The 57,671-nt window shown below is 36.9% G+C and carries 51 protein-coding genes and 1 pseudogene (1 of these 52 running past the window's edge); 39 read left to right on the top strand and 13 right to left on the bottom strand.

All coding sequences use genetic code 11. The features are described 5' to 3' along the window. The 5 genes from VP98_RS08035 to VP98_RS08015 all read right to left on the bottom strand — a co-directional run. Positions 1 to 554, bottom strand: partial view of a sensor histidine kinase gene (locus VP98_RS08035; RefSeq protein ID WP_046174874.1) — the start only. It extends 826 nt beyond the left edge of the window; the window shows 554 of its 1,380 coding nt (coding positions 1-554); the start codon lies at positions 552 to 554; its stop codon lies beyond the left edge, outside the window. Next, on the bottom strand, positions 551 to 1,231 hold the full coding sequence (locus VP98_RS08030; RefSeq protein WP_046174873.1) for a response regulator transcription factor: 681 nt from the start codon (positions 1,229 to 1,231) through the stop codon (positions 551 to 553). The genes VP98_RS08035 and VP98_RS08030 overlap by 4 nt, the downstream gene beginning before the upstream one ends. Before the next feature lie 139 nt (positions 1,232 to 1,370). Next, complete coding sequence (locus VP98_RS08025; protein ID WP_046174872.1) at positions 1,371 to 2,057, bottom strand: ABC transporter ATP-binding protein; 687 nt, start codon at positions 2,055 to 2,057, stop codon at positions 1,371 to 1,373. A gap of 1 nt (position 2,058) precedes the next feature. Continuing rightward, complete coding sequence (locus VP98_RS08020) at positions 2,059 to 3,093, bottom strand: ABC transporter permease (RefSeq protein ID WP_046174871.1); 1,035 nt, start codon at positions 3,091 to 3,093, stop codon at positions 2,059 to 2,061. Between the two features lie 456 nt (positions 3,094 to 3,549). Next, a complete protein-coding gene (locus VP98_RS08015; protein ID WP_046174870.1) occupies positions 3,550 to 5,103 on the bottom strand; it encodes an alpha-amylase family glycosyl hydrolase in 1,554 nt (517 codons plus the stop codon). A gap of 478 nt (positions 5,104 to 5,581) precedes the next feature. On the opposite strand from VP98_RS08015, the gene VP98_RS08010 reads away from it, so the two are divergent. From VP98_RS08010 to VP98_RS07950, 13 genes are all read left to right on the top strand, one after another. After that, the gene (locus VP98_RS08010; protein ID WP_046174869.1) at positions 5,582 to 6,907 is read left to right on the top strand and encodes a sugar ABC transporter substrate-binding protein; all 1,326 of its coding nucleotides are present in this window, start codon (positions 5,582 to 5,584) and stop codon (positions 6,905 to 6,907) included. Between the two features lie 60 nt (positions 6,908 to 6,967). Then, complete coding sequence (locus VP98_RS08005; RefSeq protein ID WP_082087890.1) at positions 6,968 to 8,380, top strand: carbohydrate ABC transporter permease; 1,413 nt, start codon at positions 6,968 to 6,970, stop codon at positions 8,378 to 8,380. A gap of 5 nt (positions 8,381 to 8,385) precedes the next feature. Further along, positions 8,386 to 9,216: a sugar ABC transporter permease gene (locus VP98_RS08000; RefSeq protein WP_052712188.1), complete on the top strand. Its 831-nt coding sequence runs from the start codon at positions 8,386 to 8,388 to the stop codon at positions 9,214 to 9,216. A gap of 17 nt (positions 9,217 to 9,233) precedes the next feature. Then, positions 9,234 to 11,015, top strand: coding sequence for a glycoside hydrolase family 13 protein (locus VP98_RS07995; RefSeq protein WP_046174867.1), 1,782 nt, complete (start codon positions 9,234 to 9,236; stop codon positions 11,013 to 11,015). A 265-nt stretch (positions 11,016 to 11,280) separates the two neighbouring features. Beyond that, positions 11,281 to 12,063: a substrate-binding domain-containing protein gene (locus VP98_RS07990; protein ID WP_231584144.1), complete on the top strand. Its 783-nt coding sequence runs from the start codon at positions 11,281 to 11,283 to the stop codon at positions 12,061 to 12,063. Positions 12,064 to 12,084: 21 nt separating this feature from the next. Further along, the gene (locus tag VP98_RS07985; RefSeq protein WP_052712186.1) at positions 12,085 to 13,149 is read left to right on the top strand and encodes a Gfo/Idh/MocA family protein; all 1,065 of its coding nucleotides are present in this window, start codon (positions 12,085 to 12,087) and stop codon (positions 13,147 to 13,149) included. A 92-nt stretch (positions 13,150 to 13,241) separates the two neighbouring features. Further along, a complete protein-coding gene (locus tag VP98_RS07980) occupies positions 13,242 to 13,973 on the top strand; it encodes a ThuA domain-containing protein (RefSeq protein ID WP_046174866.1) in 732 nt (243 codons plus the stop codon). 27 nt (positions 13,974 to 14,000) lie between these two features. Continuing rightward, the gene (locus VP98_RS07975; RefSeq protein ID WP_046174865.1) at positions 14,001 to 15,047 is read left to right on the top strand and encodes a Gfo/Idh/MocA family protein; all 1,047 of its coding nucleotides are present in this window, start codon (positions 14,001 to 14,003) and stop codon (positions 15,045 to 15,047) included. A gap of 148 nt (positions 15,048 to 15,195) precedes the next feature. Continuing rightward, on the top strand, positions 15,196 to 15,459 hold the full coding sequence (locus VP98_RS07970; protein ID WP_046174864.1) for an HPr family phosphocarrier protein: 264 nt from the start codon (positions 15,196 to 15,198) through the stop codon (positions 15,457 to 15,459). A gap of 501 nt (positions 15,460 to 15,960) precedes the next feature. Next, positions 15,961 to 16,143: a topoisomerase C-terminal repeat-containing protein gene (locus tag VP98_RS18535; protein WP_082087891.1), complete on the top strand. Its 183-nt coding sequence runs from the start codon at positions 15,961 to 15,963 to the stop codon at positions 16,141 to 16,143. A 71-nt stretch (positions 16,144 to 16,214) separates the two neighbouring features. Further along, complete coding sequence (locus tag VP98_RS07960; protein WP_046174862.1) at positions 16,215 to 17,018, top strand: aminoglycoside N(3)-acetyltransferase; 804 nt, start codon at positions 16,215 to 16,217, stop codon at positions 17,016 to 17,018. A gap of 322 nt (positions 17,019 to 17,340) precedes the next feature. Then, positions 17,341 to 19,068, top strand: coding sequence for a methyl-accepting chemotaxis protein (locus VP98_RS07955; protein WP_046174861.1), 1,728 nt, complete (start codon positions 17,341 to 17,343; stop codon positions 19,066 to 19,068). Positions 19,069 to 19,083: 15 nt separating this feature from the next. Continuing rightward, entirely contained in the window at positions 19,084 to 20,313 is a 1,230-nt protein-coding gene (locus VP98_RS07950) for an extracellular solute-binding protein (RefSeq protein WP_046174860.1), read from the top strand. Between the two features lie 290 nt (positions 20,314 to 20,603). Here the strand turns inward: VP98_RS07950 and VP98_RS07945 are convergent, their stop codons facing one another. Next, positions 20,604 to 20,822 carry a hypothetical protein gene (locus VP98_RS07945; RefSeq protein WP_046174859.1) on the bottom strand — a complete coding sequence of 73 codons (219 nt, stop codon included), beginning with the start codon at positions 20,820 to 20,822 and terminating at the stop codon, positions 20,604 to 20,606. 437 nt (positions 20,823 to 21,259) lie between these two features. Between VP98_RS07945 and VP98_RS07940 the strand changes: the two genes are divergently transcribed. The 6 genes from VP98_RS07940 to VP98_RS07915 all read left to right on the top strand — a co-directional run bounded on the left by VP98_RS07940 (position 21,260) and on the right by VP98_RS07915 (position 28,893). Beyond that, entirely contained in the window at positions 21,260 to 24,007 is a 2,748-nt protein-coding gene (locus tag VP98_RS07940; protein ID WP_046174858.1) for a type I restriction endonuclease subunit R, read from the top strand. A 133-nt stretch (positions 24,008 to 24,140) separates the two neighbouring features. After that, positions 24,141 to 24,746: a restriction endonuclease subunit S domain-containing protein gene (locus VP98_RS07935; protein ID WP_046174857.1), complete on the top strand. Its 606-nt coding sequence runs from the start codon at positions 24,141 to 24,143 to the stop codon at positions 24,744 to 24,746. Next, positions 24,733 to 26,286, top strand: a complete 1,554-nt coding sequence (locus tag VP98_RS07930) for a type I restriction-modification system subunit M (RefSeq protein WP_046174856.1) — start codon at positions 24,733 to 24,735, stop codon at positions 26,284 to 26,286. Before VP98_RS07935 ends, VP98_RS07930 begins: the two co-directional genes overlap by 14 nt. Before the next feature lie 4 nt (positions 26,287 to 26,290). Continuing rightward, positions 26,291 to 27,484, top strand: coding sequence for a restriction endonuclease subunit S (locus VP98_RS07925; RefSeq protein WP_046174855.1), 1,194 nt, complete (start codon positions 26,291 to 26,293; stop codon positions 27,482 to 27,484). 711 nt (positions 27,485 to 28,195) lie between these two features. Then, a complete protein-coding gene (locus VP98_RS07920) occupies positions 28,196 to 28,429 on the top strand; it encodes a hypothetical protein (protein ID WP_046174854.1) in 234 nt (77 codons plus the stop codon). Further along, positions 28,426 to 28,893: a hypothetical protein gene (locus VP98_RS07915; protein ID WP_046174853.1), complete on the top strand. Its 468-nt coding sequence runs from the start codon at positions 28,426 to 28,428 to the stop codon at positions 28,891 to 28,893. The genes VP98_RS07920 and VP98_RS07915 overlap by 4 nt, the downstream gene beginning before the upstream one ends. Positions 28,894 to 29,410: 517 nt before the next feature. Here the strand turns inward: VP98_RS07915 and VP98_RS07910 are convergent. Then, entirely contained in the window at positions 29,411 to 29,917 is a 507-nt protein-coding gene (locus VP98_RS07910) for a MerR family transcriptional regulator (RefSeq protein ID WP_046174852.1), read from the bottom strand. Between the two features lie 922 nt (positions 29,918 to 30,839). On the opposite strand from VP98_RS07910, the gene VP98_RS07905 reads away from it, so the two are divergent. The 7 genes from VP98_RS07905 to VP98_RS07875 all read left to right on the top strand — a co-directional run bounded on the left by VP98_RS07905 (position 30,840) and on the right by VP98_RS07875 (position 38,272). Continuing rightward, entirely contained in the window at positions 30,840 to 31,511 is a 672-nt protein-coding gene (locus VP98_RS07905; RefSeq protein WP_046174851.1) for a helix-turn-helix transcriptional regulator, read from the top strand. Positions 31,512 to 31,696: 185 nt separating this feature from the next. Then, complete coding sequence (locus tag VP98_RS07900) at positions 31,697 to 32,455, top strand: SDR family NAD(P)-dependent oxidoreductase (RefSeq protein WP_052712185.1); 759 nt, start codon at positions 31,697 to 31,699, stop codon at positions 32,453 to 32,455. Between the two features lie 96 nt (positions 32,456 to 32,551). Then, positions 32,552 to 34,027 (top strand): NCS1 family nucleobase:cation symporter-1, encoded by a 1,476-nt coding sequence (locus tag VP98_RS07895; RefSeq protein ID WP_046174849.1) that lies wholly within the window; start codon positions 32,552 to 32,554, stop codon positions 34,025 to 34,027. A gap of 76 nt (positions 34,028 to 34,103) precedes the next feature. Continuing rightward, complete coding sequence (locus tag VP98_RS07890) at positions 34,104 to 35,369, top strand: M20 family metallo-hydrolase (RefSeq protein WP_046174848.1); 1,266 nt, start codon at positions 34,104 to 34,106, stop codon at positions 35,367 to 35,369. 74 nt (positions 35,370 to 35,443) lie between these two features. Continuing rightward, complete coding sequence (gene hydA, locus VP98_RS07885; protein ID WP_046174847.1) at positions 35,444 to 36,844, top strand: dihydropyrimidinase; 1,401 nt, start codon at positions 35,444 to 35,446, stop codon at positions 36,842 to 36,844. 34 nt (positions 36,845 to 36,878) lie between these two features. Next, positions 36,879 to 37,778 (top strand): NAD-dependent epimerase/dehydratase family protein, encoded by a 900-nt coding sequence (locus VP98_RS07880; RefSeq protein ID WP_046174846.1) that lies wholly within the window; start codon positions 36,879 to 36,881, stop codon positions 37,776 to 37,778. A gap of 35 nt (positions 37,779 to 37,813) precedes the next feature. After that, positions 37,814 to 38,272, top strand: a complete 459-nt coding sequence (locus tag VP98_RS07875) for a RidA family protein (RefSeq protein WP_052712184.1) — start codon at positions 37,814 to 37,816, stop codon at positions 38,270 to 38,272. A 237-nt stretch (positions 38,273 to 38,509) separates the two neighbouring features. Here VP98_RS07875 and VP98_RS18530 read toward each other — a convergent pair. After that, positions 38,510 to 39,285, bottom strand: a pseudogene (locus tag VP98_RS18530) (transposase); the annotation flags it as partial. A gap of 283 nt (positions 39,286 to 39,568) precedes the next feature. Next, the gene (locus tag VP98_RS07870; RefSeq protein ID WP_052712183.1) at positions 39,569 to 40,015 is read right to left on the bottom strand and encodes a MerR family transcriptional regulator; all 447 of its coding nucleotides are present in this window, start codon (positions 40,013 to 40,015) and stop codon (positions 39,569 to 39,571) included. 275 nt (positions 40,016 to 40,290) lie between these two features. Here VP98_RS07870 and VP98_RS07865 point away from each other — a divergent pair, with 275 nt between their 5' ends. From VP98_RS07865 to VP98_RS07830, 8 genes are all read left to right on the top strand, one after another. Continuing rightward, positions 40,291 to 41,271, top strand: a complete 981-nt coding sequence (locus tag VP98_RS07865) for a sugar-binding transcriptional regulator (protein WP_046174845.1) — start codon at positions 40,291 to 40,293, stop codon at positions 41,269 to 41,271. Between the two features lie 83 nt (positions 41,272 to 41,354). Beyond that, entirely contained in the window at positions 41,355 to 41,795 is a 441-nt protein-coding gene (locus VP98_RS07860; RefSeq protein ID WP_046174844.1) for a transcriptional regulator GutM, read from the top strand. Positions 41,796 to 41,800: 5 nt separating this feature from the next. Further along, entirely contained in the window at positions 41,801 to 42,346 is a 546-nt protein-coding gene (gene srlA, locus VP98_RS07855; protein ID WP_046174843.1) for a PTS glucitol/sorbitol transporter subunit IIC, read from the top strand. Positions 42,347 to 42,359: 13 nt separating this feature from the next. After that, the gene (gene srlE / locus VP98_RS07850; protein WP_046174842.1) at positions 42,360 to 43,388 is read left to right on the top strand and encodes a PTS glucitol/sorbitol transporter subunit IIB; all 1,029 of its coding nucleotides are present in this window, start codon (positions 42,360 to 42,362) and stop codon (positions 43,386 to 43,388) included. Between the two features lie 56 nt (positions 43,389 to 43,444). Next, positions 43,445 to 43,810, top strand: a complete 366-nt coding sequence (locus VP98_RS07845) for a PTS glucitol/sorbitol transporter subunit IIA (protein WP_046174841.1) — start codon at positions 43,445 to 43,447, stop codon at positions 43,808 to 43,810. A 140-nt stretch (positions 43,811 to 43,950) separates the two neighbouring features. Further along, a complete protein-coding gene (locus VP98_RS07840; protein ID WP_046174840.1) occupies positions 43,951 to 44,751 on the top strand; it encodes an SDR family oxidoreductase in 801 nt (266 codons plus the stop codon). A 60-nt stretch (positions 44,752 to 44,811) separates the two neighbouring features. Further along, a complete protein-coding gene (locus VP98_RS07835; protein WP_046174839.1) occupies positions 44,812 to 45,495 on the top strand; it encodes a fructose-6-phosphate aldolase in 684 nt (227 codons plus the stop codon). 80 nt (positions 45,496 to 45,575) lie between these two features. Further along, the gene (locus tag VP98_RS07830) at positions 45,576 to 46,433 is read left to right on the top strand and encodes a Cof-type HAD-IIB family hydrolase (RefSeq protein ID WP_046174838.1); all 858 of its coding nucleotides are present in this window, start codon (positions 45,576 to 45,578) and stop codon (positions 46,431 to 46,433) included. 370 nt (positions 46,434 to 46,803) lie between these two features. Here the strand turns inward: VP98_RS07830 and VP98_RS07825 are convergent, their stop codons facing one another. After that, positions 46,804 to 47,829 carry a helix-turn-helix domain-containing protein gene (locus VP98_RS07825; protein WP_046174837.1) on the bottom strand — a complete coding sequence of 342 codons (1,026 nt, stop codon included), beginning with the start codon at positions 47,827 to 47,829 and terminating at the stop codon, positions 46,804 to 46,806. Between the two features lie 723 nt (positions 47,830 to 48,552). On the opposite strand from VP98_RS07825, the gene VP98_RS07820 reads away from it, so the two are divergent. Beyond that, positions 48,553 to 49,680 (top strand): tyrosine-type recombinase/integrase, encoded by a 1,128-nt coding sequence (locus VP98_RS07820; protein ID WP_046174836.1) that lies wholly within the window; start codon positions 48,553 to 48,555, stop codon positions 49,678 to 49,680. Positions 49,681 to 50,502: 822 nt separating this feature from the next. On the opposite strand, the gene VP98_RS07810 is transcribed toward VP98_RS07820, so the two are convergent. Further along, the gene (locus VP98_RS07810) at positions 50,503 to 51,063 is read right to left on the bottom strand and encodes a hypothetical protein (RefSeq protein WP_046174834.1); all 561 of its coding nucleotides are present in this window, start codon (positions 51,061 to 51,063) and stop codon (positions 50,503 to 50,505) included. A 54-nt stretch (positions 51,064 to 51,117) separates the two neighbouring features. Between VP98_RS07810 and VP98_RS07805 the strand changes: the two genes are divergently transcribed. From VP98_RS07805 to VP98_RS07795, 3 genes are read left to right on the top strand one after another with little or no spacing between them, the layout of a single operon-like run. Next, the gene (locus VP98_RS07805; RefSeq protein WP_046174833.1) at positions 51,118 to 54,567 is read left to right on the top strand and encodes a hypothetical protein; all 3,450 of its coding nucleotides are present in this window, start codon (positions 51,118 to 51,120) and stop codon (positions 54,565 to 54,567) included. Continuing rightward, positions 54,548 to 55,003 carry a response regulator gene (locus VP98_RS07800; RefSeq protein WP_046174832.1) on the top strand — a complete coding sequence of 152 codons (456 nt, stop codon included), beginning with the start codon at positions 54,548 to 54,550 and terminating at the stop codon, positions 55,001 to 55,003. Before VP98_RS07805 ends, VP98_RS07800 begins: the two co-directional genes overlap by 20 nt. Beyond that, the gene (locus VP98_RS07795; protein WP_046174831.1) at positions 54,997 to 56,262 is read left to right on the top strand and encodes a phosphorylase family protein; all 1,266 of its coding nucleotides are present in this window, start codon (positions 54,997 to 54,999) and stop codon (positions 56,260 to 56,262) included. The genes VP98_RS07800 and VP98_RS07795 overlap by 7 nt, the downstream gene beginning before the upstream one ends. Before the next feature lie 151 nt (positions 56,263 to 56,413). Here VP98_RS07795 and VP98_RS07790 read toward each other — a convergent pair whose 3' ends face one another. Together VP98_RS07790 and VP98_RS07785 are read right to left on the bottom strand one after the other, a co-directional pair. Further along, on the bottom strand, positions 56,414 to 56,662 hold the full coding sequence (locus VP98_RS07790; RefSeq protein ID WP_046174830.1) for a LexA family protein: 249 nt from the start codon (positions 56,660 to 56,662) through the stop codon (positions 56,414 to 56,416). Continuing rightward, positions 56,655 to 56,876 carry a hypothetical protein gene (locus VP98_RS07785; RefSeq protein ID WP_046174829.1) on the bottom strand — a complete coding sequence of 74 codons (222 nt, stop codon included), beginning with the start codon at positions 56,874 to 56,876 and terminating at the stop codon, positions 56,655 to 56,657. Before VP98_RS07785 ends, VP98_RS07790 begins: the two co-directional genes overlap by 8 nt. Positions 56,877 to 57,065: 189 nt before the next feature. Here VP98_RS07785 and VP98_RS07780 point away from each other — a divergent pair, with 189 nt between their 5' ends. Further along, a complete protein-coding gene (locus VP98_RS07780; RefSeq protein WP_046174828.1) occupies positions 57,066 to 57,437 on the top strand; it encodes a hypothetical protein in 372 nt (123 codons plus the stop codon). Positions 57,438 to 57,671: the final 234 nt, after the last annotated feature.

The following is a 57,671-nucleotide window of genomic DNA, read 5'->3' as shown; positions in this document are numbered from 1 at the left end:
TTTGTACTGAAAATAACCATGACGATGCTCAGAATAATCGTTAATGCCAGCAGCCACCCAAATAAAATATGCATCTCGTTAAAAAGGAGTTTAATATCCGGTCTCAGGAAAAGAGCATACTTTTCTCCGTTATGTGTTAACGGGACACCAATCGTGTTCTTCAATTCATTTGCAAAAAAGCCTGTGACAAATGTTTCCTTCGGGAAATTGAGAATACCATGAAAAATATCGCCGTTTAATACTTGTTCTTTAGTGGAATCAGACAGGGTATTTTCCCTGAAAGGTGCACCAAAATAAGATTCTTTTCCAGCATCATCAATGAGGAAAATCTGGTATCCGATGGAGGAGATATTCTCCAAATACTCTTTAAGATTCAGATCAGGATGGCTGCTCGTAAATTCCGCAACATCCAATGCAATGTTTGTGTTTTTCTGATCGTTGTAAGGTTTTAATTTTTGCTGATAATACGTATTGGAGATTAAAAAAGAAAAGACTCCGCTGAAAATCATAATGCCGACTGTAATCACAACAAACTTCACATAAAGAGATTTCATTTGCGATTCGTCTCCAGCGAATATCCAACCCCGCGCGCGGTCTTAATTTGAAAATCATCCGTCAATTTTGAAAAACGCTCCCTTAATCTTTTCACGTGAACATCGACAGTTCGTTCATCCCCCTCGTAATCCAAACCCCAAATATGCTCTATCAGGTAATCGCGGGATAGTACCCGCATAGGATTTGCAGCAAGGAAATAAAGCAGTTCAAACTCCTTTAAGGGCAAAAGAATCGTTCGATCGCCAATCTGGACCTCATAGTTTTTTTTGTTTACAGTTGTGCTCCCTAAGCGGATAATTGATTCATCTGACTGTTTATCATATCGCCGCAGTAAAGCTTCAATTCGGAAGTTTAGCTCTTTTGGTTCAAACGGCTTGACGAGATAATCATCCGTCCCTGATTTGAATCCTTTTTCTTTATCCTCAATTTGATTCTTCGCTGTTAATAGGATGACCGGAATATCATATTCCTTTCGAATCTCCTTTGTTAACGCATAGCCATCCATAAACGGCATCATCACATCCACTACTGCTAAATCACATGTCTCTCTTTTAAGGACTCCCAATGCTTCGGTACCATCTTTTGCCTGAAATACTTTATACCCGGCTTTGGATAAGTGGATATTGACCAGCTGTAAAATATTGATATCATCATCTACAATTAGAATAGTTGCCATTTTGCTTCTCCTATTTTTTGGAATTATTTTAATTAAAAGTGTATTGCACAAACAATAACAAATAAACAGCCCCGTAAATTTGCAGGCTGTTTATCCCCATTTTCCCTATATTAATATCATCTCAAATATTTGCGGAAAGTTAAACGCCATTTTGCAGAACCATTCCATCACTCATTTTAATAACATTGTCGACATATGAAAGCATCTCTTCATCATGGGTAACCATTAATGTAGTAATATTCAATGTTTTGGTCAAATCCCGAATTAGCGCCATCACGTCTTTGGACCTTTTTGAATCCAGACTTGCAGTTGGTTCATCGGCAAAAAGAATTTTAGGTTTATGGATTATTGCGCGGGCGATTGCAACCCGTTGTTTCTCCCCGCCCGATAGTGAAGAGGGATAGGCATTTTTCCGATGGTCCATTTCAACTGATGTCAGAATTCTGTTAACTTCTCTTTTTTGTTCTTGTTTGCTTAATTTTGATTCGGAAACGTCCAGCATGAGCATCAACTGTTCTTCAACCGTGAGGAAAGGGACAAGGTGGGCAAATTGAAAAACAAAACCGAATTTGCTTGCCCGTATTTTTCGGACCCCTTCAGAACTCATGGCAGCCATATTGTGGCCTTCGAATATAACTTGCCCATTTGATGCAGGCTGTAGTCCTGCTGCTATTGTAAGGAGTGTACTTTTACCGGAGCCCGATGCACCGACCAGCGCTGTGACCTCTCCTTCTTTAAGAGAAAGGTTGATTCCTTTTAATATTTCTTCCTCTACTTCGCCATTAGTAAATGTCTTTCTTACTTCACTAAGTGAAAATATCGTCATATTAAGCCTCTCCTTGCTGTATTGCTTGTAATGGTTCGATTTTTTTGATCTGTATACCCGAAAGTGTAGATCCGATAAAACCGATAATTAGGAAAACGATCGATAATTGTGCTGTCGTTTCAAAGGTTAAATAGAAGGGCATCCCTTCAGGTGCAATCATATTAAACGCCTGGCTGAGCGCAATAGACATTATAAGTGCAATTACTGTAATAACGAGCATCTGTGTCCACATCATTTTGAACAGTGTGCTTGTTTTTATACCGATTGCCTTTAAAATACCGTATAAACCGATTTTCTGAACGTTCATCATGTAGAAGAAGATGGCAAACAGCATGCCGCTAATGACAACCAAAAACCAAACAATCATATTTAAAGACATTTGTTCTGCGTTATAACTTGGAATTGTATTGAGAAAATCTTTATTTGAAAATGATTGCAATCCCGTGAATTCTGTCGAAGAATCCTCGCCTGGGATGAATACCAATTGCATTTCTTTGACTCTGTAAATTTCTTTGTAATTTTCCATATTGATATAAGCAACGGGAGCATGACTGTATTTCTTTTGATCAACAAAACCTTTTACAATAAATTCGCCACTAAATTGATTATTCGTTAAGGTATCTCCAACATTTATACCTTTATCCTTCAATGATCTATCTAATATAATTTCTCCTTGTTTAACATTTTTAAATAACTTTGAATCAGTAGATGTAACAAAAGCTACACTTTGTTGTTTCTCATCCTTGTCATTTAAAAAACCCATTTGGATAGAAAATGCCGCAGCATCTTTTTGTTTGATTAATATTTCCTTTTGCAAATCACCTTCAATTCTTGAAAGGTTGTATGTTTCATCTGCATCTTTATTCATGTAAAATTGCCCTTCCGGCAAATCTTTAATGAGGGCGGCATTGTCCTGGGACAATCCATTCGCCAAACCGGATATGATAAATGTTAATAAACTGACGAGAAAAACAATTGAACCTAAAATCAAAAACCGCACTTTATTTTTCTTGATTTCTTTCCACGCAATGTTCATCTTTCATTTCCTCCAATCTCTTCTTTACATCCATAGTTTATAGATTGAATATGAACGGAAGATGAACAGTAAATTACATTTAAAGTGAATTTGAAATGATTTTGAATGAACAATGAATAGTTGTTACTAGAGGACCGAGATTATTAAATGTGAGGAGAATATTGTGGTAACTGTAACAAAAACGACCGTTATTGATAAGAATATAGAGATATACAAAAACAGGTGTGTAATTTTAAACGATAATTTGCATTTGTTTTAAGTGCTATTTTGCAAATCCAACTTTAAAAACCCAGCTAACTTCATATTAGAAGATTAGCTGGGTTTCTTAATAAATTCATCCCATCATTTATAGAATTATTCTCACAATTTAGCAAAAAAGTAAATGCTTATTGTTGAGCAATTGCGCCCTAAAATGGAAGAATTGATTAGCTAACCTATCAGGACGTTTATCTTTTTTTATTTTACTATTACTGTCGTATTCGAAGGGATTACTAGCGTTGATTTAACCTTTTTTGCCCCTTTTTCACTTGCAAAAATCAATTTTCCTTTTGTAGACACTGAAAATTTGACCGGCTCGTCTGAAATATTATGATAGACTTGTAGCGATTTACCTTTATAAGAACGGCTATAGGCAACGACTTGTGAATTATCCACTTGTATCGACTTTAAATCGCCTTTAACAAGCTCGTCATGTTGCTGACGAACACGAATCATTTCACGATAATGGTTTAGAAGTGAATTTTTTTGATTATCTTGTGCTTTAACTGATATACCATTATGACCAACGTTATATACTGGCGCTTCCCAACTCGTTTGACCTTTTCCATCACCTTCATACCAACGGAACGGTTCGCGAATTAGCTCATCTGGTTTTTCGCCTGTCATACCAATTTCTTCACCATAATAAATAAATGGATTGCCAGGGAGAGTCAATAGAATAGAAGCTGCTGTCTTTGCTTTATTCACATTACCGTTTAACTCACTCATTACACGATTTTGGTCATGATTCGTTAAAAACGTTCCATCAATTTTATTTGGGTTATATGTTTTAAATAATTCATCCGTCGACGATGCAGCTGTAGCTACGCCTAGATCTGTACCATTTTTAACCGAATTAACAATCTTATCAGCTAAATCAAAGTTAAAAAGAGAGTCAAGAGATTGATAGTAAGGTGCCACAACTTCGGGTTGTTCCCAAACTTCACCTACTAAATAGGTAGTTGGATTTGCTTTTTTCATCGCATCACGGAATTCATTCCACCATTCAATATTTTTTCTCTCACCTTCTGGCGTTTTCCCTTCAAAAATGTGCAAAGCTGCATCTAACCGGAAACCATCAACTCCTTGGTTGATCCAAAATTCACCGACATTTATCATCTCTTCACGAACTTTTGGGTTATCAAAGTTTAGATCGGGCATCCCGGACCAGAATGTTCCGTAAAAATATCCTTCACCGTTTGGATTTTTATGCCATACTTGTTGTCCCCATGATCCTTTTTCATTAAGGTCTGTATCTTCATCAGCCCAAACATAATAGTCCCGGTACTTACTGTTTTGATCTTTGCTAGCTTCTTCAAACCAAGGGTGTTCACTGCTTGTATGATTAACCACTAAATCTATGATGACTTTAGTATCTCGTTTGTGAGCTTCTTTTGTGAGTTTTTGGAAATCAGCTAAACTCCCATATTCAGGATCAACACTATAGTAATCGGTTACATCATATTTATGATAGCTTGGCGATGGATTAATAGGCATTAACCACATGCCATTCACTTGTAGGTCTTTTTTAGTGTTTGGTTTTCCATCATTTAAGTAATCAAGCTTTTTTGTAATCCCTTTCAAATCTCCATGGCCGTCACCGTTTGAATCATAAAAAGAGTTTACATAAATTTCGTAATAAACACCATTTTTGCTATTACTTTCCACTACCGGTTTAGCGTTTACTTCCGTTGATAAGCTAATAGCTAACGTTAGTGACATTGCGGCAGCACTCCACTTTTTCGTTTTCATACTCTCTCATCTCCCTTTCGTTTTAATAAAAACGGTTGCATGAATTGTTACAAAATATAATGTATCACCAAAATTAAAAATTTCAAACATTAAAAATTTTTTGATTATTATTACCTAGAAAAAATTCTCCAACGAATTAAGGAGAGCCGAATGTTATCGATTATGACCATATATGAAATATCATTATTTTTTAAAAAAGGCTTGTATTCTATTTAAAAGACTTTTATAATAAGCGAAAGCAATGAAACCGCTTTCCAAAGGGGGTATTTTAGATTTTGATGCAAACGTTTGCTCAGGTTGACTACTTACCACAAAAAAGAATTAAAAGGGGTTGAAAAAATAATATTAATAAACTCGGACATCAACGTAAACGTTTACGTTGATAATAATTTCGTGCATTTACGTAAACGTTTACGTTGTTGCTAATCTCATAACAGTTGTGTAAAAAAGCTAAAAACATTAAAAGGTGGGATTTTCATTGAAGAAATTGCTTAACCTCTCAATCATTGCATTATTGGTTTTTGTTTTGGCGGCTTGTAGCAAGCCAGGCACCCAGCAGACAGCACCCTCGCAAGATCCAGAAACTTCAAGTAACAAAGACAACAGCAGCTCTACCCAAGAAATTCAACCAGAAGAAGGTGCAGAGCTGCTTCTTTGGGACAACGACGACTCAGAAGGAGAATGGGCGAAATATGTTGCTGAAAAATTCACGGAAGAATATGAAATACCGGTTAAGGTTGCAGTGGTAGAGCACACAGCTTCAGCTGCTAAACTACAAACAGATGGGCCGGCGGGTCTTGGAGCAGATGTGTTTAGTTCAGCCAGTGACCATGTGGGCACGATGAATACGGCAGGACTTATTTATGATAATTATTATGCAGACGAATATACGCAGCGGTTTCTAGAAAATGCAGTCTCGGCGGTCTCAAATAAAGACGCAGAGGGCGAACTGAAATTGTACGGGTTCCCTACTTCTGTAGAGAGTGTAGCGCTTGTTTATAACAAGGAATTGCTTGACAGAATGGGCTTTGAGCCGGCTAAAACGATGGATGAGCTGATCCAGCAGTCAAAAGAATTTATGGCAGCGAACAAAGGATCCTATGGATTAATGATCGAACCGGGCAACTTTTACATTAATTATGCGTTCCTCGGCGGAATGGGCGGCTACATTTTCGGTGAAAACAACACTGAGCCAAGTGATATCGGTTTGAACAATGAAGGCTCTGTACAAGCGGCCAATTTTGTCAAAAAAATCCGTGATGAAATATTACCACTCAAAAAAGAAGATATTACAGGCGATGTCGTGACATCTTACTTTGAGGAAGGAAAGTTGCTTTACAATATTACAGGTCCATGGGCAGTAAAAGGATTACAGGATGCGGGTGTAAACTTCGGAATTACACCGATTCCAACACTTCCAAATGGTGAAGAGCCAACGCCGTTTTCTAGCGTTAAAGCTTACTATGTAAATGCGTACAGTAAGTTCCCGCAAGCTGCTACGCTGTTAGCAAAATTTGCAACAAGCGATGAAATGTTAATGAAACGTTACGAAATGACTGGCCAGTTGCCACCAACTCCAGAACTTCTAGAAGATGAATCTGTTCAAGAAAATGAGACTAGTAAGGCTTTTGCTAAGCAAATCAAAGAGGCAGTTCCTATGCCAAACATTACAGAAATGCAGGCAGTATGGGCGGGGATGGAAATGGCTTTTACATCCATCTGGAATAATGGTACAGATCCTAAGGAAGCTCTTGATAAAGGAGTACAGCAAATCAAACAGGCAATTGCTTCGCAAACAAAATAATGTTGAAACAGGAGGAATGTCTTTTTCAGACAATCCTCCCTATTTTAAGGAGGATTCGATATGGCTTCTTTACGGAACAAAGAACAGTATAGTGTGCCTGATACGGCGGCTAAAAAAGCCAAAAGAAAAGTGGCTTTCAAATCGTCTGTTTCGCCAACTAAAGTAGATAGATCCAATCCTAAAATAGCGGCGGTTTTGTCTCTACTATTTATGGGGGCTGGACAGCTGTATAACCGGCAAATTTTAAAAGGGCTCAGCTTTGCTGCACTGGAATTGTATCTTCTCATTTTTTGGACGGTGCCATTCCAGTGGGCCATGTGGGGGTTGACTACACTCGGTGAAACGCCACAGGGCCGGGATGGATTTAAGATTGTACAAGGGGATCATTCTATCTTTTTATTAATTGAAGGGATTTTGTTTTTAATTTCTTTCCTTCTATTCCTTTGGTTTTATTATTTTAATGTCCGTGATGCATACAAAGTTGCAATTAAAAGTCAAAAAGGCTTGAAACCAAACAATGCAAAAGAAATGTTTAAAAACATTTGGGAAAACGGATTTCCTTATTTATTGTTGACGCCATCTATTGTATTTACGGCCTTTCTGACTATTCTTCCTTTATTGTTCGGAGTATTGATCGCTTTCACAAATTATTCAGCACCGAACCATTTGGCACCTAAAAGCCTGGTAGACTGGGTGGGACTGGACACATTCTTACAGTTGTTCCAGATGAAAACGTGGAGTGCCACTTTTTATGGTGTTTTTTCATGGACTGTAATCTGGGCGATTTTATCTACAGTGACGACATTCTTTTTAGGTCTTGTTTTTGCTGTGATTTTAAACCAAAAAGGCATCCGGTTTAAACGTTTTTGGCGGAGCGTATTTATCTTGCCATGGGCCATTCCGCAATTTGTCTCTATTTTAATCATGCGAAATATTTTTAATGGCGAATTTGGACCCATTAACCGGTTTTTAATCGATTTAGGTATCATCAATCAAGCAGTTCCATGGCTTTCTGATCCATTTTTGGCTAAAGTGACGCTCATTGGCGTGAATATGTGGTTTGGCTTCCCATTTTGGATGGTATTGATGAGCGGTGTCTTAACAAGTATTGACAAAGAATTATATGAAGCAGCGGATGTAGATGGTGCAGGAAGCTCCCAAAAGTTTTGGAAGATTACGATGCCGCTTATTATGTTTGCCACTGCGCCGCTTGCCATTATGTCATTTGCAGGCAACTTCAATAACTTCAATATCATTTACTTAATGACAGAAGGCGGGCCGGTCAACATTGATTATGCTTATGCAGGATCAACCGATATTTTGATTAGCTGGATCTATAAACTAACACTCGACAACAACCAGTTTGCGGTTGCTTCGTGCGTTTCCATTTTAATTTTTATTATTATTGCTACATTCTCGATTTGGAATTTCAGACGGACGAGAGCCTTTAAAGAGGAGGATATGATGTCATGACGAGCATGAGTTCAAGCAGGAAAGTTGGAAATATGTTGATGTACGCTGTTTTAATCATTACCGCTCTCTGCGTTTTGTATCCAGTTGTTTGGATTGTAGCGGGTTCCTTAAATCCAGGAGATTCATTATTCTCCTCAAGATTGATTCCGGATACGCTCTCATTTGCGCACTATCAGTATTTATTTACTGAAACAGATTATCCACTTTGGTACTGGAATACGTTTAAAATTGCTTTTTGGAATATGATCTTATCGACTGTTTTAGTGGTAACAGCTGCATATGCTTTCTCTCGCTTCCGTTTCCCGGGCAGAAAACAGGGATTGATGGCTATGCTCGTACTGCAAATGTTCCCGAGTTTTATGGGCATGATCGCGATCTATATTCTTCTGCTTCAAGTCAATCTACTGGATAATCATTGGGGATTAATCCTTGTATATGCTGGCGGATCGATTCCGTTTGGCGCTTGGCTTGTAAAAGGCTATTTTGATGGAATTCCAAGAAGCTTAGAAGAAGCAGCAAAAATTGATGGAGCGAGTGACGTTACAATATTTTATAAAATTATGATGCCGCTCTCTAAGCCAATTTTAGTATTCATTGCGGTTACAAACTTTATCGGTCCCTGGATGGACTTTATCTTTGCACGACTTGTTTTGCGCTCGGACGAAAAGAAAACATTGGCCGTTGGCTTGTTTGAAATGATTTCAGGACGTGCAAATACAGAATTTACGAACTTTGCGGCAGGAGCCGTACTTGTGGCACTGCCTATTACTATTCTATTTTTTATTTTCCAAGATCAGCTTGTAAATGGATTAAAAGCAGGCGCCAATAAAGGATAATATACAGGAGGAGTTTCATGTTAAAAGAAGCGATTTATCACCGTCCGAAAAATAATTTTGCGTATGCATACGATGAAGAGACAATTCACGTTCGTATGAGGTCTAAAAAAAATGATCTGACAAAAGTTGAACTGATACATGGAGATCCGTATATGTGGGCAAATGGAGAGTGGCAGCGCGGGAAGAAAGAAATGAAGCTTGCTGGATCGGACGAACTGTTTGACTATTGGTTTGCTGAGCTAAAGCCGCCTTTTCGACGTTTGCGTTATGGGTTTAAATGTATAAATGGAGAGGAGACCATCTACTATACAGAACGTGGATTTGATCACGAAGAACCAAAACGCAGTGATTATTATTTTTGTTTTCCATTTTTGAACGCCAAAGACTTATTTCAGGTGCCTAGCTGGGTTAAAAAAACAGTTTGGTATCAAATCTTTCCTGAACGTTTTGAAAATGGCGATGCAAACCTAAATCCGTTAGAAACGTTGCCATGGGGAGAAGAGCCGTCGCCAATCAATTACTTTGGAGGCGACTTCCAAGGTATCATGAATCGCTTAGATTATTTAGAAGAGCTAGGGATTAACGGAATTTATTTCACTCCTATTTTTAAGGCAGAAACCAATCACAAATATGATACTACCGACTATATGGAGATTGATCCGCAGTTTGGCGATAAAAAAACGTTTAAAAAACTGGTAGAGGAATGTCACAAGCGGGGCATCAAAGTGATGCTAGATGCTGTTTTCAATCATAGTGGTTTCCATTTCCCACCGTTTCAAGACGTCTTGAAAAATCAGGAGAACTCAAAATATAAAGATTGGTTTCATGTTCGGAAATTTCCTTTAATAGAAAACGAGAAACTCAATTACGACACATTTGCTTTTGCGAAATCCATGCCAAAACTAAATACTGAAAACCAAGAAGTGAAAGAATACTTATTAAAAGTAGCGAAGTATTGGATTAAAGAATTTGATATTGATGGATGGCGTCTTGATGTGGCAAACGAAGTTGACCACCAATTTTGGCGGGAATTCAGGCAGGCGGTTCATTCCGTTAAGCCCGATGTGTACATACTCGGTGAAGTGTGGCACGACTCGATGCCCTGGCTCCAAGGAGACCAATTTGACGCAGTGATGAACTATCGGTTTACAAACGCGGTAATAGACTTTTTTGCAAAAGGGGACCGGACAACTGAGCAGTTTAAACACGAAATTGTCCATGTTTTGCAGTCCTATCCGGAGCCAGTCAACCAAGTTGCATTCAACCTACTTGGGAGTCATGATACGCCGAGGATATTAACAACAGCGAAAGAAAACAAAAAAAATCTTTTGATGATGTACTTGTTTCAACTGTCTTTCCCCGGTTCTCCCTGCCTTTATTATGGAGATGAGATTGGCATGACAGGGGAGCAGGACCCAGGCTGTCGCAAGTGTATGGTTTGGGAACAAGAAAAGCAGGACCGTGAGTTATGGAAGGCAATTCAAACCCTTATTGCCATGCGCAAAGAAATCAAAGTGTTCGGGAATGAAGGAGAGTTTTCTTTTTATGATGTTCATCCGGAAGCAGTCAGTTATACAAAGACTAACAAGCAGGAACAGCTTTTATTCATTTTAAACCCTGGCGATAAACCGCTCGATCTTTCTATACCATCAGATTTCTATAATGAAACCGATATATGGTCGTGTAAAGAAATAAAAGATACAAAAGTTTTTCTCGAAGGAAAAGGATTTAAAATTCTTTACCGGAAAATTAAAACGAATATTGAACAGAGTGAAATTGCTAAAACCCTGGCCCCATGATACGGTATTTACGTAAATAGAAAGAAGGGCTTGGAATGATGTATACCATTAAAGATGTAGCAAAAAAGCCAATGTATCAACAGCTACAGTATCACGCATTATTAATAATCTGCCTGGCTACTCTGAAAAAACAAAAAAGAAAGTACTTGAAGCGATAAAAGAGTTAAACTATCAGCCCAATGCATTGGCGCGCGGGCTCATTAATCGGCGTACACATACCATTGGAGTTATTCTTCCGCACTTTTTAAACTCCTATGCAACTCAGTTGTTAAATGGAATTGAAAAAAAGGCCCATGAACTTGGATCAAGCGTGATTTTTTGCCAAACAGAATCCTTTGGTATCAAAACGATGAAGTATTTGCAGGTGTTAAATGAGAAACGGGTAGACGGTCTTATTTTCATCAGCTCTGTTTTGGAGAAGGAATATTATGAGTACATTGAAAAAATAGAAATGCCACTCGTGCTTTTATCAACAAAATCAGATCAATTTAAGGTTCCTTATATTGAAGTTGACGGGAAGGCGGCTATTTATTCGGCTGTCCAATACTTAATAGAAAAAGGGCATCGGAAAATTGGCATGATTGGGAATAAGGAAGACCCTATTGCCGGAGTGCCTAGAGTTAAGGGCTACAAGGCAGCATTAAAGGCCTACAATATTCCTTTTGAAAGTAACCGGCTTACTTATAGCAGGGGATTCAGTTATGAAGATGGAGTGAAACATTTTCAAATTTTGATGAAGAAGGCACCCGATATAACTGCTGTTGTGACGATAAGTGACGAAGTTGGAGTAGGCGTTTTAACAGCTGCTCACAAAATGGGAATAAAAGTGCCTGATGATATTTCTGTAATTGGATATGACAACTTGAGTATTGCAGAAATGTCGATTCCAAAATTAACATCTGTTGCCCAGCCACTCGAAAGAATGGGGGAAAAAGCAGCAGAAAAATTATTTGAAGTGTTAGCCACAGAAAGTCCGGTAGACAACTGCATTATGCCTCATGAAATTATTGAAAGAGAAAGTGTGCGAACAATCAAATATGAAGCTTGATTAAGGGATGGGGGAGCAGACTTGATTAAAAGCAAGGTAATGAATGTCGGAATGATTGGACTTGGCGGAATGGCAGAGGCTCATCGAAAAGCAATGGGAAAAATAGAATGTTTGCAGCTGGGAGCGCTTTGTGATGTAGATGAGGATATTTTAAACAAAATAGGTGATGAAGAAGCGATAAGAGAAAATAAACGGTATACCAAGATGGAAGAATTAGTCGCTGATCCTGAAGTCGACGCCATTATTTCTATTGTACCTAATCACTTGCATGCTTATGTTTTAAAGTTGTGTATTCAACACAAGAAACCAATTATGGCAGAAAAGCCGTTTACGTTAAATTTTGATGAAGCGGAAGAGCTGGCTGCTTTGTATGAAAAACAGCCAATACCTTGCATGGTGGGGTTCTCCTATCGCTACATTCCTTCCTTCCGCTATACAAAGAAGCTGTTGGAAAAAGAAAAAATTGGTTCAATCCGCCATATTGCTGTGCGCTATTTACAGTCATTTGGAGCGCCTTTGTTTGAAGTTCCATACCTTTGGCGTTTTAACAAAGCATTGACAGGGACAGGCGCGTTAGGAGATTTAGGTTCACATATGATTGACAGCGCCAGGTTTTTTGTCGGAGAATTTCATTCTTTATCTGCACTTACAAAGACATTTGTTCAAGAGAGAAAAGATCCAATCAGTGGAGAAATGGTAAAGGTCGAAGTAGATGATTATGCTAGTTTTCAAGCGGTACTTGAACACGATGTAATTGGTAATTTCGTTACAACGCGCCATGCTGTGGGATCTGGGAATCAGCTTGAAATTACACTGTATGGTGACTTCGGAACGATTCATCTCAATTGTGAACGTCCAAATGAAGTAGACATTTGCGTGAAAGATGCAGAAGATAAAGCACCAGCATTCAAAACGATACAAGTGCCTGATGGCTATGAAAAACAGCAGTTGCAGGATTTTGCAGATTTAATAAGGGGTCAGTCTGCTCAAGAAATGCCAAATTTTTATGATGGCTATCAAAACCAAAAAGTACTTGAAAAAATTATTCAGTCTGCTGAAAGTGGTCAATTTGTAAAAGTAAACTAGTATAACAGGATGGGCCACTTATATCGCTGATTATCCTTTAATTAGAATTATATATTATTACTTTTGTACATTTAAAAAATGGAGGAAAAAACATGATTAAGGTAACAGTATGGAATGAAAACCGGCATGAAAAGAAAAATCCGGCGGTCCGTGAGGTTTACCCGGACGGGATTCACGGCGCTATTGCACAATTTTTAACAAAAGCAGGATTTGATGCAAAAACAGCGGTTTTAGACGAGCCTGAGCATGGATTAACAGATGAGGTGTTAAGCGATACGGATGTACTTCTTTGGTGGGGCCATCTTGCACACGGGGAAGTAAGCGATGAAATCGTAGCGAAAGTACAACAGCGCGTTCTAGATGGCATGGGACTGATTGTTCTTCATTCCGCTCATTTCTCCAAGGTCTTCAAGACACTGATGGGGACAAGCTGTGATTTAAAGTGGCGTGAAGCGGATGAAAAAGAACGTCTGTGGGTTGTGGCGCCGAATCATCCGATTACGGAAGGCATCGGGGAATACATTGAACTGGAAAAAGAAGAAATGTATGGCGAGCATTTTGACATTCCAGCGCCGGAAGAGCTTATTTTCACAAGCTGGTTTGAAGGCGGGGAAGTGTTCCGGAGCGGCTGCACATATACACGTGGAAACGGCAAGATCTTTTACTTTAGACCAGGACATGAAACGTATCCAACCTATCATAACAAAGATATTCAACGTGTCATTGTAAATGCAGTGAAATGGGCCGAGCCTGTCCAGCGTAGCCGTCCAGTTTACGGAAATGCACAGCCATTAGAGAACATTGTAGAAAAGGTAAACCAATAAGCAGAATATATGAAGGAGGAAGAAACAATGGGGAAATTAAAAGTCGGGGTAATTGGGTGCGGGAGTATTGCTCAGTATCGTCACTTGCCAGAATATAAAATGAATAAAAATGTAGAGTTAGTAGCGGTTTGCGATATTAATGAAGAGCGCGCAACAAAAATAGCCCAAAAATATGGAGTAAAAGCATACACTGACTACAAGGAGCTCCTACAAAGCGGCGAAGTAGAAATGGTCAGTGTATGTACACCAAACTATCTTCATGCACCAATCTCGATTGCAGCCTTAAACGCAAGAGTCCACGTTTTATGCGAAAAGCCGATGGCTACTTCAGCAGAAGAAGCAGAGGCCATGATTGAAGCAGCTAAACAAAGCGGCAAAAAATTAATGATTGCACACAACCAGCGGTTTGTTCCCTCTCACCAAAAAGCAAAACAAATCATTGAAAGTGGAGAAATTGGGAAGATTTACAGCTTCCGCACGGCGTTTGGTCATGGCGGGCCGGAAGGTTGGAGTGTAGATGGAAAAGAAGCATGGTTCTTTAAAAAGGAACAAGCATTTATCGGGGCCATGGGAGATCTAGGCGTTCACAAAACAGATTTAATGCGTTATCTCTTAGGAGAAGAAATTATAGAAGTGGCTGCATTTGTAGAAACAAGCGCCAAGGACTTTGCGGATGTAGATGATAATGCTGTCTGTATTTTAAAAACAGAGGGTGGCATTATCGGTACACTTGCGGCAAGCTGGGCTTATAACAGAGGAGAAGATAACGCGACGATTATTTACGGAGAAAAAGCGATTCTTCGTTTAGAAGATGATCCAGCCCATTCATTGGTAGTGCAATATACAAATGGAGAAACGCTTAAATATGAGCTTGGTCAAATTCAATCTAATGCAGAAGGAGCTCAACATAACTCGTATGTTGTGGAACAGTTTGTGAATTCAATTCTTTATGATCAGGACCCTCTGGTTACGGGTGAAGAAGGAATGAAATCATTAGAAGTGATCTTAGCAGCATTGCAATCACATGAGACAAAACAAATTGTATGTACGAGAAAGGATGTAGCAGTTCATTAAGTAAAACGTAAAAGTGAAGATACAGCTGTAAGAGCATATCTTCACTTTATTTTCACAGTAAGAGACATAATAGTGATTAAAAAACTATTTCGTTAAAAAGTAAACCCTATACAGAAACCGTCTTCAGTTTAAACAAGAGAGGAAAACTATGATACAAAAACAACTCATCGTTGGGTTAATACCAGGACTTGAATCAAGAATGGCAGTTCAATTTGTCCAAAAAGCTTCTTCATTCAGCAGTAATATTTTTCTAATGAAAAATGAAAAAAAGATGGCTGCAAAAAGTATTATAGGAATTATGGTCTTAATGATTTGCCGAGGGGATAGTGTTACCTTAATCGCAGATGGTATTGATGAAGAAAAAGCCGTTACTGTACTCAGTGGTATTCTTATCAATGAATTTGATGAATAAATACAAATTGTAGGCACTTCTTTTAAAAAGAGTGTCTTAGTGCACATTAGGAATAGATACATTCCTTTGAGTATTTAAGTAACATATGTTCCAAAACTCATTGTAAACTTTTCCTTTCTGTCGCGCGGTTACATCTGTTCATTATTCTATGTTCAATAACCTACTCATTCTTATCTTTTGTTATATAAAGTTTAGGATGAACAATAGATGTCCCTTAAATCAGATAAAAACAAAAGACTTAACTCTTCCAGATACTTTAAGCGAAGCAAAAAGAGGAGGTGAGTAATAAAGAACCTCAAATTAATATAAAAAATTTGCATGAATGACGAGGTATAAAGTTTCTTCTTGTGATGCCTACCCAATGTATAAAGAGTTTTATTATCTCGTAGGAGAGCTGCTTTAAGTGTCACTTTCGTTGACTGACTACTTTCTGCGCTCTCCTTTTTGTTATGTAATTTAGTCAACATGATTTGAAAAGCTGTAGGTTTTCTGTAAAAAAACATTGCTTCCAAGAAGTTAACAGAGAAAAATATTAAAGACTTACTAGAAAAAGGGATAACATCCGTAATAAAAGGCTTTAAATCTAAATCCAAGAAACCGTTTGAAGCTAAGTTTAAAATTGAAGATAAGAAAATCGGCTTTGCCTTAGCAATAAGGGGTAGCGTCACATGCCCATCAAGCTAAAAAAGCAAATTACCCCCAAAAACAATAAGAAGATACTTGTAGCTAAATTTAATTAAAGACGGAGGTACAACATGACTGAACAAAAAGAAACAAGAGCCATCTTAACCAAAGAAGATCTAATCCATGCATTTAAAAACTGCGGATTAAGAGAAGGTCAACACATATTCGTACATACTTCTTTAAGCAAGTTGGGTTTTGTTGTAGGCGGACCCGAAATCTTAATCCGGTCCCTTCTTGAAATTGTCGGTGCAGAAGGGACCTTGATGATGCCGTCCCAGACGTGGAAGAATCTTGATCCTTCAACGGGAGTCCACTGGGAAGAGCCTACGGCATGGTGGCCGATAATTCGAGAACACTGGCCAGCCTACGATAAAGAAATAACCCCTGCGATTGGTATGGGTGTCGTGGCTGAAATGTTCCGCACGTGGCCAGGGTCAAAAAGGTCGGATCACCCAGTACGATCAATTACCGCAGTAGGCAAGCATGCGGAATATCTAACGCAAAACCATGATTTATGCAACATCTTCGGAAAGGGCTCCCCGTTGGATAAATTGTATCATCTGAATGGTTATGTACTCTTAATAGGCGTCGGCTATGATAAGAATACGTCGCTGCACCTGGCTGAAACCATAGCCAAATTTCCTGGCAAGAAGGTTGTCCATGAAAGTAGTGCAATTATGAAGAAAGGAACGCGCATGTGGGTGACTTACGAAACCCAGGCTGTGGACGATGGAGATTTTGTCCGCTTGGGGGACGAATATGATAAAGAAATGAATATCAAGATTCATAAAATCGGAAACGCCGAAGTCCGATTTCTTGCGCAACGGTCGCTGGTAGACTGGGCAACTGTATGGATGGAAAAAAACAGGGTGTAGGAACTTTAACGTTAGCAAAGTAAAGTTAATTTATCCAACTCTAGAAGAGCTTGCAGATTCATATGAACTAATTGCAGAAGTCAGACTGACCGTTGAAGAACCTGAAAAAATTGAATATGAGGTAGCGTCACATACCCATCAAGCGAAGTTAAAATCATACCCTCAAAATGAAAATACTATGCTTATCGTAAGAAGTTTACATGCGGAAAGTCAGTTATTATTAAACTATTTTGTTTTTTTGACGATAACATTAACAGAACTATATACTTAAATCATTATATCTTCAAATAGGGATTTAATGTTAAAAATGGAGGAACAAAGAATGGGGTTGCCGCTGCGTGTTGAAAAAAATGGGAAGGTATCTAAATTTGGCATAAAAACAAAATTAATCCTTACTTTTATATCGGTTATTATTTTATTTGCCGCGGCTTTAGCTATTTCTATCATAATGAACAATCGAATTAGCGAGCTGACAGATGATATTGTCTCGGCCAACAAAAAAATGAAGATAATCGAAAATGTGAATATGTTTGCTAAGAGTGCAAACGGAGATGCAGCACAGTATTTGCTAGCGCCTGAAAACCTGCAGTCCAATTTTAAAGAAAGATATTTGTCTGATGCAGAAATGGTAGAAAACCAAATCAAAACCTTGAAAACAGTAACTACTGACAAAAGTGAATTAAAGCAGATTAAACAATTTACGGATGAATGGAATGCTTTTACGGCGAACGTAGAAAGGCTGTCCGTTCTGTATGATGCGGGTGACACAGTTAAAGCCCAGCAATCCTTTACTAAAAAATCATTTGATCCAGTCGCTTTCTCTCTGCTGTCTTATAGTTTTGGTCAGGAAGAATTAATTGGTGAAAAAGAGAAGGCCATCTCTAACTATCTGTCTATGATTAAATACATAAACATTATAGTTCCCATTTTCGTCATTATAGTTGCTCTGACCATCTCCAACGTTTTTTCCAATCGGATAACGAGAAGAATAAAAACCATTCAGGACCATGCTTTAGAGATAGCCAATGGCAATTTAGTAGTGGATCCCATTGAGATAAAGAACCAGGATGAATTGAGTTTACTAGCTTCTTCGTTCAATACCATGGTTATGTCTCTTAAAGAATTAATTGGAGGAGCGGATTCCGTTTCCAGCCAGGTGGCCGCTTCTGCCTCGCAGTTACAAGCCAGTGCGGAGCAGACAAGTTCTGCAACTGAGCATATTTCCTCCGTTATGCAGGAAATCGCTTCAGGAACGGGACGGCAAGTGGAAGACATTGTGAAAAATCAAGGAATTATTGAAAATGTGTCTGCGGGCATGTCAAATATTATGACGCGCACTGACGATATGACTAAGTCCATACAGATAAGCAATGAGACTTCGGTGAAAGGAAAAGTAGATTTGAACAATGCCACCAATCAAGTGAAAAAAATTGAAACCAGTACAAACAGAATGAGCCGGGTGATACAGGAATTGGATCATCATTCAATCCGAATAGGTGAAATCATTTCCGTTATTACGGATATAGCAGAGCAAACCAACTTGCTGGCTTTGAACGCTTCGATTGAGGCAGCAAGAGCTGGTGAACATGGAAAAGGATTTGCTGTGGTTGCGGCTGAAGTCCGGACACTCGCGGAGAAGTCAAGAGCCTCCGCTGATGAAATAAAAAATCTTGTGGCTACCATTCAGCAGGAAACGGCCAATACCGTTACAGAAATGGAAACAGGAAAAGGGGAAGTTGAAAAAGGTTTACAGCTTATTGAAATTGCGAATGAGTCCTTTTACCGGCTTGAATCATTGATTAAAGATATAACAGAGGAAAATGAGGTTATTCGCAATATCACTGTTAAAGTAAGTGAGGATGCAAGAATAGCCAATGAACAGATGACCGCTGTTTCATCCATTTCTAATGAAAATGCTTCGGGAATTGAAAATGTTTCCGCAGCAACAGAAGAGCAGATGGCCTCAATGGAAGAAGTTGCTTCTTCTACCGTTGCTCTTGCCATCCAAGCAGAAGAATTAAAAAACCTAATTGGAAAGTTTACGTATTAGGAAGGAGGACACAAAGTGTTTTGGAAAGCGTCTCTAATTACTGCATTAACTTCCTTGCTGCTAGTGGGGTGCTCATCAGCAAATGATGAAAACCAAAAAGTAACATTGGATTTTTGGACGACCACAACAGAGAATGAAACCGCTGCGGTTTTAGAAGTAGTTAAAAAATTTGAAGAGAAATACCCGTCCGTAAAAATAAAGGTGAAGGAAGTCGAATTTGCCAAAGCGGGCAATCAATTTAAAACAGCCACTTTATTGAACGAAGCTCCTGATATTTTAAGAAGTGATATAGGGTGGACAACCGAACTTGCCGATTTAGGCGTTTTATTGCCTTTAGATCATAAAGTTTCTCAAGAGGATAAAAAAGACTACTTTCAATCTGCTTTCAGATATAACGAGTACCAAGGGCATATTTATGGAATTCCCATGGTCACGGACTCACCCGCTTTATTGTATAACAAAAGGATCCTGAAAGAAGCCGGCTACGACAGTCCGCCTAAAAGCATGAACGAATTACTGACCGTTGCTAAAAAGATTACAAATAAAAATCAATATGGGATCTTTATTTCCCCCGATTCTTATTATGCTCTTCCATATGTTTGGGCTTTTGGAGGCGGAATGATATCAGACAATAACGAAATTCAAATTGACAACGAGGGATCAATAAACGGGATCAATTTTATGATGCAGTTAATAAATCAGAAGGTTTCACAGCCTTATCCTACCTTTGATAACTGGAATGAAGTGATGATGAATGATTTTAAGGCTGGCAAAGTAGCTATGATCATTAATGGTCCCTGGGCCACTTCGGACATTTTAAGCAGCGAGGAATTTAAAGACTCGGGCAATCTGGGTGTTGCCCCTGTCCCTTCAGGCCCGGGCGGACAAGGTTCTCCAGTTGGAGGCCACAACTTAGTTATTTCAAAATATACAGAAGCACCGGATGAAGCTTACCAGTTTATTGATTTTCTAAACAGCAAAGAAAACCAGGTGTATTTTGCAGAAAACTTGGGTAATTTGCCAACAAGACAAAGCGCTTATGAGGATGAAGACTTGCTTAACAATGAAGTTTTTCAAGGCTTTAAGTCGCAGTTAGAAGTAGCAACATCTCGTCCCATTATTCCCGAAGGTTCACTTCTGTTTGGTGACTTCACAACTAACCTTTCCCAAATTCTATCAAAAGAGATATCGGTTAAAGAAGGATTAAAAAATGTTTCAGAATCCTGGGATTATTTAATCAATTAATTTTAAATGATTGTTTTTGAAATAACTATTTTTATCCTTAAGGAAATGGTGGTTGTTCTATGCTACTTGTAGGTCATTCTTAACTTTGACAAGAGAGCTCTTATTTAGTGGTAAACAATTCTAATTATTATTTACTGGGAGGTCAGCGCAAGCGGCTTCCTTGTTCTAACCCTGATGAAGCGAAGCAAACAGGCGGGATATGTGAACATTTTCAACTAAATCAATATACGTAGTCCTTTACGGGTTCGTCCATAAAGGTAAGCAGCATTAATCGCAGCTTACTGACTTTTTTAATTGCTTTTTGTTGTTATGCGATTTGACAAATAGGCCAATCCTAAAAAAATAAGTAATACAAAGGCTACTTTGTTCAAAGAAATTTGCTCCATGAGAGGAGTATGGGTTGAGCGATTCGATGTAAAAATAGACCACCAACTTGGCTCAGGATAAAAATGAGAGATGATGATCCAAATCACAAATAATGATAAACCAAAAGGCCAATATAACTTCATAAGATCCCTCCTCGTATAAACCAGTATATCAGGAATTTAATCACTTTTGTAATTAATGGAAAAAAATGATAGGCACAACAGATTAAATGTTCATTCCAATAGAGATTGAATATACTAATTAAATTGAAATTATTCTAAATATTATAATTAAATAAAGGTTACGTCTATTACATTTCTTATTTTAAAAAAACGATCGATTATGTACAAAAACTCGTCCTTTTCCGAACACGGTTGACCGGTTCTCAAAAGGACGTTTTTTCATTATCTTTTTTGTTATAAAACTCTGTTCGCTATTCTATGTTCATTAACTCATTTGCTTTTATCTTAGGCGACTCCTTTAACAAGGGCACGACTTTATCCCAGAAGTTGCAACTACATAAAATTTATAAATATGGTAAAATAGTAACAATATTGTTAGAACGGCTGGAGGAATTATCATGTCTTATCAACGCGAGGCTCAGCTTGAGAAAAATATGTATGAACAATTGATTAATAAAGGATATGAGCCTGTCGTATTGCCTGATTATGACGCACTTGTAGAAAACTTTAGGCAGCAGCTGAATAAATTCAACGAAAAGAAACTCGGCGGCAATCCTTTATCCGACTCGGAATTCACTCGCTTAATGACGCGCATTGATAAAAAGAGTATTTTTGAATCGGCTAAGATTTTACGCGATAAAGTCATCTTGCAGAGGGATGATGATTCAGAGGTTTATTTAGAACTATTTAATACGCGGGAATGGTGTCAAAATCTATTTCAAGTCACAACACAAACAACAGTAGAAGGAACCTACTTGAATCGGTATGATGTTACGATCCTCATTAATGGCTTGCCTGTTGTTCAAATTGAACTAAAGCGGCGTGGGCTTGATTTTAAGGAAGCATTTAACCAAATTCAGCGGTATCGAAAACACTCTTACAAAGGCCTGTATCGCTATTTACAGATTTTTGTGGCCAGCAATGGCGTAGACACCAAGTATTTCGCAAACAGTGATGGCAATATTCTTTTCGGATACACATTCTTTTGGTCGGACGAAAAGAATAAGCGGATTACCAACTTAAATGACTTTACGGATTCATTTTTAGAAAAATGTCACCTGGCCAAAATGATTTCACGTTATATGGTCATGAATGAAAGCGATAAATCCTTAATGGTCATGCGGCCTTATCAAGTATATGCTGTGGAAGCTCTTGTGAAACGAGCTTTAGAAACGAAAAATAACGGATACATTTGGCATACTACTGGATCTGGGAAAACATTAACCTCTTTCAAAGCGAGCCAAATCCTGTCTAATGAGCCACACATTAAGAAAGTATTCTTTCTAGTGGACCGAAAGGATTTAGACAGCCAGACCATTGCAGAATTTGATAAGTTTGAAAAAGGATCGGTTGATACAACAGATAATACGAATAAACTGGTCGAGCAAATCCAGGATATGACGAAGCCTCTTATCCTGACCACCATTCAGAAAATGGCGAATGCCGTAAAAAATCCGCGGTATGGTGCCATTATGGAGTCCTATCAAGATGAGCGTGTAATTTTCATCATTGATGAATGCCATCGAAGCCAGTTTGGAGACATGCACAAGGCGATTTCCCGTCATTTTAAAAATGCTCAGTACTTTGGATTTACAGGAACTCCCCGCTTTGAAGAAAACAAAAGCCAGGATGGGCGTGTGACGGCAGACCTTTTTGAAAAGTGTTTACATACCTACTTAATTAAAGACGCCATCCATGATGGGAACGTTCTTGGTTTTTCAGTAGAGTACCACCGAACCTTTAAAGAAAATGTAGATGAAGAAGATCAGACACGAGTGGAAGCTATTAATACTGACGAAGTATGGTTCCATGAAGATCGAATGAAGCTAGTCGCGGAGAATATCTTGAATAACCATGAACGCAAAGCACGCAGCAAAGGGTATACAGCCATCTTTACAGTCCAAAGCATCCCCATGCTGATCAAATATTATGATCTATTAAAAACGTATGATCATTCATTTAAAATTGCCGGCATTTTCACGTACGGAGCGAATGAAGAAAGTGAAGGGCGAGATGAGCATTCGAGAGATAGTCTGGAACGCTTGATGAAAGACTATAACCATTTATTTGAAACCAATTATACAACCGATACGTTCCCAAGTTACTTTTCAGATGTGTCAAAACGGGTGAAGTCAGCTCAAATTGATATTTTATTGGTTGTGAACATGTTTTTAACGGGGTTTGATAGTAAAACGCTAAACACCTTATATGTCGATAAAAACTTAAAGTACCATGATTTGATTCAAGCATATAGTCGTACAAACCGGGTAGAAAAAGCAACAAAACCATATGGCAATGTCGTCTGCTATCGCCAGTTAAAAAAGCAAACGGATGAAGCGATCCGGTTATTCTCTCAAACTAATTCGACAGATGATGTTCTAATGAGGAGCTACCAGGAGTACCTGAGTGAGTTTTTGGCTAATCTGAAGAAATTGCGCGACATGGCAGCTACCCCGTCAGCAGTAGATGAGTTGCAGAGGGAAGAAGATCAAAAAGCATACGTTGAACGCTTCCGTGAGTTAACAAAAGTGCTGGTGAAGCTACAAACGTTCACTGAATTCACGTTTGATCCTGAGGAACTGAATATTGCCCAGCAAGAGTATGAGGATTACAAAAGTAAATACCTCATGTTATATGAAAAAACAAAAAAACAAGTAGATAAAGTATCTATTCTGCAAGATATCGATTTTGCACTAGAACTCATGCATACCGACCGCATTAATGTCAGTTATATCATGAACCTCATTAAAGACATTGATTTTACAAATGCCGAAGAGGTAAAGAGAAAAACCAAGTTCATCAAAGAAGAATTAGAGCGTGCGGATAATGAGGAATTGCGCTTAAAAGTAGATTTAATCAAAGGATTCCTTCAGCGTGTCGTACCTACTCTAACAAATGAGGATTCTGTAGAGGAGAAGTACCAGGCATATGAAGAAGAAGAACGTGAAAAGGAAATCAAATCATTTGCCGAAGAAGTAACACTTGAAACCAACTTCTTAAAGACGTTCATTCAAGAATATGAATACAGCAATATCATTAAACAATCTGAAATCAGCGATTCGATAAAAGGCGGTCTTCTAAAAAAGAGAAGATTTTCTCAACGAATTGTCGATTTTATCCGGGAACATACCAAACGATTTGCTTGATCAAAAGAAAAAGGATATCATTCGATATCCTTTTTCTTTTGATATTTTTAAAAATATCATTTGACGAAGTTATTGAGATAGCGTATTGTTTTTGTAGATATTATAAAAAATATCAAAAAAAGGAGGAGTGTGAGTGCAGCTACAAACAATAGCAACCGTCACGCACGGAGCCTTTTTATCCCGTATAGAAACAAGCCCAGAAGATACAGCAGCTCAGATCGTCAAGCTCTATACCACGAAAGAATTGAATAAAAGCCTGGGTCTGGATTATAGAGGGGACCATGACCGAGTCACCACCATCCACGTTGCATCAGAGCGGTTCGCAAAATTAAAACTGGCCTCCGAAAAAATGGTCGTGGTCAATTTATTGTCGCAGAAAGCGGCTGCCATTCGAAAAGAACATACGGGGTTACTCATTCCATCTAACTTTGTTGTTATCGAATGGAACGAGCCTATGTCCCCTTTATACTTTGAATGGTATTTTAACGAACATCCTTCTTGCCGAAAGCAATTGCTGATTGCCCGGCAAGGAACGAGCATTTCTACCCTATCCATTCAAATGCTGCGTGAACTGGACATATTGATGCCTCCTCCAAACAAGCAAGAGCTGGTTGGAAAAATGTATAGAGCTCTTAAAAAGAAACAAGCTTTACAGATGGAACGCAACCTCTTGGAAGAACAATTTATGAATTGTAGGATTATCAAAGCGATTGGAGATATGAATCATGACAACAAGTGAAAAGCAACGGAAACAGCAGGCTGACTTACATAAGAAACTATGGGATATGGCAAATGACCTCCGCGGACAAATGGAAGCCTATGAGTTTAAAAATTATATTTTGAGTTTGATTTTCTATCGTTACCTATCCGAAAAAACAGAAGATCGTGTAGCGAAGCTTTTAGAAGAAGATGAGGTCTCTTATGCAGAAGCATGGGAAGATGATGAAATGAAAGAAGCATTAACGGAAGAACTGCTTGAGCAAATCGGCTATGTAATTGAGCCACAATACCTTTTTTCCAACCTGATGAAAGAAATTGAAAAAGGCGAACAAGGCAATTTTGACACAGAAACGTTGCAACAAGCAGTTAATACCGTGACGGAATCTACACTTGGAACAGATAGCCAGGAAGATTTCCAACACTTATTTGATGATTTAGACTTAGCTTCATCTCGATTAGGCCGCGACGTAAAATCTCGCTCTAAGCTGATCGCAAAAATTATGGTAAGCGTAAATAGCATTCCCTTCCTGCATGATGACGTAGATATTGACGTATTAGGAGATGCTTACGAGTATTTGATTTCTCAATTTGCGGCTAATGCAGGGAAAAAAGCAGGCGAATTCTATACACCACAGCAAGTATCGAGAATTTTAGCCAAAATCGTTACACATGGAAAATCCGATTTGAAAAGCGTGTACGATCCAACTTGCGGATCAGGTTCATTGCTTTTGCGGGTAGCTAAAGAAACGAATGTCCGCAAATTTTATGGACAGGAACTTACTTCTACCACGTATAACTTGGCACGAATGAATATGTTGCTTCATGATGTATCGTATCAAAATTTTGATATTCAAAATGCAAATACACTAGAGGAACCTTATCATACTGAAATGAAATTTGAAGCTGTGGTCGCCAACCCTCCTTATAGTGCTAAATGGAGTGCCGATACAAAATTTTTAGATGATGAGCGATTCAGTGCATATGGAAAACTTGCACCAAAATCTAAAGCCGATTTTGCTTTTGTTCAACATATGATTCACCATTTAGATGATAACGGAACGATGGCTGTTGTCCTTCCTCACGGTGTCCTCTTTAGAGGAGCTGCAGAGGGTGTTATCCGTAAATATTTAATTGAAGATAAGAATTACTTAGATGCGGTAATCGGATTACCGGCGAATATTTTCTTTGGAACGACGATCCCAACATGTATTTTAGTATTTAAAAAATGCAGAGAAGCCGGAGATAATGTCATTTTTATTGATGCGTCTAATGAGTTTGAAAAAGGAAAAAACCAAAACAATTTAACAGATGAAAACGTACAAAAGATAATTGAAACTTATGCTAATCGTGAGACGATTGACAAATACTCCTACGCAGCAACATTAGATGAGATTAGAGAAAACGAATATAACTTAAATATTCCTCGTTACGTTGATACATTTGAAGAAGAAGAAGCAATTGACTTAGATTTTATTTCAAAACGTTTAAAAGAAATTGATGATGAGGTTGCTGACATCGACGAGGAATTAGCAAAGTATTTCGAAGAGCTAGGAGTGTAAAGGGATGAATGCACCAAAATTAAGACTCAAAGGAAATGTGAACTCGTGGACTTCAGTAACTTTAGGTGAATTGCTTGCATTTAATAATGGAATTAATGCCGATAAAGATAGTTATGGGCATGGGCGAAAGTTTATAAATGTTTTGGATATTCTTAATAATAATTTCATTACCTACGATAAAATTATCGGATCTGTTTCAGTGAGCTTACAAGTAGAGGCTAATAATAAAGTTGAATATGGAGATATTTTATTTTTGAGAAGTTCCGAAACTAGAGAAGATGTCGGAAAGAGTTCCGTTTACCTTGATTCATCAGATTATGCACTCTATGGTGGTTTTGTAATTAGAGGTAAAAAAATCGCTGAGTATAATCCTTATTTTTTAAAGTTAAATTTAGAAACCCCTAAAATTAGAAATCAGATTGGATCAAAAGCCGGAGGAAGTACTAGATTTAATGTTAGTCAAGGAATCTTAAGTTCTGTAGAAATTAGTCTTACTACTTTAGAAGAACAACAACAAATTGCTGATTTTTTCACCCTGCTTGATCAGCGCATCGAAAAACAACAGGAAAAAATTGAATTGCTGAAAGCACAGAAAAAAGGGCTTGTGCAGAAGATTTTTAGCCAGGAAATTCGGTTTAGGGACGAGAACGGTGAATTATTTCCTGAATGGAATGAGTACAAAATAGGAGATATATTTGATGTAACAAGAGGTGTTGTTATAGCTAAGCCTACACTAGCTGCACAATATTCTAACGAAAGCCCATATCCTGTATATTCCTCCCAAACCTCCAATAATGGCATACTTGGATGGACAAATTCATACGACTTTGAAGGGAATTATTTAACATGGACTACCGATGGAGCAAACGCAGGGAAAGTTTTTCAACGTTCAGGTAAATTCAAATGTACAAATGTATGTGGCTTATTAGTTGAAAAGGAAGATACCAAAGGCTGGGCAAATAAGTTAGTTTCAGAAGCTCTTAATAGAGAAACACCGAAACATGTCTCATATGTAGGGAATCCAAAATTAATGAATGGTGTAATGAGTACAATAAAAATTAATTTACCCACTATTGATGAGCAAAAAAAGATTTCTAATTTTTTATCAAAACTTGAGTTAAAAATTGAAAAGGAAGAAGCAAAGCTCAAAGTATTAAAAGGACAGAAAAAAAGCTTTATGCAGAAGATGTTTATATAATCTAATTAAATAGATCTCGTAATACAAAGTCTTACACAAGCATCTATTTAACCACCGTTTTATAGACAAAATAGCCAGCCCCCTAAAATTAAAGTTTTAGGGGGCTTATAATGCTTGTTTCCGTCTATTTACTCGTCTATGTGTAGTTCTATATAAAACGTATATTTATAGAAAAAAGAGGTAACCCGATGGAGTAAAACCCATTTAATTTGTCTAAGTATTTATACATCAGATTTTTCACCGTCTAAGATTTAACATTTTTAAATACTGTATGAATTTTACAAATTACAGAAAATAATTCTCTTCGCCATTAATTTCTTTATCAAAAACGACCGTTTAAGAGAAGAAAAGAGTAATACACGAAAACAGACTAAAAACCTGTTTTTCTTTTATCAAAAGTATTATCAAAACAAATTATATCCATAAGAACGCATGGAAAGCTGAAAAAGATGATCGCAAAAGAAACTGTTCCCCAACACAGGCTTAAAATTATTGAGGAAAAGAATGCAGTTAAGTACTTAAATCATCATTAATTTATAATCAACCTTTCCCAAAGCACGCCATTATTTTAAAGGCACAAATATAAATTACAAGTTTTATTAAACGAGTGTTAATATTAACCAAAATGCGAAAATTAATCTTTTTTTAATGTTATGATACATTTGCAGCCTCGTTATTTATGGATACTAAATAGTACATGGAGGTTTTCATATGCCGGAGCAAAACGCTAATGGGAATTCCCCTCTTGCACGAAAATACATCGATGAAGAGCTATTTGACCAGCAACACAGGCAAGAAGTAAATCAGTTCCTTTCTGACTACCAGGCCGGTTTCTTTGAAAAAAACATTGAAAACATTCATCTTTTCTTTCAAAAATCCGCCGCTGGCCGCAAGTTGTCTGACCATTTTAGAAAACATTTTTTGGATGATGTTTTACGGGGGTGAAAAATGCTCTCGGCAAAAAACAATTTGTGCAGGAGCGGTTTTATTTTTACTACGAATACCAAACTACCGAAACTCTGGTAAGCAGACTGAACGTGCTTTATCAGCCTCACATCAAGTATCTAGCAGAAGCGGCTGCCCAACTTGGAACATATGAATTCTTTATGGAGCATATCCTCGTTGTTTTTAAAGAGATAAAACGCCAGGCCTCTCTAGAAGGGAATGATAAGCGAAGCAGGAATTCTCAAAAATCCCGTTCTATCGATGGGGATTATGACGATGTATACGAGGGAATCAAATATACTGATCCACACCTTGTAGCTGTCGAACTGGCCCATTACATCGAATTACTGGACCATTCATCTTCATTTAAAATTGGCAGACTAAAGAAAAAAGTGTTCCTGTCCGAATTCAAGGACTATTTATATAAAGCAGATGCTCTCTTAGGCATTCTAGAAGATTCATGATACAATAATCAAACTTAAGAGGCATCATAGCCGGAGCATGATAAAATTCAACTTTTCTGAGGCTATCTGGCCCAGTGTATTGATGAACGCCCAGCTCATAGAAACTAGTACGATTTCGGTTAATAGGGCAATTTATTGTATTAACACTATTTGTTAAATTCACATAATAAACATATAAAAGATATACCAACATAAGTTTACAAGCAACTTCTATAAAAAACTGAGGTGAAGATAGAGGATTTTATTACTAGAAAGTTAAGAAGTTTCTTTTATGTAGCTCAGCTTTTAGACATCCTCTTTAAAATGAAAACTTTGTGTATAAGCTGAGCCACAATTTTGTGAATTGAGTTTTTTATTTGAGAATAAAAGCTCTCTAGAGATTGAGTTCAACATATGTGATTCATTTCGCTTAGGTTTGACGGGGAAGTTTCTGCTTTAAAAATTGGATTTTGGCCAGAAGATTTTAGCCAGAGCCGCATTAAAAAATGGTGACTTTCCATTAGGTTTGGACATAGGTTTACCACCATTTATACCATTTCTTCTTTAACTCCGCCTTCTTGGCCTCTTGCGTATTTTTAAGGGATTCGAGCAAAAGCTGATCCCGCTTTTTTAGTGAATCCTTAATATATTGCTCTTGCTTATCTAGTTTTGACCCTAATTCCCGGTTAAACTGCTGCTGTTCATCTAACTTTGTTACCAATGCCTGATTAAACTGCTCCTGACGTTCCAGACGTTCCATTATCACGGCTAAGTCCTTCCGAATCAACCTCGAAGAATCCTCATTTATCGGTTCAGGCTTTACGGGTTCACCGGTTACAAAGTAATATTCAATCTGCTTAAGGGAGTAATTTTGCTCTCGATTTAATTTGCGTATCAGCAGAAGCCTTTCCAGCGCTGGCTTATCAAAATAATGGTACCCATTATCTCCTTGTACAGTCGGGATATGTGCTTTTAATTCCCTCATCCAATTACGTACTACACCAGGACTTTCATTCACATAATTAGCCGCTTCTTTCACCGTCATGCGGATTTCCTCAAGGTTTTCCGTTAGGTTTTTATCATGTAGATCCTGCGTTTGATTTACGATTTTAATCACCCTTTCAAGGTAGGTTTCAACGCATGTGACTGAACAGCAACCCGTTGTTATGCCTTTCCCAAGGTGTGTGAACCGCTTCGCTAAGGTTTTAGAGCAGGTTATTCACTTATGTTTACAGTTCGATGTTCCTTCCTAATATCCTTTAAAAATGAAAAGGTTGTTTCGAGATGATTATGAAGCTTCCAACGAGTTATTTAGAATGTTTTCAAAGAGAGGATGAGCAATAGATAGATATGAAAAAAGCAACCATAAAGAAAAACTCAATTGGAGAGCCAGTTATATCAAAGAACTATAAAGAATTTTTTATGCTCGGTTTATCATGCTCTGACAATTAAGGCACAAATGAAGTTTTAGTGTCTCAAAGAAGTTTCATGCTTCTTCTGTATTATCCAATTATTAGCATCAAAATGATTTTTAAAAATGCCAATGAATTAAACGTTTACTAGAAATAATTAGATTTTAACCGAAAAAACATCTTATTTTTCTGAAAAAAACATAATTCTACCTAATACTTTGAAGCAGGAGTACTTATGTAAATGTGAGAAAATCTAACAAGATAAATTTCAGAAAATACAAAAAAATATTGACGATTTTTTCATTGTATAATAATATTTTAGGTAACAAGAAAAAAATTTTTAATATTGCCTAAAAAAAAGTAATGAATTTAGTCTGAGAAGAGGCATATAAAGGTGATACATATGAAGAAATTTAAAGATGAATTGCCTTCACTGATTTCTACTGTGGTAGTTATTACAGGTCACTTTGCAGATAGGACGGAAATAATCTTGTTCGATTGTTTCTAAAGGAATCGAAAGCGCTAACATTTACATAAATGGAAAGGTTGATTAACATGGAAAACATTAAAGATGAGCTGCCTTTGCTGCTTTCTATCATGTCAGGAATTACGGGGCAATTTGGAGATAAATGTGAAGTGGTTTTACATGATTTAACTCAAGACTACGAAAGTACAATTATAGCGATTATGAATGGTCATGTAACTGGAAGGAAAGTCGGTGATTGTGGAAGTAACCTCGGTTTAGAAGTTCTTAGAGGCACTGTAGAACAAGGTGATAAGTTTAACTACGTAACTCAAACGAGAGATGGGAAAATTTTAAGATCAACCTCAATTTATTTGAAAAACAGTCAAGGTAAGACCATTGGTTCTATATGCATTAATCTTGATATCTCAGACTTTTTAGCCGCGGAACAAACCATTAAATCGATTACCATGCACAGCCTGGATCAGGAAGTCAATGAAGTTTTTGTAAACGATGTGAACGATCTTCTGGATTACTTAATAAATGAATGCCAAAAAGAAGCTGGAAAGCCCATATCTCTTATGTCAAAAGAAGAAAAAATTAAAGCAATTGACTATCTCGATATTAAAGGAGCATTTCTAGTTAAGAAGTCTGGAGATAAAGTTTGTCAGAGATTTGATATCTCAAAATTCACTCTGTATAGCTACCTTGAAGAAGTACGTACTAAGCGCAAGGAGAAAGAGGAAAAAGGAAACCTTATATAAATGTTTTAGATAGTAATAGGTATTGTTGGAAAATAGCTTATTTATAAAGGTCACGTAATTAACAACACCTATTTTATATAAAAAAGTTTTAACATCGATTAATGTGATATTTTTGTCACTCTCACTATTAATAAATCTAGTTATACATGAAATTGTATATAATCATGAATTTTAGGAGGAATTATATGAAACTGTGTGAAAAAGTGGCTATTATTACAGGAGCCAGTAATGGGCACGGAATGGGAAGGGGATTTGCTGAAGGGTTTGCAAGAGAGGGAGCAAATTTAGTTTTAAACTATTATTCCCAAGACGAAAATGAAATGGAAAAGTTTCGTAAAGAATTAGAACAGTTTGGCAAGAAAGTTATTCTAGTGCATGGTGATATTTCGAAAGAAGAAACGGTAAAGGAGTTAGTAGAAACAGCTATTGCAGCATTTGGACGAATTGATATCTTGTTAAATAATGCAGCTATATCAACGTTGAGCCACATTCAAAATATGCCAACTGAAATGTGGGATCGTATGATTGAGGTAAATCTTAGAAGTGTCTTTTTAACTACAAAGTATGTGGTGCCATATATGATTAAGCAAAACGGAGGTAGAATTATCAATATTTCCTCACAGCTTGCTCAAAAAGGTGGGAAAGAACATAGTCATTATGCAGCTGCAAAAGCCGGAATAATTGGTTTTACTAAATCAATTGCATTGGAGCTCGGTGTGTTCGGCATTACAGCTAACTGTATTGCCCCCGGACCAATCGAAACTCAAATGATGGACGAGGTTAGTGAGGATTGGAAAACAAAAAAACGATTAGAATTAGTTATACCAAAATTCGGAAGGGTGGAAGAAGTTGTGCCAACTGCAATCTTCTTAGCCTCTGATCCTGAAGGAAATCTTTATACTGGTCAGACACTTGGACCTAATTTAGGGGATGTAATGCAATAAAATATAAAAATGAGATTACCTCAAAGGAGGTGATACGGTTTTAAAGATTTTTATAAGAATGGGTAATTTTGAAAAATTTAAAAGGGAGGGAAATTTATGGAGGAAAAAGCAAAAGAAAAATTTACATTTGATCCTGGACTATATAATGAGGATCTAGCTCCAACGCCTAAGGATCAAAGGAATTGGAATTGGTGGAGTTATTCTGCTATGTGGATGGGGATTGTGCATAACCTTGTAGCATGGGAAGTCGCAGCCAACTTAATTCGTATTGGTATGAGTTTTTGGCAAGCTCTTGGTGTAATCACTTTAGCTTATGGAGTTGCCTTCATAGCTATTATGTTTAATAGTGTTGCGGGAGCCAAATATGGCGTACCTTTCCCTGTCCTAATAAGAGCAGCTTTCGGTGATAAGGGAGCGCAAGTACCCGTTCTTTTGCGTGCCTTGCTCGCTATATTCTGGTTTGGCGTTCATATGTATATTGGGAGTAAAGCAGTCGATGCAGTTTTAAGTGTAGCTTTTCCGGCTTGGGAATCTCTCGGGGAAATAAATGTATTGGGAATGGGGCTAAATAGTTTCATTTCATTTGTTGTCACTTGGCTCTTACACGCATATGTTATTAATCACGGTATAGAGCGGGTACGACGTTTTGAATTATGGGCTGGTCCTTCAATTATGGTTTTAGCAGTCGGACTTGTCATTTGGGCAGTGAATATTGCTGATGGGTTTAGTCCTTTGGTTTCGGCGCCATCACAAATTTCAGGCGCCGAGTTTTGGGGAACCTTCTTCTTGTCAATGTCTGCTTTATTAGGAACAGTTGCGACCCTCATTCTTAATATATCAGACTTAACAAGATTTTCGAAAAGCCAAAAAGATCATATTATTGGCCAAGGCATCGGGCTGCCACTTATGTTTCTCATCTTTTCAATGATGAGTATCCTAGTTGCTTCCGGAACTGTAATTGCTTTTGGGGAAGCAATTACAAACCCTATAGATATTTTACTTCATTTTGACAATCCTGTCATTGTATTAGTCGGGGCTTTTTCAATACTCATTTCAACTGTTTCGGTAAACGTTGCCACAAACGGTATTTCAGTTGGCTTTGATATGACAAATCTTTATCCACAAAAGTTGAATTTCAGCAGATCATGTATGATTGCTATTATTATTGGTGCTCTTTCAGCACCGTGGCTCTGGTATGATAACACAAATTCAATTGAAGCAGTAATGGGAGCGATTGGTTCAACTATGGGACCTGTCACAGGCATTATGCTAGTGGATTTTTATTTCATTCGCCGCAAAAACTATGACGTTAAAAGTTTTTATGTGAGAGATGGAGCCTACTCTTATAAGGATGGTTACAACAAAAAAGCATTTGCAGCATTTGGGATTGGTGTATTTGCTGCTTTTCTTGGACTAATCGTTCCAAGCTTGAGCTTTTTATACAGTTATAACTGGTTTTTAGGAGTTGGAGTTGGAGGTTTATCTTATTTTATTCTAATGGCTAATAATCGGAGCAATTTGATAAATACAAGTGATCAGAAAACAACTCAAGAAAAAACTACAATTGTTTAAAAAGTGGGTGTCTAATTAGACACCTCTTATGCTGAAAAATAACCGCATATTTTAGAAGTAAAGGAGCGATTTTACTATGATTAATAAAGATAGGCTTTATGAAAGAATAGAGACTCTTGCTAAAATTGGTGCCACTGAAGATGGCGGTGTAACCAGACTTGCCCTTACAAAAGAAGACAGGGAAGCGCAGGAGCTAGTGTCAAGCTGGATGAAAGAAGCCGGAATGCAAGTGAGACGCGATTCGGCAGGAAATCTAATTGGCCGAAAAGAGGGGAAAGAACCAGGGGCAAAGACAATTGTAATGGGCTCTCACATAGACTCAGTTGGCAATGGTGGGAAATTAGATGGCACAATCGGAGTAATTGGTGGCATTGAGGTTGTGCAGCATATTACAGAAGAAGGAATAGAGATTAAATCACCCGTTGAAGTTATTGCTTTTTGTGAAGAAGAGGGTTCACGCTTTCAATCAGGAGGTATTTTTGGCAGTCGAGCTATGACAGGCAAAATCACAAGAAAAGATTTGGAAGTAAGAGACAGTAAGGGTATTTCACGCAGAGATGCATTAATCCATTTTGGTTTAGACCCTGAAGGGATCTTTAACGAAGTTATTAGAAAAAAGGACGAAATTGGATTGTATCTAGAGATGCATATTGAGCAAGGTCCAATTTTAGAAGCAGCCGAAATTCCTGTGGGAATTGTTACTGCAATTACAGGGTTATCATTAACAGAAATTACTTTTGAAGGCACCCCAAACCATGTTGGTGGGACTCCTATGGGCATGCGCAATGATGCGTTACTTGGTGCTAGTGAATTTGCAATTGCGACTGAGGAAATTTGTGAAGAGTTTGGATCTCCGGCGGTAGGAACTGTGGCAAGTATGAATGTATATCCAAATCAAGTAAATATTGTTCCTGGAAAAGTAATTTTAACAGTTGATGTCCGAGATGTAGATATTGAGAGAAGAGAAACCATATTAGAAAAACTAAGAAATAGAGCCCTTGAAATAAGTGAGAAGCGTGGTCTTAACGTTGATTTCAATTTAAAGTTAAAGGCAAATCCAGCCCCATGTAATGAAAAAGTGATGGAATTAATGAAATCCAAAGCAAAAGAAGCGGGAATTATATGTCAGGAAATTGTCAGTGGTGGTGGACATGATGCTCAGCTGATGGCCGAGTTGGCTGATATGGGCATGATCTTTGTTCGATCAACGGGAGGAAGCCATAATCCGAAGGAATCAGCTAAAATTGATGACATTACTCTAGGGACTAAACTCTTATCGGAGGTCGCAATTCACTATCTTATAAAAATGCCGGTTGATTCTACTGGACAAAGTATAATCTAAGGCTAGCTCGATAAGATAGGGACTATTAATACTTATATAAGAGGAATCCTTTTTCTAAATTAGGAGGTCACAATATGGGAAGAACGATTATCAAAAATGGATTTGTAATAACTTCTACAGAGCAATTCAAGGCAGATGTATTAATTGAAGAAGGTACTATTGTATCATTATCAGAATCATTTCTTGAAAAACAGGATGACCTCATAATTGATGCCACCGATAAATACGTTTTCCCTGGAGGAATTGACGCCCATGTACACTTAGATATTCCAGGGACTGTGGATGGGTTTGAGTCCGGTACCAAAGCAGCTGCACTTGGTGGTATAACAAGTATTATTAATTATGCAGATCCCGTTAAGGAAAAATCTTTTATAGAGACACTTCAAGAGTGGAAGAAAAAAGCAAAGCCTTCCTATATTGATTATGGCATTCACTCGATAATTAATAGATGTGACGATGAAACTTTAAAAGAAATTCCTCTTCTTGCAAAAGAAGGGGTAACTTCAATTAAATTGTTTATGGCTTACAAAGACACAGTAATGGTAAATGATTTAGAGTTATACAAATTAATGAAAAAAGCCGGCGAATCAGGTGTAGTGACAAATATTCATGCTGAAAATGGCGATGTAATAGATGAGTTAATTAAGGAAAAAGTAGAGGCCGGGTATACAGCACCTAAATTTCATGCTGATACACGTCCAGCTTCTCTAGAAGCCGAGGCGACAAACAGAGCTCTTAAAATAGCAAATGTAGCAAAAGCACCCGTTTATATCGTTCATGTAACATGTGAAGAAGCACTAAATGAGGTGAAGCGAGCGTTAGAGGATGGTATTAATGCATTTGCCGAGACTTGTCCTCACTATTTAGTTTTGGATCGCAGCTATCTAGAGTTACCGAATTTTGAGGGGGCCAAATATGTTTGTTCCCCACCATTACGTGAAAAATCTGATCAGAATGCGTTATGGGAAGGATTATATACAGGGATTATTTCTACAATAGGTTCTGATCATGCATCTATTCCATTTGAGGGCGGAAAGACGCGTGGCAGAAATGATTTTTCTAAAATTCCTAATGGATGTCCTGGAATAGAAAGCTCCTTCAGCTTACTTTATCACTATGGGGTTCAGGGCAACCGTATAACTTTACAGCAATTTGTTCAAAAAACAAGTACCAATCCGGCCAAAATTTTCGGATTATATCCTAAAAAAGGAGAAATAGCACTAGGCAGTGATGCTGATATTGTTATTTTTGATCCGCAAAAATCAAGCACCATCTCTGCTGAAACTCAAGCGCAAAACACTGACTACAACATTTATGAAGGAACGAAAATAGAAGGATCAATTTCTCATGTGTTATCCAAAGGAAAAATTATTGTGGAAAATAATATTTTCAAAGGCGAAAAAGGACATGGAGAGTATTTACACCGAAAAACATTCAATAAAATAGATTCAAAGTTTGAATTAGTGAAAAACTGACTAATTCAAAACTTGATATGAAAGGTGTATTTAAATGAGAATTTTAGTTACGGGTTGCTCAGGGCTTGTGGGATCCCATTTAATAGAGACACTAGCTGCCAAAGGCTACGACATTGTTGGATATGATAGGAGCAAGCCCAAATACGATTCTCCACACTTTGTTTTTGAAGAAGGAGATTTAGGTGACAGCTACAGATTAATTTCAATTCTTAACAGATACAAAATTGATTGTATTGTTCATTGTGGAGGTATTTCTCATCCAAAAATGGGGGAGATTTCGGATATTATACAGGCTAATATAACTGGTACGATAAATATCTTTGAAGCGGCTAAAAAATTCAATATTAAACGCGTAATCAATCTAAGTTCTGGCGCTGTTTATGGCGAAAACCAACTAGATTTTACAAGTGAAGAATCTCCTTTGAGACCTACTTCCATCTATGGTATTTCGAAATTAACCGGGGAACAAGCTGCCGAAATGTATAGCGAGCTTTACGGAATTGAAATTCTTTCTCTAAGAATTTGTTTTGTATATGGTCCAGGTCGTACAACGCCGGACCCACTACAATCCATTCTTAAAAGATTAGTTAAGGGCATAGATGTAAATGATATACAAGGATCGGAGCAAAAGCTTGAATTTATCTATATAAAAGATTTAATTCAGTGTATTGAAAAGGTTATTGAATTACAAGACATAAAAGGGAGAGTTTATAATATCGGCAGTGGGCGCTCTGTAACCCTAGCACAAATTACTGAAATAGTTGAAAAGCTATTCCCGAATTCAACTATTCAAATAGGTCCAGGCACTCTTGGATATGATATGATTGGTCCTTTTGACTGCTCTAAAGCAAAAAATGATTTACAATTCGAAATAAATTATTCTTTAGAAGATGGAATTAAGGAATACATTCATTTTCTAAAAAAAGAGATTTAATGACATATATAAATGTTACTAGGAGGAATGAACAAATGGATATTGAAAAAAGATTAGCCGAAATGAATATTGAACTACCAACAGTTACAGATAAAGGAAAACCTTTTGGAATGGGGGCTCTAAGCGGAAATACTGTGTATCTTTCAGGTCAGACACCGACGGTAAATGGTGAAATGAAGTATATAGGAACCGTGGGCTCGACAATTAGCACTTTAGAAGCGCAGGAAGCAGCCAAAATCTGCACAATAAATTTATTAGCTGCATTAAAAAGCTTATTAGGGGACTTAAATCGTGTGAAGAGAATTGTAAAAATTAATGGTTACGTGGCAGCTGAAAAAGACTTTACTGAACATCCCTTGGTAATTAATGCAGCTTCGGATTTACTAAATGACATCTTTGGCCAAGATGCTAAGCACGCAAGGGCAGCATTAGGCGTTTCTTCTTTACCGGGTGGTTGCCCTGTTGAAATTGAAGCAGTGGCTGAGTTTATTTAGACTTCACTTATCTCAGTTTATTGCCAAACAAGATAACCCATCCTTTTACTTTAGAGAAATTAAATTTATGATACAAGAAGAAGTTAATCTAAGTTATGAAGTCCCTTACATTTTTAAAAACTAATAAATTATAACTCATGCTAGTAAAAAGAACACTAGCATGAGTTATTTTTTGAAGTAAAGGGGCCGTCAATAATTTTGTGTAAATGACGAATCCCCTTTCTTGTAGACTGTCATTTAATCAGCGGTTTTAAACATGGTCGCGAGTTCTGCTCGCGCCTGGTCGAAACCAATATGGCACCGTAAAGCGAAACGCTGGTTGTAGTCCTCAAACTGTGAAACGAGAAAGCGCTCCAGCGCTTCTTCGTTTGGAAACTGCTCTTTGCGCTTCGTGTATTTCTTGATCTGTTTATTGAACGATTCAATTAGGTTTGTTGAATAAAGGCTTCGCTAAATGGATTTTGGGAAGCTGTAAAACGTAAAGATATGTGGGTTTTCAGCTAGTGACTTCGTCACTTTTGGATAAACCACCTGCCATTGGTGCAGAAGGTTTCCAGTGCTTGTTGCCCTTCTTCGACACTCGCAGCGCGATAAACGGCTTTGAAGTCCCTGCAGATTTCAGGCCGGTCTGAAACACGGACTTTATGGGCAATGGTGCGGGCAAGATGGACAAGGCATGTCTGATACTGAGCATGGGGATAGACATGAAAGATACTGTCCGTGATGCCTTTGAGGCCATCGGAAATAAACAAAAGGACTTCGTCTGCGGCGTGTAGTGATGATTATACATCTTCTCAATTAAATCGGAAATTTCAGTCATCTTGACGCCTTTTTAAAACAGGTGGATGTCAAACGATTTGAGCGTATCATTGGAGCGCTGGTAAAGGCGTAATGGTCTGTTGTTTAAATTCTCCATTGCGGTCACGCGGGATCGTCAGCTGGAGATCTCCATATTCAGTGTGCAGCATACGGAAATAAGCACCATTGCGGGAATTGCCTGAGTTAAAACCAATGAGGATTTAATTACTAAAAAGTTATAAAGAGTCTTTCACATAGCTCAGCTTGTAGACATTCTCTTCAAAATGAGAACTTTGTGTACAAGCTGAGCCAAAATTTTGTAAATTGAGGTTTTTTATTTGAAAATAAAAGTTCTCTAGAAATCGATTTCAACATATGTGATTCATTTCGCTTAGGTTTAGTGGGGAAGTTTTCGCTTTAAAAAATTGGATTTTAGTCAGAGTCGAATCAAAAAAACGATATCTGTGTGATAACTTTCCATTAGGTTTAGACATAGGTTTACCACCATTTATACCATTTCTTCTTTAACACCGCTTTCTTGGCCTCTTGTGCGTTTTTAAGGGATTCGAGCAAAAGCTGATCCCGCTTTTTTAGTGAATCCTTAATATATTGCTCTTGCTTATCTAGCTTTGTCCCTAATTCCTGGTTAAACTGCTGCTGTTCATCTAATTTTGTCACCAACGCCTGATTAAATTGCTCCTGCCGGTGCAGCCGCTCCATGATCACAGCTAAGTCCTCCCGAATCAAGCTTGAAGAATCCTCATTCATCGGTTCCGGCTTTACGGGTTCACCGATTGCAAAGTAATATTCAATCTGTTTAAGGGAGTAATTCTGCTCTCGATTTAATTTACGTATCAGCAGGAGCCTTTCTAATGCTGGCTTATCAAAATAATGGTACCCATTATCTCTTTGCACAGTCGGGATATGCGCTTTTAATTCCCTCATCCAATTACGTACCCACCAGCACTTTCATTCACATAGTTAGCGGCTTCTTTCACCGTCATACGGATTTCCTCAAGTTTGTCTCTTATTGAGAGGGAAATGCATTGCACAAATGATGAAATTTTTTAAAAATATGCACAAATGATAAATTTCTTGTTGACGTATCTTTAATGAAAGCGTATACTCATCCGTAGATAAGCACGAATGACCTAAATTATTATTTTATTGCACAAATGTGCAAATGGTTAGCAGGTGTTTATAAAAGTGAGGGATATAAAATGACTAGTAGAGAAGAAAAGAAGCTTCTAGTGAAAATAGCCCAAATGTACTATGAAGAAGACATGACGCAAAGTGCTATATCAAAAGAATTGGGTATTTATCGTACATCTATTAGCAGATGGCTTAAGAAAGCGCGAGAAGAGGGAATTGTCAAAATCACGATCAATACGGATATTGATGAAACGTTTGATTTAGAACAACGCTTAACAAAACTTTTTAACTTGCGAGAAGTCATCATTGTTCCAGATAAAAAAGACCAAACTCAAGTAGAAAAGAAGAAAGCGGTCGCAATAGCCGGCGCTGAATTGCTTAAAAAAATTATTCAAGATGACGATGTAATTGGTTTTGCCTGGGGCAGTACAATGGCCAGTATGATTGGCGAGTTTCCGGGTGTAAGCAAAAAAGATGCACATTTTGTTCCCTTAGTAGGTGGACCTGGGCCAATGGATACAAAGCATCACGTAAACACGATTGTTTATAACATTGCTGAAGATTTTAATGGAACTGCTTATTTTATTGACGCCGCAGCAGTAGTAGAAAAAAAAGAGACAAAAGATGATATTATTCATTCTCATTATTTCAAAAAAATAACAGAATTGTGGGATAGCTTAACGGTTGCTGTAGTAGGAATTGGGAATCCAGGTCAATCCTCCAACTTAGTTTGGGCTGGGTTTTGTGGAGATGAAGAGATTGAAGCTTTAAATGAGCAGGGCGCTATTGGCGACATTTGCTCAAGATTTTATGACATAAATGGGCGTCTAATTCATTCTGACTTATCTGACCGAACGATTGCTGTTGAGTTGGAGAAATTAAAACATATCTCTTATTCAATCGGTATTGCAGAATCGGTAGAAAAAGCTCCTTCAATTATAGGGGGATTAAGAGGCCGGTATATCAATACGTTAATTACAACAGAAGAAACGGCAAATGAAATGCTGAAGATTTTGGAACAACAAGAGAAAGTGCTGTCTGATAATTAAATACCTAATCAGGGAACAATCTTTTATTGAAATCGGATATACAACAATCTCAGCTTATCTCAACAAGGAAAGAGGAACTCACAATGCTCTGGTACGTTATTTTATTAATTGGTTTGTCCTGGCTCCTTCAAAGCTTTTTTGGTTTTATGCAAATTAAGCACTTTAACAAGAAATATGCAGAAATGCGGCAGCTTGGCCGAGTAGCCATTGGAAAAAAAATCGGGCTTTTTAAGGCAGGAACGGTTGTTATGTTTGCGATTGACCGAAGAAACAATATTTTGAAAGCAACAAAGATGCAAGGAGTAACCGTTCTTTCGCGAGTTAGAACATTAAAAGGATTTGAAGGCAAGAACCTTTTGCACCTTGGTGAAGAAGATTTTCATAAAGTCAATAAGCTTACTCGATTAGCGATAGAAGATGCTTTAAATAGCTATCATATAATCTCTAAAGGAGGTGAGTTAAAGGTTAAGAAAGGCTGGATTGATTTACTTTTATCTAAGAAAAAAATAAATAATACGAGGTGAATGATATGGATTGGCTTGTACAAGCAGCAGACGGATTCATGAATTTATTTAGAGCAGGTGCCGAAACCTTTGTGGATTTAGTAACAGGTATTGTCCCGCTTCTAATCATGCTTTTAGTAGCAATGAATGCACTTATTCGATTGGTTGGGGAAGAAAAGGTAGAACGTATTGCGAGAAAATCAGGAAAAAATCCATTTACACGCTATTTTATGCTTCCAGTTGTGGGAACATTCATGCTGGCTAACCCGATGACATTGTCATTAGGAAGATTTTTACCGGAAAAGTACAAGCCAAGTTATTACGCCGCAGCTTCTTATTCCTGCCACACGCACAACGGGCTTTTCCCGCACGTAAATCCAGGTGAACTGTTTGTATTCTTAGGTATTGCCGCTGGGATTACTACACTTGGGTTTGAAACCACAGAACTGGCGCTACGCTATTTCTTGGTAGGTATTTTTACAAACTTCTTAAGAGGCTGGGTAACAGACCTGACAACCCATTTTGTTGCCAAACAGCAGGGTGTAAAACTGAAAGAAACAGTAGATTTATAAGGAGGGGAAAATAATGGCCCAAGCAGCAACAACATATAATCCAATAATCGTTGAAGCAGGACCAGGCGGATTTGGCGGTCCTTTAGTGATCACACCAACAGAAGAAAAAAACAAAGTAGTTTATGTAACAGGCGGCACAAAGCCGGATATCGCAGATCGGATCGCGGAGTTAACAGGGTGTGAGTTAGTAGATGGCTTTAAAACAAGTGTCCCTGAGAATAAAATGGCCTGTGTCATCATTGACTGTGGCGGAACACTCCGCTGTGGGCTTTATCCGCAAAAAAGAATTAACACGATCAATATCATGCCGACTGGAAAAAGCGGCCCGTTAGCAAAACACATTACTGAAGACATTTATGTTTCTGGTGTAAAGCCTCAAAACATTCAGCTGCATACAGAAGGTGCTGCAACACCATCTGTATCCGAAAACAGCTCTGCTAACGGACAAACAGAAAAAAACACTTCTAAACCTAAGTATAGCGCAGACAAGAAAATTAGTGAACAGCAAAAGCCTAAAGGCTTATTAGCCAAGATTGGTATGGGGATAGGTTCTATTGTAAATGTCTTTTACCAGGCCGGCCGTGACGCGATTGATACGGTCCTTAGAACGATTCTGCCGTTTATGGCATTCGTCGCCATGTTAATTGGTGTAATCAAATCATCTGGAATCGGCGACGTGTTTGCTAGCTATTTATCGCCATATGCAGGCTCTTTACCTGGCCTTCTTTTGATCTCGCTCATCTGCTCATTCCCATTACTGTCCCCTTTCTTGGGTCCGGGAGCAGTTATTTCGCAGGTAATCGGAACGTTGATTGGTGTGGAAATTGGAAAAGGAAACATTCCTCCGCATCTTGCGCTGCCGGCTCTTTTCGCGATCAACTCGCAGGCAGCAGCTGACTTTGTTCCAGTGGGACTTGGTTTAGCAGAAGCAGAATCAGAAACCGTTGAAGTCGGTGTGCCATCTGTATTATATGGACGCTTTTTAACAGGAGCACCAACCGTGTTTATTGCCTGGCTTGCCAGCTTTGGCCTATACGAATAAACAAAAAAACAAAATTCTTATACCAACATAGATAACCAAAAGTGGAGGCGTTTTATATGCAAACAATTTATGAAACTAAAATTAACGGATTAGGATCCGATGTGTCGGCTTTTCTTGGAGAAAAAATGTTTATCTTATTTGGTGCAAATGCTCCAAGTGAGCTGGCAGACTACTGCTTATTAATTGATGTAAATGAAATTAATGGTGAAATTGAAAAAGGCGATACTCTTGTATTAGGTAACCAGCAATACACGATTACTGCTGTAGGAGATGTAGTGAAAAAAAATCTAGGTTCTCTCGGCCACATTACTTTAAAGTTTGATGGGTTAGAAACAGCGGAATTACCAGGCACCCTGCATCTTGAAGAATCAGATATTGAAGTGCCTGCAGCAGGAACAACTATTCAAATCACAAAAAAATAATACAGCTAAATTTTAATCTGCAATTCAATAATAGGGAATTTCTCCTGATGTATTCAGCGAAAATCCTCTGAAAATTATTACAGTAAGAATAAACAGAAACAACATAAAAATGTATCGGAACATAATAAGGAGGAAATAGAATGAGTGAATCATGGCTTCAATTAGAAGGTAAGGTAGCAATTGTGACTGGCGGTGCCTCTGGCATTGGTGCGAAAATTACAGAAAGTTTGGTAAGCAACGGCGCGAAAGTAGTGGTTTCTGATATTAATGTAACGACTGGTGAACAAGCAGATGGTACATATCATATTCAATGTGATGTAACTAATAAAGAAAGCGTCGAAAACATGGTTGCAAAAACAACTGAAGTATTAGGAACGGTTGATATTTTAGTCAATAATGCAGGGGTCAACCTGCCGCGATTGTTGGTAGATGCTCGGGGTGAAAAGCCAGAATACGAATTGAATGAAAAAGACTTTGACTTCATGGTTGCGATCAATCAAAAAGGTCCTTACCTTTGTGCTCAGGCAGCTTCGAGAGTAATGGTGAAGAACAATAAAGGCGTAATTATTAACGTTTCTTCAGAAGCAGGCATGGAAGGATCAGCTGGGCAAAGTGCTTATTCGGCAACAAAGGGAGCCGTCAATGGCTTTACCCGTTCTTGGGCAAAGGAATTAGGAAAATTCAATATCCGCGTTGTGGGAGTGGCCCCTGGAATTAATGAACAGACAGGCTTAACAACAGACGCTTATAATGAAGCATTGGCTTATACACGTGGCGTAACGGTAGCGGGTCTTAACACAGATTATAGTAAAGCTATTCCACTTGGACGCCCTGGTAAGTTAAATGAAATCGGTGAACTGGTTACGTATTTAGCATCTGAACGCGCAAGCTATGTAACAGGGACAACCGTAAACATTTCAGGTGGGAAATCCCGCGGATAATAGGAAAAACTTTTAGAGAGTGACTGAGAAGTTGCTCTCTCTTTTTAAAGAGGTGGAGACATGTTATTAGTGATCGATTCAGCAAATACTGAAAACATTAAAAAACTTATTGAATTTTTTCCGATAGATGGAGTAACGACAAACCCGACCATTATAACCAAGGAAAATAAGCCTTTTCTGCCATTAATAAAAGAAATCCGCTCTATTATTGGGGAAGAAAAAATGTTTTTTGTCCAAGTACTGCAGGAAAAAGCAGAAGAGATGGTAGAAGAAGCTTTATATTTAAAAAAAGAAATCGGCGGGAATATGTACGTAAAAATCCCTGTTACTGTGGAAGGTATTAAAGCCATTAAACAATTGAAAGAGCAGAATATTAAAACACTGGCTACGACCATTTACACGCCTATGCAAGCCTTTGTAGCCGCCAAGGCAGGGGCAGATTTTGTTGCACCTTACGTAAACCGGATCGATAATTTGTCAGGAAATGGTGTTCAAGTGGTAAAAGAGATTGTCCATATATTTGAGCAGCATCAGCTTCCTTGCCGTGTGTTGGCCGCCAGCTTTAAAAATACACAGCAAGTTCATCAAGTGTGTTTAGAGGGTGCTCACGGTGTAACGGCGGGGCCAGATGTTATTGAATCTTTGCTTTCGCACCCTTCTACTGAATCAAACGTTAAACAATTTATTCATGACTGGAAGCTTTCATACGGGGAAACAAGTGACAGCTTGTTAAATACTCACTAAAAAGCCAGTCTAAAGAGCGTCTATTTATAAAGATAGGCGCTTTTTCTTATTTATTCTTATCTTAAAAGTGGTGAAGAACGATGGAGTTAATTGCGATAGACTTAAATGGTACGTTGCTAAATAGAAGAAATACAATCAGTAGAAAAAATGTTGAGGCAATTAAGTGGGCACAAGAAAAAGGAACAGAAATTGTTATCGCTACAAGAAGAGCTTATTTTGATGTACAGTCGATTCTGGCCAGAAATGGAATTTCTGCCTGGATTATAGGGGCTAATGGTGCAACTATTCATAGCTCTCAAGGACAGTTGCTTTTTGAAAAATCTCTTGAACAACGGGATGCAGAAGATATTATTCATTACATCGACAAAGAAAATATGTACTATGAAATATCATCTCGCGAAGACATTTATACAGTAAAATCAAAAATAGATTTATTAACAATTGAAATGTATAAATTAAAAAATCGAAATCCAAAAATAAATTTGCGAAAACTAGAGGAAGTAGCTGAAAGACAATTTAGCCAGAAGAACGTTCACCTGTTTTCAACTACTGAAGAAGCGTTAGAAAAAGCCAAGAATTGTTATGCGCTTTTCGGCGTTTCTTTTCATACAGAAAAATTAACGCACGTCTTAAAGGGCTCCAAGAAAAGAGAGACTGTTACAGCTCTCCGTTCAGGAAAGTACTTATGTGAATTTACACATGCTGACGTTTCAAAAGGTAATGCGTTGAAGCATATAGCTTGGAAATTAAATGTATCAAATGACAAGATTGCGGCTATAGGAAACGATGAAAATGACTTTTCTATGTTTAATTTTGCTGGCATGGCAATAGCAATGGGGAATGCGGATAAAAAAGTGAAATCTTCTGCTAGCTATATAACAGCATGTAATGATAAAGACGGTGTAGCTCATATTATAAGACACTTAATAAAAGAGTAAGAATATTGAGATGTAAAGTTGCTGATTAAAGGTGGTAAGTAACAGGAGAATGAAGTGTCTCAAAATCTTACTCAAAATCTATACTTCCTTATTTCACATATATAGACGCTTACACTCTAAATGTTAGTTATTATCATTATATGCTAAATTCAAATATATATTATCAAAATATGTATCACCATAGTTTGCAGTCGATAAGGATACAGAGCATAGCCTTTCTGTAGAAATATATCGAGCGCTTAATGACTACAAAGCTATGTGTAAGAAGCCACATAGCTTTTGAAGAAGGTTTTTCACTTGTTTAATAAGGAAACAGGAAATAGATAATTATAATGTTAAGGTATGAAAATAAAGAGCTGACTTAGAAAAGTCAGCTCTGCTTTTGATTGAGTACTTGAAAATGATTACCTCGGTCTTTTTCGCTTTTATATACTTCTTCCAGGATCTCTGCAGCAATGTCCTGCATACTTTTACTGGTCTGTTCTCCTTTTTTCCGTAGCCAATCCTTAATATCCACGGAAAGAGAAACCGACAGCAATTCCTCCTCCGACTCAATGCTGAGTGCCTCATATTCTGGTACAAACCGCACACGTCCTTGCTTAGCCGAACGTTTAATAAAGTCCGCTAACTCATCCGAAACACCATTTAACCGGGTATCTTTCATATGAATCACCCATCGGTCCTTTAACCGCTCCATATACAGATTGGCCGCAGGAACCTGCTGATAAAGCAGATCCATTACTTGATAGGTGAGGGAATAGACTGCTGGCAGATTGAGCACTGCGTACCCAGGTTTCGTACTGCGTTTGCCCATCCCAATGGAATAGTCAGGTGTTAACCTATGTGTATAGATGCCTTCCATATAGCTGAAAGTGTCATCCGTTCCCGGTACAATAAAATACCAGTCCCCTAAACCTTTGCGCATAAGTCTTGCTTCCGGAATAGAAGGAGAAGAAAAGCGCTGGTATACCGCTTCTTTTGCCTTTTTATTATAGTATTGCCGCTGGGAAAGCCGATCTTCCCAAATTTTCTTTTCATGCAGCTCGCTGAATTCTTTAAGGTCGCTTTCTTGAATCAGTGGGATGACTCGCCCTCTTATTTGTCCTTCAGAGGCAGGAAGAAGACCTTCTTTAATATAAGCCACAATAAAATTCCGGTTCGTCTGCAGATATTCTGCCGCTTGGTTTAACGTTAATCCTTCCGGCGTTTTCGGCATCATTTCGATAAGCCGCTCAATTTCTTCTCTAGAAAAAAGCAGCCCTTGGTGACCTCCCCACGGATCCTCCACAGGTTTTAACTTTCCTTCCTGAACATACGCATGGACTGTAGAAACAGATCGGCTAATCATCTCTGCGACTTCCTTTGTTGAATAGTATTTTTCCTGTTTTATTTGCATGATTTTATCCTTTCTTCAAAAAAGATTTATGTACGTACACTGTGTATGATGGGTATAACAGGATTTTATTTTGTGCATACTGATCTTGTTTCGTACTCATTACTTTAAAATCCAACTCCTACGCGAAACCATTTCTGCAGTCAGGTTCAAACCTGACTGTTTTTAGTTTTGAATACTTTGTTCCTTCACACGGGTCTACGCAACTAACATGTAAAATAGTCCACACTTCGAATAGAAAATCCAGAAAGGCCCCATTCCATCCTTCTATCTGCTTCTTTTCTATATCCCTTCTTATTTCACAGCGCATATGTATAGTAATGTTTTTCTTTTCTTATCTCGATAATTGAACATATAATTTTAATCTTATCTTTTAACAACCAAAATAATTTTATCATTTTTACTGTTTTTGATCAATTTAATAATTTTATTTTAAATATGTATCATATGTATTTTTAAATAAATATAAAAATTGAAACAAAGAGACCATTTTTTTTACTAGTTTCAACTAAATAAAAAATGATATTTATCAAAAAATGATATAATTAAATAATAAGATGAATTATAAAAATGAAATGGCACTAAATAAAAAGGGCTATAAGTATAGATTTTCTCGGATGATCATTTAATTACATGCAAATAGACATAATTACATAGAACAAAGATTGAAATTTACTGTAGGTAAAAAAGAGGGAGCATTCATCCGGAGAGATAGGAGGAAGACATATGTTTGAACTTAAGCCAATCAGCCAGCCGCTTTTTCCGGCTGACTGGACGGAAGCAGCCGTGCAACTGCTTGAACGGATAGACCGGGCTGAAAAAGAAAACGAAGATCCATTTTTTTATTTCGATGACAGGGACGCGCTTCATTACTACTTATACCGCAGTATAAACCTGAATAAGGAAGCCGAGCGTTCGGACCGCACGCTGAAAGAGTATGAAAGGGAGCTGTCCCAAATGATCCGGAACATGATGCAGTTTCCTCAGGAAATCGGGCTGGATATTGAGCAGATTGAAGAAGGATCCTTATTTAAAAGTTTGTCTCCACGGCACCTGCGGCGTTACCAGACCTGGCTTGCGGAAGAAAGCCCGCGTGTAAAAACAAAAGGACCTTATTCAGCGGCAACTCTTGCACGTAAAACGACCATCCTTAAGAGTTTCTTTCGTTTTTTGCACGAGAATCGCTATCTCAAGCAGCCGATTCACCAAGGTTTGCGCCCGGCAACGGTTCGGAAAGATGACCGGCCGAACCGTGACCTGGGACCGGGTGAAGTGATTCAACTGCTCGACTATTATCAGGACCGTAATCCCATTATGTTTACTTTGATTCATATATTGGTGGGAACCGGCATGCGGAATGATGAGCTATGCCGACTAAAGGTATCGGACGTCCGATTTGATCCAATCCTTGGGGGCTTTTATCTGCATGTAATCGGAAAAGGGAACAAACAGCGGGATATTCCGCTTCGAGACAAGGTACTGGACAGCATTGTGCTATACCGGAAAACCCGGTTTCTGTCGGCTGATTTCCCCAGCAATAGTGATGAACCTTTGTTTCCGAACAGCCGGTGGAAAGCATTCCGCCCATCTTACTTTTCGACGATGTTAGGGGATGAAATTGAGAAGGTGCCGATCTTATCGATTCAGGCGCGGAAAAAGCGAATTACACCACACGAGTTTAGACATAGCTTTGCGATTATTAGCTACATGAACAACAGTGACGTGTATGCGATTATGCGTGCACTTGGCCATGAGAAAATAGAGACAACGATGATCTATTTGCAGAAGATTATGGAGCGGGAACAGCATGTGGTTCATCAATGGAAAGATAACACGTTGGGAAAGTATATATAAATAGAAGAAACTCGGTAAGAGGGAGAGCTAATAGCCTCCCTCTTTATACTAATAGTAAATCTATTAAGTGGCTATTTTTCATAAACAATTTCATCAAAAATAATGACCTTAACATTTTAAATTCTTTTTTATATAGTTCAAATGATTGTTTTAGGGTAGGTGTTTCTGATATATCAAATTTTCCTTATGGATTTATAACATCAAGCTCTATTTCTTTTTGGATTCTAAAATTGATGAATAAAATTTGTACATATTCACTTTGAAGTGAGCCTTTGTAAGTAATCAATTGGAGATTTCATCTTGGTGAATCTGGCGGTTAAAAGATGATGGAGTCAGACCGTATCCATTAATAATGGTTCGTTTCGTTTTTTTATTCTGGTACAGCTGCACCATTTGTTTTTTGAACTCGGGCATGAATATGCGACGTTCTTGCTTTATTATAGTTGGAGCTGCTCATCTGTTTTAGGTCGAGTGTACATGATCTTAATTTTTCTATCCAGATAAGCATAGGTGCTCCAACCAAGATTCTTTTGAAGGGGAGTCACTATATCAAAAGGGAAAAGATTCAAAAGGTATAGCAGAATAGATTCTATTCCAATGGGAAATTTAAAAAATAAAACTAGAAGAACCAGTGGGCGTTTCTTTACCCCTGATATAAACTCTTTCATGACCATTCTGATTTGTTTAATGGCTATATGCAATTTTAAAAAATTGCGATAAAATATTTCTCATCTGATACCAACCTTTTTACATATATCCTGGAACAAAATCACCACTAATTTAGTAAACTGTCACGTATAATTTATATTTTTTAATGAACACCTAAAATTTAACCTCTGATTTAATTTTATCCCATTCCGATTTAATATGTTTTTTAATACCCTCTTCAAATAATGCAAATTCAATTTTTAATATACATAATAGAAACCTTTTATTATTTATAAAAATTAATTGATCTGTATAAGTAATTCCTTTTTTATTCAATTCCATTTTCAAATCAGAATATTGGGTAATAGTTTCGTCAAAATAATAATCGTGAATGCTTACTAAATTATTAATTTTTATAAGTAGCTCTCTTTCATTTGATCGAGTATCATTAAGTTGATATTCAATAAGGTTTTTTAGACTATATAACTCTTTCCGGTCGATAGGCGCTTCTGGGTTAGTTAAAAAGTTATAAATAAGTCCATTGAATTTCGATGAGTTTATTTTTAAATTCTTCATCGATTCGATCCTTTCTTTAGTAACTGAATTTGAATAAACTGTATTTCGGTTAATTTTAATAGTGAAAAATAAAGTCGCTATTGCAACCATAGCAGTAATCAACGTAGTAATTAAAGATATCTTTTGAGCATCTGCTAAATTTACAAAACTTTGAAACATAAAACAATCTCCTCATCAATTTATTAATGATAAAACACTTAAGGGGTAAATACTATGAATATGAATAAAACTCCGGTTTTGAATCTTTATAAAATTAAAGAAAAAACAAAAATCTCATCTATTAAAGTTAAATTATTAGAAATTCATAGAAATCCACATCATAAAAGAATATTTTACAATCAACTTTTTCCAAGCTCTACAGTAAGTCCCCCATTCTTATTTAGAAACCAAAAATCATCTATTGCTTTCGAGATGGAATGGTTAATACAATGGATTTCCTTTTATAAAAACTCCATTCAAGAATTCTTACATTTAAAAGATATGTACACTCTTTCGTATTTTAAGTCTGAATTTGATGAGTGTAAACACATATTAGATTCAATAGAAACTAAGTTTGGTTTAAGTATCTGGTTGATAGAGAGTAAGATAAATTTATTCAAAAAAATTGATGAATCATTCCAATTAAGTGAACAATACATAGATGATTTAATCAACAGTAAAGCTAACATTTATTACAAGATATTCGGCTATATATTATTTATGAAATCAGATAATATGGTTTCACCAGCAAGGTTCGAAATAGAATTAGACAGAATTATAAATAATTGGGGTTTGATCAACTACTATGAATTAAGTGATTATATTAATTTTAAATTTTCATTGAGTGTTAATCCTGAGAGTTTAGATTTATTGGCACTTTTAAAGATCCAAGAAAATTTATCAATTATTGATAGATTCTATACATTAGTTAATTTAATCGAATGTTCGATAGATACATCAAACATAGCTCTGAATTCTAAAGTTATAGATAAATCTATCAGTACAATTAATAATATTTCTCAATCTCAGCTTACACCATACTTTAAAATAAAATCTTTAACAACATTAAAATTCCAGGATGATGAACGATTTAGTTTACTTACTAATGCATTGGACCAATACTCCGCTGGGAATTATGATCAAACAATTTCAATTTGTGAGAGTATATTAGAAGATAGTCCTTTTGAAGTAGAAATTTATGAGATATATTTAAAATCTCTTTTAACGAAAGACATTAATCATATCCCAAATGAGATAGGAGTATTTTACAAAGAAATCCTGCGTTTGATCTTAGATTATTATAGGGAAGGTGAAGAAAATTCCGAGTCATTAATAAACACACTTATTAAAATCTGTTCAGATCATATTTCAAATGAGTGGGCATGGAAGTTATTAAGTTCTTGTACTACTCTCAAGTTTGGAAATAATATACTGGAGAGTATCTCTTCTTTTAAAAAAGGATATAAATTATCACATTTTATTAAACCACAAGTCCTCTCATATTTATTTAATGAATCAATAGAACGTGATAAATATATTTCATATACTTTTCCTGCAAATAGTATTACTAGAAAAGTGCATGAAGCTTATAATTCTTTAAACATCGAATTAATTAACACTTTAGATATTGATGAAAATAGGAATTTACGATTACAAGGAAACCTTTATCTCATAAAACAAAAATACAGTCATGCATTATCATGTTTTAATAAAATTGATAATAAAAACGCTCAGATCTATGAATCAGAAATCAATATCGGTAAAGTGAAATCCTATATAGCATTAAATGAATTAGAGCTTGCAATAGATATCATAGTCAATTCATACTTCTCAGGAAACAATTTACTTTTGGAAGTAGATGTTGAACCACTTTATGCAAATTTATTAAATGATGAATATGATAATTCTAATATCAATGTTTTAGTTTTCATTGAACTTTTTTCTAAATTCATAAGTTCAAATCTCCCAATAAAAAAACATGATTTCTTAGAAGAGTTCTTGTTCTCTAATCAAATTTCTTTAATAAGTGAATTAGATTTTAATAGTGCAAAGTATGATAATCAAAAACTTATCTATGTATTAAGAGAATACTGTACAGTTGATAATATGGCTAAATATTTTTACTTTGAAAGCCAAAAACAGGTGGAAGAAGAAAGAATACAAATTTGTATTATACTCACTGAAATAGACCCAATAAATATAGAGATTTACAACGATGAAATCAAAGAAATTACTCAAAAAATCCAAATTCGAGAATATAGTGCAGCACTTGAAAAGAGTAAAATTTACGTAGATATAGATGGAATAAAAAAACAGGCTTCGCAAAAAATTGAAGAAAACTTCAATCGAATAGTTGAGTATTTTAATAGTGCGAGAAATAAAGGTGAGCCAATTATATTTACCTTTGACCGAAATTCTGAAGACACTTTAAACACAATAAAAGGAAATAGATATTCAGATATATATAATGAACTGGTTAATCAAGTAAGGGATACATTTATTTCGAGTAAAGAATACGGATTAGATGTTTATCTTAGTTTGGGAATTAGACATGGAACGATTTTCGGTCAGTTAAGAAAGATGTTTGAAAAGGATAATTTTTTAACTCTGTTTGTTTCGAGTAAGAATAGATATAAAAGAAATGATTTTTGGCTAAGTAAAATGAATGTAACTAGTCCAGATACAAAAGAAAAGATTGATGATGCTTTCCAAAAATTCAATAACAATATCGATAAATTACTATTAAATCTAAAGGATGAAACTTTACAAATTTCCACAGATATTAATAGTCTTGCTTTGTTTAATTACAACATTCCTCCAATAGAACTACTTGTAATGTTTTCAAAAGACTCTGCGGATAAGAATTTAAATTTAGACTCTTTTATAAATACAACTATAGATAAACTATGGAATATCACAGAGGCCAATCTTTTAAAAGTAAGAAGTTATTTAAAAAATGAATTTCGAGAATTATTACTGACTGAAATTAATGATTTTATCTCGTCAATTGAAAAAATTAACTTTGAAAAAAATAATTTATTACATTTAAGCGAGTTTGATCAAAAAACTATAGATTTAAAAACTGATTTAGAATATCAAATTGAAAAAGTTTCTGATTGGTTCACAAAAGAAAAAGTTATAGAAATAGATAATTTTCCCATCGACCTCCCTATAAATATTGCTTTAGAATTTATTAAAAGTATTAATGTAAACGCTGATTTTAATCCTCAATTTAAATTCGAAACCGATTTACAAATCGATGGAAAATATCTTAAATGGTTCAGTGAATTATTTATTACTATATTTGATAATATCCTGAAAAGAAGTGGGTTCAGGACATCCTTTACAATAAATTTAAAATCTTATTTAAATGAAAATAATCAACTAATAATCTCATGTACAAACCCTTTAGATTTACCTGAAGAAGAAATTACAGCTAGAAAGAAACTTTTAACTGAAAAAGCAAAAGAAATAGAATTAATAACTAATCATGAAGAATCAGATTTAATATCTCGTGCTTCTAAGGAAGGTGGCTCAGGGCTTTACAAAATAGTAAAACTTTTAAAATATGATATAAAATCGGATCTTCCTAAATTAGATTTTGGTATAACAGATGACAACTGTTTCTATATAGAAATCAAGTTGAATACAAGGGGGTTCGCAGTTGCTAATCCTAATAGTTGAAGATGATATTAATAAAATAGCTAAAATAGAGTCATTTTTAAAATCCGAATTTATCAATATTCAAATCGAAAAAGCAAATTCATACAATAGTGGATTGCGTAAAATATTGTTTAACAAATATGATTTAGTTCTATTGGACATGACTATGCCTAATTTCGATAAAACATCTTCTTCATCGGGTGGAAAATTAGTTCAATTTGCTGGTAAAGAAATATTGTCTCAAATGAAAAGGAAAAAGATTTTTATACCGGTAATAATGATTACACAATATGCTAGTTTCGGTGAGAATGATACTTTAAAAAGTTTTGATGAAATGCTTAAAGAACTTCGTGAAGAGTTCTCAACAACCTTATTGGACATGATTTATTATGAAGCAGGTAAGTCTGATTGGGAGATCGAAATAAAAAAATTACTAGAGGATTTTAATGTATGTTAGAAATTCTGTTAGTTGATGATAGTCAAGAAAAAACTAACTCAATAAAAGCTTATTTATCCAATCAAATAACTAATTGCAGTGAAATCATTGTAAAGACTAATATACGTGATGCTAGAGCAGCATTAATGGAAAAGTCCTATGATTTACTTATTCTAGATATTCAATTACCAGAATTCGAAAATACAGTTGTAAGAGCTGACGCTGGGATAAGTTTATTATCTGAATTAACTTATGAAACTAGAAATAACATTAACCGTAATAGAAGAATTCTTAACAGGCCTTCAATCATATTAGTTTTAACAGAGCACGAAGACAGCATAATGCAATACAAAGATCAATTCGATGATTCAATTTTTAGAATTGCTAAATATGATGGCTTTACTGACTCATGGCAATCTCTACTTCAGCAATGCATAGATCATATTTATGCTATAAACGAAACTGCTAGCACAAAAATGGTTAGCTATGATTACCACGTTGGAATACTTTGTGCTTTGAAAAAAGAATTAGATTTTATTTTAGAGTTAGGCTTTGATTGGAAATTATTTAGAAGTCCATCTGATTCTACTACAATTTATTTCATTACTTCATTAGAAATTAACCAAAAGAGAATCAAAATAGTATGCTCAACGCCTGATCAAATGGGAATTACGGATTCTACAATAGCTACTCTAAAAATGATTGATAATTTCAAACCCAAATGTATTTTTATGACAGGAATAATGGGAGGTATAGAGTCAAAAGTTAATATTGGTGATATTATTTTTGCAAACCCTTGTTATTCACACGAGAGCGGCAAATATATTCAATCTGAATTAGGCGCACCGGAATTTCTGCCTACTACAACGCATGTTTTACCTAGTACTAATTTACTTTCATTAGCTCAAGAACTTTCTTTCAATAGTAAACTAATGAAAGAAATTCATGCTGATTATGAAGGTTCAAAGCCTGATCATTCCCCCACTATTCATATTGGACCTGTAAGTAGTGGTAATGCCGTTATTGCAAATGAAAGCATCTTAAAAGGTATAAAAAAAAATGAAAGAAGATTATTAGGGATAGATATGGAGATATACGGTTTATACAGAAGTTGTTTACTATCCAAAAACCCTAAACCAGATTTTATAGCTTTTAAATCCGTTTCTGATTTTGCTGATAATACTAAATCTGATGAATACCAAGAATATTGCTCTTACACTTCCACTAGGATAATTGATTATATATTACGTAATATGTTAATCCAAAATCATGTTATCTAAGTTCCTAGTGTGGTGCCAGAATTCTCAAAAGGTTGATAAACTACACCTTTTTTCATTGTGTACATGAATGCCAGTTCCACTTTTGGAATCTGGCAAGTTAAAAAAGAAGGAGCAATAACAGTCTTTATGCTGTTATTGCTCTTTTTATCTATTAAGCATTTAATTTCAATGGGGTTATGGCGTTTCTTTTCACCACATTCAATGTCCGCGGCTTTCCCTGTTCCCAGGTTACGTATCCGGAAGCCTTTAAACGATCAAGATGGCCCTTTACTGTGGAAGAAGACTTTAACTCAACCGCGTCGCCTATTTCACGAATAGACGGGGGATAGTTTTTGGCACTGGCGTAGTCATCTATAAACTGCTGCATTTCTTCCTGGCGTGCAGACAGTTGTTTAAGCATACGCTTTTCTCCTTTGCAGTGCTTTTCCCGCTGCTAAAATGTTGGCCCGCTTAAATTTCCGCATTTGCTGCCTCTTCAAGCAGTAAGCGTGGATATGAATTTCATCTATTTTCCTTACAATGATACTTCGGTCTGTAATTGTATGATCATCGGCCATGTATATAAGTGATATGGGTTCTTTTTGTTCCAGCGATAGGGTAAACAAGCCATTCATTTTAACAGCCTCCTCTCTACAATCTTATTACACCGAACAAATGTTCATAATTTAACAAAAACCAAACATACTTTCGAGAAAGGAGAGGAATCATAAAAAAAGTTTTCATTGTCAGCAGGAATATTTGTTCTTATACTGAATTATATAGTATATGCGAACGTGTATTCTCGTTGAAAGGAGTTATCTTAGATGAAGAAATTGTACAATGACCGGGGAATGATGAAATGGCAGGGACTCATCCTATCCGAGCATGCTGAAATGATGGAAAGAGAAAGAAACATACCGGTGAAAACGGAGATTTTGTTTGATGAACAGCAGTTGGAGGAATTCGACCGGATCATCCATAGCTCACTCCACCTTGAAAGAGAAGTCGTGTTTAACATGAATACTTTTGGCGATCATGACCTGCTGCAGGTAAAGGGGGTTGTCTTAGAATTTTGCCGGCTGCCCGGCCAACGTCCATATGTAAAGCTGAAAGGGTACAGTTCCAGGTTTCGATTAGAGGAAATGGTGTCGATTTCATTTGCCACGGGAGACAATGAATATGGTGAAGCCGACTGATGATGAACACTTGCCACGCAGGGATATATTTTGCATTGACGTGAAATCCTTCTTTGCCGTGCGCCCATAAGGGTATATTAGTATCGCCATTAAATGGTATTAGATTAAAGAGAAATCTAATTGACTAGCCGTCTAACCTCTAGCTGAAAAGCAACAGGGAACATAGCATGACGGAAAAGCTGGTGTACTTTGAAATTAGCTAGAAGTGGGACCATGTAAACGATAAACTAGACT

It is taken from the genome of Domibacillus indicus (genome assembly GCF_000970685.1).
Classification (GTDB): Bacteria; Bacillota; Bacilli; order Bacillales; family Domibacillaceae; genus Domibacillus; species Domibacillus indicus.
The sequence above is the reverse complement of the archived record's forward strand: the minus strand, read 5'-3'. Positions and strand labels throughout refer to the sequence as shown.

Coding starts and splice junctions, on each gene's coding strand:
- VP98_RS08015 (WP_046174870.1), bottom strand. CDS start 5,103: ATGAAAACGAAAAAGTGGAGTGCTGCCGCAATGTCACTAACGTTAGCT.
- VP98_RS07995 (WP_046174867.1), top strand. CDS start 9,234: ATGTTAAAAGAAGCGATTTATCACCGTCCGAAAAATAATTTTGCGTAT.
- VP98_RS07830 (WP_046174838.1), top strand. CDS start 45,576: ATGGAGTTAATTGCGATAGACTTAAATGGTACGTTGCTAAATAGAAGA.
- VP98_RS07970 (WP_046174864.1), top strand. CDS start 15,196: ATGATACAAAAACAACTCATCGTTGGGTTAATACCAGGACTTGAATCA.
- VP98_RS08030 (WP_046174873.1), bottom strand. CDS start 1,231: ATGGCAACTATTCTAATTGTAGATGATGATATCAATATTTTACAGCTG.
- VP98_RS07880 (WP_046174846.1), top strand. CDS start 36,879: ATGAGAATTTTAGTTACGGGTTGCTCAGGGCTTGTGGGATCCCATTTA.
- VP98_RS07845 (WP_046174841.1), top strand. CDS start 43,445: ATGCAAACAATTTATGAAACTAAAATTAACGGATTAGGATCCGATGTG.
- VP98_RS07925 (WP_046174855.1), top strand. CDS start 26,291: ATGAATGCACCAAAATTAAGACTCAAAGGAAATGTGAACTCGTGGACT.
- VP98_RS07940 (WP_046174858.1), top strand. CDS start 21,260: ATGTCTTATCAACGCGAGGCTCAGCTTGAGAAAAATATGTATGAACAA.
- VP98_RS07975 (WP_046174865.1), top strand. CDS start 14,001: ATGGGGAAATTAAAAGTCGGGGTAATTGGGTGCGGGAGTATTGCTCAG.
- VP98_RS07835 (WP_046174839.1), top strand. CDS start 44,812: ATGTTATTAGTGATCGATTCAGCAAATACTGAAAACATTAAAAAACTT.
- VP98_RS08000 (WP_052712188.1), top strand. CDS start 8,386: ATGAGTTCAAGCAGGAAAGTTGGAAATATGTTGATGTACGCTGTTTTA.
- VP98_RS07870 (WP_052712183.1), bottom strand. CDS start 40,015: ATGAGGGAATTAAAAGCGCATATCCCGACTGTGCAAAGAGATAATGGG.
- VP98_RS07930 (WP_046174856.1), top strand. CDS start 24,733: ATGACAACAAGTGAAAAGCAACGGAAACAGCAGGCTGACTTACATAAG.
- VP98_RS07790 (WP_046174830.1), bottom strand. CDS start 56,662: ATGCTTAAACAACTGTCTGCACGCCAGGAAGAAATGCAGCAGTTTATA.
- VP98_RS07960 (WP_046174862.1), top strand. CDS start 16,215: ATGACTGAACAAAAAGAAACAAGAGCCATCTTAACCAAAGAAGATCTA.
- VP98_RS07860 (WP_046174844.1), top strand. CDS start 41,355: ATGCTCTGGTACGTTATTTTATTAATTGGTTTGTCCTGGCTCCTTCAA.
- VP98_RS07905 (WP_046174851.1), top strand. CDS start 30,840: ATGGAAAACATTAAAGATGAGCTGCCTTTGCTGCTTTCTATCATGTCA.
- VP98_RS07840 (WP_046174840.1), top strand. CDS start 43,951: ATGAGTGAATCATGGCTTCAATTAGAAGGTAAGGTAGCAATTGTGACT.
- VP98_RS07875 (WP_052712184.1), top strand. CDS start 37,814: ATGGATATTGAAAAAAGATTAGCCGAAATGAATATTGAACTACCAACA.
- VP98_RS07910 (WP_046174852.1), bottom strand. CDS start 29,917: ATGACGGTGAAAGAAGCGGCTAATTATGTGAATGAAAGTCCTGGTGTA.
- VP98_RS08005 (WP_082087890.1), top strand. CDS start 6,968: ATGGCTTCTTTACGGAACAAAGAACAGTATAGTGTGCCTGATACGGCG.
- VP98_RS07805 (WP_046174833.1), top strand. CDS start 51,118: ATGAATATGAATAAAACTCCGGTTTTGAATCTTTATAAAATTAAAGAA.
- VP98_RS07820 (WP_046174836.1), top strand. CDS start 48,553: ATGTTTGAACTTAAGCCAATCAGCCAGCCGCTTTTTCCGGCTGACTGG.
- VP98_RS08025 (WP_046174872.1), bottom strand. CDS start 2,057: ATGACGATATTTTCACTTAGTGAAGTAAGAAAGACATTTACTAATGGC.
- VP98_RS07920 (WP_046174854.1), top strand. CDS start 28,196: ATGCCGGAGCAAAACGCTAATGGGAATTCCCCTCTTGCACGAAAATAC.
- VP98_RS07890 (WP_046174848.1), top strand. CDS start 34,104: ATGATTAATAAAGATAGGCTTTATGAAAGAATAGAGACTCTTGCTAAA.
- VP98_RS07785 (WP_046174829.1), bottom strand. CDS start 56,876: ATGAATGGCTTGTTTACCCTATCGCTGGAACAAAAAGAACCCATATCA.
- VP98_RS07900 (WP_052712185.1), top strand. CDS start 31,697: ATGAAACTGTGTGAAAAAGTGGCTATTATTACAGGAGCCAGTAATGGG.
- srlE (WP_046174842.1), top strand. CDS start 42,360: ATGGCCCAAGCAGCAACAACATATAATCCAATAATCGTTGAAGCAGGA.
- VP98_RS08020 (WP_046174871.1), bottom strand. CDS start 3,093: ATGAACATTGCGTGGAAAGAAATCAAGAAAAATAAAGTGCGGTTTTTG.
- VP98_RS07980 (WP_046174866.1), top strand. CDS start 13,242: ATGATTAAGGTAACAGTATGGAATGAAAACCGGCATGAAAAGAAAAAT.
- VP98_RS07895 (WP_046174849.1), top strand. CDS start 32,552: ATGGAGGAAAAAGCAAAAGAAAAATTTACATTTGATCCTGGACTATAT.
- VP98_RS07810 (WP_046174834.1), bottom strand. CDS start 51,063: ATGTTTCAAAGTTTTGTAAATTTAGCAGATGCTCAAAAGATATCTTTA.
- VP98_RS07795 (WP_046174831.1), top strand. CDS start 54,997: ATGTTAGAAATTCTGTTAGTTGATGATAGTCAAGAAAAAACTAACTCA.
- VP98_RS07945 (WP_046174859.1), bottom strand. CDS start 20,822: ATGAAGTTATATTGGCCTTTTGGTTTATCATTATTTGTGATTTGGATC.
- VP98_RS07780 (WP_046174828.1), top strand. CDS start 57,066: ATGAAGAAATTGTACAATGACCGGGGAATGATGAAATGGCAGGGACTC.
- hydA (WP_046174847.1), top strand. CDS start 35,444: ATGGGAAGAACGATTATCAAAAATGGATTTGTAATAACTTCTACAGAG.
- srlA (WP_046174843.1), top strand. CDS start 41,801: ATGGATTGGCTTGTACAAGCAGCAGACGGATTCATGAATTTATTTAGA.
- VP98_RS07955 (WP_046174861.1), top strand. CDS start 17,341: ATGGGGTTGCCGCTGCGTGTTGAAAAAAATGGGAAGGTATCTAAATTT.
- VP98_RS07865 (WP_046174845.1), top strand. CDS start 40,291: ATGACTAGTAGAGAAGAAAAGAAGCTTCTAGTGAAAATAGCCCAAATG.
- VP98_RS07825 (WP_046174837.1), bottom strand. CDS start 47,829: ATGCAAATAAAACAGGAAAAATACTATTCAACAAAGGAAGTCGCAGAG.